Below are 57671 nucleotides of genomic sequence, written 5' to 3' on the forward strand. Positions count from 1 at the left end.
GCCTTACGCAGCCACACTTCGGCCTCACCGTGCCGACCGCGGTCGGCGCACATCAATCCCAAGCACGTCCAGCCGGCCGCGTTACCCTCGTCCGCCGCCCGTTGATACCACGAACTCGCGCGCGTCAGCTCCCCGCGCTGCTCGAGCAACGCACCCAACCTGATCATGGCGCTCACCCGGCCGGCACTGACGGCGGCGCGGTACCACCGCTCGGCTTCACCAGTGTCACCGCGCCTCTCGAGCAGCTCGCCCAGTAGTTCAGCTGCTTGCGATTGACCAGCCTCGGCTGCCTTGCGGTACCACGATTCAGCTTCGCCGACGGCTCCACGGTTGTGCAGGAACGTGCCGAGGAGGGCCATCCCGTTGGGCAGTCCACTGCCGGCCGCCTCGCGGAACCAGCGTTCGGCCCGCGCGTCGTTTCCTCGTTCCTGGTGGTACACGCCCAGCATGAGCATCGCTTCGGTGTTGCCGATCGATATCGCTCGCCGGTAGAGGCGTTCGGCCGCGGTCGGCTCACCTCGTGCTTCGAGTTGGCTGCCCAGCTGGTACACCTCATCCGGGTCAGCGAGGTTGACCGGTTCTTTCTCGGCACCAGCCGGTCGCCACGACGCGTTGCGTGCCAGCGAAAGCCGGCCGATGGTGTCGCTACCGCTGATCCTCGGTTCCGGCAGACCGGCGCTGCGCAGCCGGTACAGCAGTTGCTCGTGCAGCGTCGCGACATTGATCAGTTCCGAGCCGCCGGCCACGCCGCTCCTGAGCACGTCGACGAGCTGACCGGTGTACGCGGTGAAAACGGCTCCGGCAGGTGCCTTCGCCAGCTGGTTGTTCTTCGTGGCGGTCAGCACGCAGCTGCCCCGAATGTCGAGCTGGCCGGCGACCTGCGCAGCAGTCCCGGCCATCGTCCCGTGGGCCAGCCCGCTGAAACAGCAATCGAGCACCACGACCTTGCTGCGCGCGCCGGAGGACAGCATGGCCCTACGCAGGTCGTCGTAGGCGAGTGAGGTGAAGTGCGGCCTGTCCTGCAACGCATGCGAAGTCGCCAGGTAAAGACGCCCGTCGACGTAGGGGTCGATGAGTCCATGCCCGACGAAGTAGACCAGGAACATATCGGCCGCCCTGCTGGCGACGTCCTCCACCTGGAGCGCCAGCTCTTGGACGTTCGCTGGGTCCCTGATGACCACGCAGTGGTCATCAGGGAGGCCCACGAGCAGCGGATCGGTCAGGATCTCGTGGAGCGCGTCGAGGTTGTTCGGCACCGCGGGGAGATCGCCGAGGCCGTCGTCCCTGGGGTAGGTGCTCACCCCAATGAGGCACGCCCAACTCCGGGCGGGGTCCGGCATGACCATCGCTACTCTCCCGTCGCCTCCCTCAGTGCCTCGACCAGCGCCACCGGATCCTTGATCCGCTTCCCGTCGAGCTGGACAGTTCCCTTCTCCCCGCGAAACGTGAGCTTCAGGTCCGAAGTGCGGTGTCGCACCCACACGCTCAACGACCTGGCGAGAACGGAACCGGCGCCACCGGAACCCAGCACCACCACCAGCGCGTCGCTCACCGCGCCCATGTCTTCCTGCTCGGGTGCGGCCGGCGTGAATTTCGGGCTCGGCACATCCTCTTCACGTTGCAGCCAGCGGAACAACGACCGGATCTCGGCATCGGGATCAAGCGCACCAGACACGCTGATGGCAACGTCCACCGGACTTCTAGCTATGGACACGATCCGACCTTACCTAGGCCCGTCTGCCAAGTAAACGTGGCTTCTGGGTATTAGGGGTTTAGCGCAAGCGGCGGAGAGTCGACCGTCGAAGCGATGGTTATCGTGCTCAGCAACGTGCAGTAACAGCTGCGCCGCACGGGGAAGGGAACCGCCTATCGAACACGCCTAATCCGAAAATTGGTGCGTCACTGGGCAGGCGGCAGTACCCGGCGGGCCGGGCTTGTCCAGTGTGGGTGGGTCAAGCGGTGGGTTCGAGGGCGACTTTGTCGCCGAGAGCTTCTAGTTGTCGGATGTGGCTGCGTTTGCGGCGTTCGGGGTGAATGTGAGTGGTGTAGTAGTCGGCTCCCAGGTCGTGGAAGCGGGCGTCGGGGTCGGATAGCAGGTGCCAGATGATGACCAGCAGGGATCGGCCGATGGCGACGATGGCTTTCTTGCTGCCAGGCGGCGGGCGATGCGACGGTAGCGATCGCCCAGGAAGGTGTCGGTCCTGCCGACGGAGGCGGCGGCGTTGCCGCGCACCCGGGCCAGGTAGGAGTTGCCGTGGCCGGTGGTGTTCTTGCCTGCGGACTCCTTCACGCCGGGGGCGAAGGCGGACTGGTTATCTGTCCCCGTCGGTGTCGGTAGGGGGCGGCGTGGCACAGGCGCAGAGGGTTCGCCTGCCGGATCTGCATCGGCCGCATGGCGGAACGGGTATGTACAGCCTGAGATGCTCGATGGCTCGTACCCCGGGTAGATGTACGAGCCATCGAGCGTAAGAAGAGGAACGACCTGGCTAGACCGCGGCAGAGTGGGTCACCTTCGTGATCCGGTCTGGAAACAGAATTAGTCCCGGGTGAGCGGCGGGGCCTCGTCGGTGTATCCGTACTCGAGTACCAGGGAGTATTCCTGGAGACCTTCGCCGTGGCTTTCGGTTTCCAGCGGCGATCCGTTTCGCGGATCGATGATGAGCTTGTAGGTGCCCGGACCTACGCCCTCGGCGCTCCTGCCGGTCCGGGCGAGTGCCTCACCGCGGCGCCCCTTGTGGTCGGTGACCTTGCCGAGCGAGTGGACGTCCGGCACTTCCGCGAGTATCCGGTAGGCCGCGGCGCGCACCTTGGGCCGGACGGGCCCGACGGGACTGGTGATGAGGGCCCCCGCGGCCGCCCAGAGCTGGGCGGAGTCGCCCTCTACCGGGCCGGCCAGGCCCCCTGAGCGGGTCCAGGTGAGAAGTTGGCGCCGCAAGGTTGCCGGGTCCTCTGAGAGCCTGGCGACGTTGAGTCCGATGGGCGCCTGCCCGAACATGCCCACGCCGGTCATCATGCGCTCGGTCCGCCTGGGCCCGGGACGCATGTCGAACCAGCTGCACTCCTGCCTGACCGGAATCTCCTCAAGCGTGCCGTCGGGCCGCTGCCTGCCCATCTTGTACCCGATGATCTCGTCCTCGTTGCAGAGCTCCTTGACCCGCTTCGGGCTCCCTGCGGCGCGCCAGGCGGCGGCATCTGCCGGAGAGGCCGGCCGGGCACCCAGATCTCGGTAGGAGGACCACCCGGTGTCACCGGGTACCGTGGAGTACCACAGGTCGTCGACTCTGCGGTTCGTCACTTTGTACGGGTGTTTCTTCGAGCAGACAGTGTGCTCTTGGCCCAAGCGCAAGCGCGCCGTGGTCGCCTCGTTCTGCAAGTGGGCGATTCGCCAAGACCTGCTGGCGGCCAACCCGATGGACCGCATCGACACCGTCAAGGTCCCCAAGGCCCTGCCCTGCCCCGCCCCGCCTCGCCGCGGCCGCCGACGTCATCAAGGGTGGGAACGACGGCCGGAACGAACGAAGGAAGACGCCCCCGGCGAAAGTCATGCCGAGGGCGTCTTCTCCCGGGTCATCCCGTCGGCTCGCCGGGGACCTTGAACAACGGCTTCCACGGGGAGTCCGGGTTGAGGCCCGCGGGGCCGCCGGGGGTGACTCCCTGGTTCGCCCATTTGGCCTGGTACGGCAGCTTCTTGTAGATCACACGGGCACCGGCCTTGTACTGGGTGTGCGCCGACCAGGCCGGGTAGGTTCCCGTCTTCGGGCGGGCGATCCTGGGTGCGCGGTATCCCGGCAGTACGGGGCCCAGGAGTTCCCACGGCGACTGCCAGGAGTACTGCACCTGAGCCGCCGGGTCCTGGCCGGTGTTGTACCACTTGGCCTGGTAGATCTGCCCGTCCTCGACGACCTTGTACCCGATCGGGTACGCGGCCGTCGGTGACCACTGCGGGTAGGGGGCATGCGCCGGGTTCTTGTCCGGGACGACGGCCTGGACATCGCCGGACGGGCCGCCCGACGTGGGCGCCTGCCCCTGCAGTTGGCCGAAGACCTGGGAAAAGCCCAGACTCGATTGGGCCGTGCCGCTGCAGGTGTTCGAGTGCACGCCGCTCTGGGCGAACGCCGACCCGCACTGGCCGTCCCGATTCAGTGACCACATCGAGATCCGGCCGAGCCCGGTCGAGCTCGCGAACGAGGTCAGGCCCTGGGCGTCGGCGACCGTGAACCGCTGGCCCTGGACGTCGTTCTGGCCGATCATCACGGTCGCGCCGATGCGGGCCCAGACCTGTGACGAGGTCAGGTTGACGCCGTACCGGGGAAGGAGGTCGGCCAGCTGACCGTGGATCGCGTTGAGGGCCGCTTGCACCTGCGGCAGCAGGCTTCCGCCGCTGGTCGGGCTCTGGGCGAAGTCCATGGTCATGACGTTGATCCCGGCGACCGACACCCGATCGCGCAGCATGGCGGAGATGGCCGAGATGGCGTTGCCCTGGAGTCCCGACGGCTCGACCGGCACGGTCAGCCAGACGCCGAGCCTGCGGTGCGCGGCGTTCGCCGCCCGCTCCAGCGCGACCATGGCCGCGGTGCGGCGCTGCTGGGCCCGGAGGTCGTCCAGTGCGGTCCCCTCGATGTCGAGGTCGATCGTCGTCAGGTGGTACCGGTCGATGACCTGCTGGTACGCCCGGGTCAGGCGGGTGACGTCGGTGCAGCCGGCATCGAGGCTCGTGTGAGCCTGGCCGCCGAACGACACGATCGGCTGCGCCCCGTTCTTCTGTACCTGGGCGATCCGTGAGCCGATGTTCAGGGACTGGTCCGCCTGCTCCAGCCGGTAGGCGGCGCCCCAGCTCGGCGTGCACGGATCCGCCGGATCGGAGACGACGAAGCTCAGGACCGTCTGCCGCGCCGGGTCGGCCATCGCGTTCTGGAACTGGTACGTCGGCGTGAGGGTGACGTCGACGTAGGGCGCGAACCAGGTCTGGCCCGGCACCGTGGTGGAGCGTTCTAGCCGTGCCTGCACTCCGACGTACCCGCCGTACCCGCAGCCGGCAGTGAGGGCGAGCGCCACGGCCACCCGCAGCAGCGAGAGCCGGCGGCGCGGCGGCCCGTCCGGGAGCGGCGGCCCGGAGGGCACCGGGACGAGAGCGCCACCCGGCACACCGGGGTCACCGGGCGTACCGGCCGCGGCCGGTACGCCGACGGCCGCGTTCACGGCGGGTGCCGGGCGCGCGGCGGCGCCGGTGTAGCCGACGTCGAGCACCGTGCGCCAGTCGGTCCACTGCGTGGCCGGCTGCGTGTCCCGCCTCGTGCGGTGGAACCGCCGGCGCCGCTGGCCGGGCTTGTAGAGCAGACCGGTCCCGTGGATCCACGCGTCCACCACGGAGTTGCGCAACCCGATGAAGGCCACGATGGCGTAGCAGGCGAGGATGATGTTGAGCCCGGCGTACACCATGTTCTCGACGAGATGGTGGCGGTAGGCGCTGTAGAAGGTGTAGCCGGCGAGGCCGACCAGCAGGTACGGCGCGATGACGAAGGTCGGCGGCGCAACGGTGCGGTTGCGCACCTTGGGAGTCCGGGCGAAGGCGGCCTTCGACGCGGTGATCCCCTGCACGATCGAGGACAGCGTGCCGGCCAGGTTGACCGGAAGCAGGACCAGGTTGAAACCGTAAATGCGCAGCACGTCGAGGCGCTTGTAGCCGCAGTACCGCAGGTCGCTGGCCATGGCCCAGAAGTACGGGAGCGCGACGAGCCCGAGCATGGGGCTGATCAGGGTGGCGTTGAACGGGAAGGCCAGCAGGACGAGCAGGCTGGCAGAGCTCCATGAGATCGACGCCATGTAGTTCCAGCGCAGGAACAGCTCGGAGAAGCGGGTGCGCTTGCCCTCGGCCCGCCGCGCCCGCGACTTGCGGAAGAGCTTGGGAATGATCAGCAGGCCCCCGTTGGCCCACCGCTGCCGCTGGATGGAGAGCGAGCCGAAGTCGGGCGGGGTCGCGCTGTAGCTGAGCCGTTCGTTGTAGTTCAGCAGCCGCCACCCGTGGACGCCCATGTCGATGGTCGACTCGGTGTCCTCGATGACGGTTCGGTCCTTGATGTAGTGCCGGATCTCCCAGTCGCCGATGTAGGACGTCTCGGCGATGTCGTCGAGGGCTCGCTTGCGGATCACGGCGTTGGCGCCGACCCAGAAGGTGGCGTCGTAGTACGTCAGGCCCTGGTGGACGATGTGCTGCAGGTCGGTGGTGGCGCCGGCGATCCGCTCGAGTCGCGTGGCCGAGCCCGGGAAGGCGCTGTACGGCGTCTGCGCGATGGCCATGTCCCGGTACTCGTTCTGCTCGAGCAGGTGGACCAAGCGGAGGCAGTACTCGGGCAGCAGCACGCTGTCGGCGTCCAGGGTGACGACGTAGTCCGGGTTCGGGATGACCAGCTGGCCGGTATCCGCGCTCGTACGCGCCAGTGCCAGGCCCGTGACCGTCTGCACCTCACGGTAGGTCCCGCCCATCAGCCCGATGTAGCTGTTGAGGTTCATGGCCTTGTTCGGCTCGTGGGACAGCGAGACGTACCGCTTCCGCTCGAAGCTTGTGACCTCTACCTGGAACGTCCAGACCAGCCGCCGGTACAGGCGCCTGATGTGAGCCCGGTCGAGCACCGCCTGCTCCGCGGCCGAGGCGCGCAGGGCCATGGCGACCTCGCGGAACGACTCCAGCAGGCGCAGCACCACCTCGTTGACGAAGAACGCGTCGGTGTGGTCGACGATCTCCTGGCCGGCGGCCAGGTTCTCCAGCCAGTTGGCGGCGGCGTCGTAGTGCTCCGCGAGCGTGATCGCGGCGCCCGCGCCGACCTCGCCGTGCTCCGCGGCTCGCTCGAACGCCGCGAGCGCGGCGGCGAAGCGGTTCGCGGGGCCGGACAGGAGCCGGTTGATCTCCCCGGGCAGCTTCCGCGCGTCGATCAGCTGCTCCCGGGCCTTGGCGGTCTTCGGCACGTACGGGTCGTCGATCAGCAGGACAACGGACTTGTCCGGGTACTCCTGGAGCGCCGCCGACAGGAGCGTGGTGCGGATGACCCGGCTCTCCTCCTGGTAAGAGGGGATGATCGTGGTCAGCGTCGGCGTGGCGGTGGCGTAGGACTGGTCCAGAATGGCCCGGCTCGCCCGGTAATGCGTGCGGGTGCGGTACAGGAAGCCGAGGCGGGCCATCAGGTACGCCAGGGCGGACACCGTCAGCATGGTGACGATCAGCAGATAGAGCACCGACTCCGAACGCGCGATCGCGGTCGAGTAACGGGGGTTGAAGAAGTCCCGGAAGAGCCAGGTGATGAGGTAGGCCAGCCACGCCGTCACCGTCAACATGATCGAAAGGCGGGCCAGCGCGATCCGCCGGTCGCTGACCGGTTGCGGCACCATCGGCATCGGCTCGGTGCGCCGATCGTGTCCCCACTGCCTGTGTCCACCGCCGGGACGTGCACGTACCACCCGCCGCGGTGTGCTGGGTGACGCCGGCGCCACCGCCGGATCAGGATCGAGACTCATCCTCGCGGGATGTGTCGGAGCCATGGTCGGATGCCTCCTAACTGTCGAAGCGCATGCCGAAGAAACAGGCTCCACGTTCGTGGTCCCCCGTCAGAAAAAATCCGCGTTCCCCGGTTTGCGGGCGAAAGCGTATCTGATGCGACCTATGCGACGAAAGCGGCTTCAAGTCCGAAACGTTCTGTCTTTCGGTCAGTGAGGCAAGTGTGCGACTTCTCGTCAGCTTGGTCTTTACAAACGGCGAGACCCGAGCGCCGGGCGGTCCACCACGCCTCGTCATAGCGCCTGAGCAGCAGGTACGCGTTCTTATGTGACAGGCCACCGCCATCGTCGGCGGACGGAAGAATCGGCGAAAAGCGGGATTCACACCGGCCTACTCCGGCGTCCATCTCACTTCATGGACGGGTCACCGAGAACTCGCCACACCGAAACAGTGAAACCGTATGGGACGCACGCCGTGCGACACCGACCGATTGTCGAAGTAGAACACCCGAAAAGTCATTCGTCTTTTCAATGAGAGGCGTCCACCGGGATGTCGGCACGCATGCAAAAACGCGAGCACACTCGTGCTCGTCTCGGACTCGGAAGGCGCCGGGATAAGGCGACCGTCACCGGTCGTACGCGACGTTCAGAACCACTCGACCGGCGCATCGGCTGACCCACAGAGCGACGGCGGATCGAGGAGGCCGCTGGGCCGGCCGCCAGGGCTCTGGCGGCCGGCCCTACCGCATGGGTCAGCTGCTGCGGCCGAGACGGACGCCCGCCCGGGCGTCCTTGCCGCTCACACCGAGCGTGCTCGCGCCGATGGTCACCGAGCCCGACCCGGTGACGCCCTTCGCGGTGCCCTTCAGGCGGCTCGCCGTGCCGTCCGTGCCGTTCTCCAGCGGGGCGCCCCTTGGCCGCCCTCGAGACCGCCGGCCAAGACGACGACCCCTCGCGCCGAACACCTGCTGATGAGAACCGCTGAACGTCGACGAGCCGTGCACAGTCGACCAAACGCATCGGCCGATGCGGCGCCGACAGCGCGTCTCTTCGATGACATCGGTATGACTCCTCGGGTTCTGGATGTGCAGGGTCTTTGAACCGGCCGGGTAGGAACCGGGTCACCGGCGGGTCATCTGGGAGCGATCGCCTCGACGGCGATGTGGGGTGCGGTGGCGCTGACGCCGGCCGCGTGGATACGCACGCCCGGCAGGCGGCGGCGGACCTGTGGCGATCGAGGCCGCCGGGTAGGACGACCTGGGGTAACCGGCAGGCCCACCGCCAGCCTGAGATCACCGGATCCGTCGGTGGAAGGAGTCGGGTCAGCGGACGTCGACGTAGACACTCGCTCCTGTGACGGCAAGGCAGGCGGAGTCTCCGCTGAATTTCGCCCGCCAGGTGCCGTCCTTCTTGGCGGTGAGGGACCGGGCGAACCGTCCCTTGCCGTCGGTCGTCGCCGATCCGGCGTACGTCCACTTCTTCGAGCCCTTGGCTCGGAAGTAGATGCGAATGGTGCGCTTGGCGTACGCCTTCCAGGAAGTCGTCTTCCGCTTCAGCGTCCCGGTGATTCTGAGCTGATGACCCGTGCGCACCGTCTTGGGTGACGCAGCGAAACCGGTGATCGCCGTGCCGTACTTCGTGTCGACATAATCGGATGAGCCGGAGGTCGGTACGTAATCGGGATCCTGCACGGTGACGCGCCAGTACCCGTCCCGTGCGGCGGCGGCGCCGAGCGAGAACCGGCCGTCCGCGCCGGCGGACCCAGCCGGCCTTGTCGACCAGTTCTTGCCGTCAGGGGAGAACTGCATCGCGAGGGTGACCTGTGGTGCGGGCTCTTCACCGCCGGTCGCCGTCTTCCGCACGACCTGCCCGGTGCCGGTGATCGTGGCACCCTTGGCCACGGGCTCGGGGGCGGCGTCGAAGGACCGTACCGAAGGTCGCCACCGGGCGTCGATGTAGCCCGTCGTCAGCGATGACGGACCGTAGGGTCCTGCGCCCGGAACCCGGCCTGAGAAGTCGACCTGCCATTGTCCATCGCCGGTCAGGAGCACCTTCCCGTCGAATGTGCCGTCGGACTTGGTCGTCACCTCGGTCACCGCCCCACTGGGAGAGGTGAACTGCACCGGCGCCCCGCCGAGCCCCGCCCACTCGCCGGTCGCGTCCTTTCGCGTAAGACGTCCGGGGAGCGAGGTCGTCTCGCCGATCACGCCGGTCGCCCAATTGCTGACCGTGAACATCGTCGGCAGTTGCCGGTAGTCAACGGTGGCCGGATCGGTCCAAGCCTCTCCGTACATCCCGTCAGATGGCCAGAAGGCATACACCTGCATCGACTGATCGATCCGGACCGTCCCGGAGAACCGGCCCTGAGAGTCCGTCGTAACAGTGCCGAGGTCGGTGTCTCGGGAGTATTCGCGAAGGATGACCTGGTGATTCGGCACACCCTGGTCGGTACCGGACTTCACCACCTGCCCCTGGTAGGACACCTGGTCGTGTTCGGAGTCCAGCGCGGTGGGCGACAGGGTGAAGTTGCTGAACACGACGGACGACATCGTGGCCGGCGCACGGAGAACGGCCTGGGTCCCAGCGCTTGCGGGTGCCGATGCCATCGGGATCAGCGCCAACGCTGAGATCACGGCTACAACCGATGTGGCCCTGCGCTCACGCATGCCGTTCTATCCCTTTTGCTGCGAGATCCGACGTTTGTTAGACGTCAAGATCATTCGCCGGATGACATGCGATCGATCACGGTTCGGTCACAGCCCCGGCCGCGTCGGTGGGGTAGGAGTTCGTGCCGCTGGCCGGCGGCGTAGGCCGTAGGCGCCCTTCAAGCAACAAGGAGCGCCAGCGCCCTCGCGTCATCGCGGCCGAACCTGAACTCCACCGTCGCGAAGCCGCCCACGCGCTCGGCGCGACCGACACCACCGACCTCACCCGGGAGGACCTGCTGACGGCCGTTAGCGCCCTGGGGACCGCTGGCACGCCTGGCTACGCGAGCACACCGCGCCCACCCTCATCACCTGGGGAAGCAACGACCCGTTCTTCCTCGAGCCCGGCGCCCGCGCCTACCTATGCGACGTGCCCGACGCCGAACTGCACCTGTTCGACACCGGCCACTTCGCGCGCCTCACCCACCTGCGCGGCGCCGATCCGGCGCGCTCTTCCTGCAACCCGGCTGGTGTGTGACGTAAGCGAGGTGAGCACGAGATCCCTCGTCGCGCCGGTCGTCGGACTCGCTCGGCAACGGCCGTGTCAGAGGGGCCAGACGTCTGCCGGGACAGCCCCCGGCATGCTGTAGGGCCGAGAACGGCCGACACGCGAGTCAGGGGAGTCGACATTGATCTGGCATGACCTGTGGCACATTCAGATCCCGCCGATGGAGAAGCTGTTGCGCACGGTGCTGGTTTACATCGGGCTGGCGGTGCTTCTGCGGCTGGGCGGCAAACGCGACCTGGCTCAGCTCAACAGCTTCGATCTGGTCGTCATGCTGCTGCTGTCCAACGTCGTCCAGAACGCGGTCATCGGCAACGACAACAGCCTCACCGGCGGCTTGCTGGGCGCGGCCGTCCTTGTCGTGATCAACTCGCTGATGGTACGACTGGTCAACCGCCATCCCCGCCTGGTCCGGCTGTTCGAGGGGCGTCCCACCACCGTGATCCGCGACGGCCAGGTCGTCTCTAAAGCGCTGCGCCGGCTGGGGCTACGCCGCTCCGACGTCGTCGCCGCCTGCCGCCGCCAAGGGGCCGACAACATCAGCGAAATCGCCGACGCCACCCTCTCTCCCGGCGGGGCGCTGGTCGTCACTCTCGACGAGGACCACCACGACGCGACCATCGGCGACCTGCGCCGCGAAAACGACCGCCTGCTCGCCCAAATCCGGGCCGAACTCGCCGATCTCGAACGCCGACTGACGCCACCCCCCGCATAACATCCCTGAAGGCCCCTGTGAGCTCCCCGCAGCGAGCGGCTCGGCGACCACCACAGAGTCGAACATACGGACGAGTTCGGCGCGAGATTCCGGCACAGTGCCGTCATCCCTATCGATCAGGTACATGACCTCATAAGGCCTGCTCGCGGGAAGCTTTTCACCAGGCAGGGTCGGACAGGATCCCTTCTCCGCCCCTGCGGTGGCGGCCTCACCCGTCGTCCTCGCTCAACGCCATGCGCCGTTCGGTGACCGTGCGGGAGATGCTTCCGGGAGAGCATGCTTGCGGCACCGTGCCGGCGCGCGAGCTTGAAGATCTCACACCGGATCAAAGTCCAGTGACGCAAAACATATTAGTGCCTGGTTAAGGAAGCCTCTGCGTTCTTTGACGCTTCGCGGATCCGTTGAGACGTGCCCGAAACCGAAGCTATATTGATCCGCGACAAGTTTGTGACGAAGGCTCCCGTCCGAAAGGGTCAGCCGAACGTTGCATCGGGGTGCTCTGTGCGTCATGGCGACACTACCCTCAGGGAGGAGACTACACGTGCAATCCCGTTCGTTGGCTACGACGCATCCGGTGAGCCGGTTCGAATGTCGACGGTGAGCTCTATATTCACCGTCGAATATGCGGGGCGGCGGTGGCGCGTGCGGTGGCATCACATCTTCCTTCTTGGTTGGGCGCTCATCTGGTTTGGGGTGGCGGAGCGCCATGGTGGCCAGTCGTGGTCGTATCTGCGGACAGGTTCACATTTTCTGTTCGGCGACAAGTTCGGGTCCGGCGGCCCAGGCGGCCTCGATCTCTACGCGAAGCATCCGGAACTGCAGATGGGGCCGCTCAGCTTTTTGGTCGCGAGCCTTTTCAGCTACCTGAATCCAGCAACCGGGCAGTTGCTTGCCGAAGCGTTCATGGCCGGGATCGGCCCATTCATACTCGTTCTGACCGGGCGGTGTGCCGCCATGAGCCTGCTCGGCCAGCGAGTGGATCATTACCGGCTACAGCGCCGAGTACTCATCGCTGGACTGGCGTTCGTTCCGATGTGGACCGAAGTCTCGGTTCGTTTCGCCCACCTCGATGACGTACTGGCCCTGCTGTTCACCGCTCTTGCCGTGCGGGCGCTGACCTGTGGCGGCACCTGGCAGGTCGGTGTGTGTCTTGGGCTGGCCATCGATTCAAAGCCCTGGGCCGCCGGATTCGTCGCACTTCTGCTCGCTGTGCGAAGTAGAAACCGATGGCGAGCGGCGCGCTGGATGATGCTCACGGTCGCCGCGGCCTGGCTGCCCTTCGTACTCTATGATTTCCGGAATATCGCTGCGAGCAAATTCACGATCCCCGTTCAGCATTCGTCCGCACTGCGCTGGCTGGGCGTCCATGACGCGGGTACTCCTTGGTGGGATCGGCCCGCTCAGGTAGTTCTCGGCCTGGCGCTGGGTGCACTCGCGGTTCGCCGTGGACGCTGGCCGGCAGTAGTGCTCCTCGGTGCCAATGCGCGGATTTTCCTGGATCCAAGCACCTACACTTACTACACGGCGTCGGTCCTGCTCGGGACACTGCTTTGGGACACGTTCGGGGAACGTAGGATTATGCCGCTGTGGAGCCGGCTGGCGGTCGCGACGCTCTACGCGCCTATATTCTTCATCCCCTCCGGACCCGTCCGGGGGATCGTACGGATCCTATTCTTGCTCGCCTCCACCAGTTATGTGATTCTTTGGCCGAGCGCGGATCGGCCGCCTGGCCGTCACAGGACTGCCGGACTCCTCGAATGGCGAGAAAGTCGCCGCCGACGCTCGACTGAGCGCATGCAGGCGGAACAGGATCGGCGCACCTGCCATGGACCCGGCGCGCGGATGGAGGTAGAACACCGACCGGAACACGGCGAGACGGTTTCGCAGTGGTCATAGCCGCCGCCGAGGAGGTCGGCGGCGAAATCGAGGCTCTTGCGGCGCTACCAGGCCGTCGGCCTGCGCATGTGATCATCGAAGTACCTGGGGCGGGTAGTGATCGTTTGGTCCGACTGAAGACCATCCCTGGGTGTGTGCCTTCGGGGGAGCGGCTTGGCCGGGATGGGGGTGCTCGGACGCTGAGCGGTGATGGGGCCGGCCGCCTGTCGACTTCGGACGGTGTAGATGGGATCCGAGTCCGGTTCGTCGGCGGTTGGCCGGCGGATCGTGCCCAGCCGGTCCGGTGGTGCCCGTGGGTGGTTTACCAAGATCACGGCATGCGAGCACATATGGAGCACACGTGGTCGCCAGACCGCCCTAAAACAGACACTGGGCGCTCCCGGTGGAACCGAGAGCGCCCGGGTCAGGACGGGTGCGCCGCCAGGGACTTGAACCCCGAACCCGCGGATTAAGAGTCCGCTGGTCTGGCGTGACTGCTGAGGCGCGAGTGTGCTCATCAGCCTGTTGCTCACCTTGCCCGAGGGTGTGCCTACATGCCGGGCGGCGTGCCTAACCCCGTGCCTGAGCGCGTGCCTAAGATCGTTTGTCCCTGGCGCGAGGTCTGCCGCAGGCGTGCCTAAGCGTGTGCCTAAGAAGTGCCTATGGGGCCGGGTTGGCTTGGTTGGGTGCCGTTCGGGACGGATGGATGCGCAGAAGCCATCGTCATGTCAAACACCCACGATCGCTCCCAGGACGACCACCGAGGCGAAGCGCTTCGGCCTGTCTCCGGTCGTCGGCCAGCCGACGCGCGAGGGCCGTTGGGTACGCCCTCGGAACACCGGCAGGCCGCTGGAGGAGGGCGCCACTCCACGGCGTCCGCCGACGCCCGCCCTGGGGTACCGGAGCCTGTGACACCATCGTCTGACGTTCGGGACGAGCCGCTGGTGTACACGCCTGAAGGGGCTGCGCGGTTGCTCGGTGTGAAGCCGTCGTGGCTGCGCCGCAAAGCTGCCGCCCGGGCGATCCCGTGCACGTTCTTGGGCAAGCACCTGCGGTTCTCCCGCGCCGACCTGGAGGCGATCGTCGCCGCCGGCCGGCAGGCCCCGCGCTCCCGCCGCCGATAGCCGGGTTCCGCACGGGGGAGCGGGGCGTGACTTGAGCGCCCACCCCGAGTCGAGCGGTGATGACCCCGACCCGCACCGCCCCCACCCGGCGCGACGCCAATCCATACATGCGTGAAAGGAGTTCATGATGGCCTGGGCAGAAAAACGCGGACCCTGGTTCCGGGTCCGCTACCGCGACGCCGACGGCGCCGTCCGCACCACACCGGACAAGTACCGGACCAAGACCGAAGCCCTCGACGCGGCCGAGGACCTGGACACCGACCAGCGCCGCGGAACCCTCATCGACCCCAACGATTCGCGCACCAGCCTGGCCGAGTGGGCGAGCCAATGGCGGAAGACCCACCTGGTCGCCGCCAGTACCCAGGCCAAGTACGACCACTACCTCGACCAGCACATCCTGCCCGCCTTCGGGCACCTGGCTCTCGATCAGATCCGCCGTAGCGCGGTCAAGCAGTGGGCGATCGGCCTGCGCGCCCGTTACAGCCTGGCTAGCGTCCGCGGCATCGTCACCCTCATGTCGCTGCTGCTCACCGCGGCGGTCGAGGAACGCGTGATCGCCATCAACCCGATCCAGGGCCTGCGCATGGCAGAACCCCGCACCCACCATCAACCAGGCGTCGGCCTGCGGCAGACCGCCAAGCGCCCGATCCCCACCAGCGAGCAGGTCCTGGCCATCGCCGACCGCGTCCGCCTACTCGGCGGGTGCCCGGCGCAGGTGATGGTGATCACAGCCGCGTTCACCGGGATGCGGTGGGGGGAGATCACCGGCCTGGCGAAGACGAATTGCCATCTCGACCAGGGCTATCTGCGAGTCGACCCGGACAACGGCTCGCTGCATGAGGTCGGCGCACGTCTGTGGCTCGGGCCGCCCAAGAGCGACGCCGCCGCGCGGCGCATCGATCTGCCGCCCTTCCTCGCTGCTCTCATTCAGGGAGTGATCGACGATCACGACCATCCGCAGGTGTTCATCACCCCGGATGGGCACTGGCACCGGCGATCCAACTTCGCCCGCCGGCTATGGCGGCCCGCCTGCGACGGCGATCCGGGCCGCAAATGGCCGCCCATCCTGCCCGGGGCGGTCTTCCATGGCCTGCGCCATCATCACAAGACCGTCCTGGACGAACTCGGTATCGAAGATGCTCTCAAGTACGAGCGGATGGGACACCGGATGCCCGGCATCGCCGGCGTCTACAGCCACGTCACCGATCCCATGCGGCAAAAACTGGGGGACCGGCTTGAGCAACGATGGACCACCCTGACCGCCCGCCAGGCGCAATCGTCTTGACCCCGACCCATCTCGCGCCGAGAGGGAGCACCGCCGAGAGCATCATCGGGAGCACTGCTCCCGGTGACCCCGACCCACGAAAAGTACTGACCCCTACCTACGGAATGGGTAGTCCCGATCAGCTGTGGAGCACCCTGCTCCCGATCTGCTCCCGATTCCGGCCGATCGTTAGCATCCGAAACCAAAATGCAGGTCAGGCGCATGGCCTGACCTGCATTGATGTGGTGGGCGATACTGGGATTGAACCAGTGACCTCTACCGTGTCAAGGTAGCGCTCTCCCACTGAGCTAATCGCCCTCGCGAAGCAGAGTGTGCTTCAGAGGTGGAGACGGGATTTGAACCCGTGTACACGGCTTTGCAGGCCGTTGCCTCGCCTCTCGGCCACTCCACCGAGTGAGGCCTTGGGGAGACCTCTCCGAGCGGACGACGGGATTCGAACCCGCGACCCTCACCTTGGCAAGGTGATGCTCTACCAACTGAGCCACGTCCGCGTGTCTCGGGGGCGTCCCCCCTCGGCAACGGGGTAAACACTAGCGGATCCTCGGCCCAACCCCCAACTCGATAGGACCGGGCCGCGTCGCAGGCGATCTTTCGACGGCCGTCGAAGCGTGCCCGGCGTACCGTCGAACCATGCGAGCACCGTATGACTCGGACATCGCGCCGGTGGCCGCGCTGCTGGCGGACCGTACGCGCGCGTCGATGCTGACGGCCCTGCTCGACGGGCGTCCGCTTGCCGCGGGGGAGCTGGCCAGGACGGCGGGGGTCAGCGCCGCGACGGCCAGCTCTCATCTGGCCAAGCTGCTGGACGGCGATCTCGTGGCCGTCGTGCGCCAGGGCCGGCACCGGTACTACCGCCTGAAGGGCGCCGAGGTGGCCGCGGCGATCGAGGCGATCAGCCGGATCAGCCCGGACGTCGAGGTCCGCAGCCTCCGCCAGTCTCGGCATGCGCGCGCCCTCCAGGAGGCCCGCACCTGTTACGACCACCTGGCCGGCCGCGCCGGCGCGGCGCTGTTCGAGGCGCTCCTCAGCCGGGACCTGCTCGAGACCGTCGATCCGTCGTTCGACGATCCCGCGGCGTCCGCGTACGAGGTGACCGACAAGGGGGAGCGGCAGCTGTCCTCGATCGGCGTCGACGTCGCCGAGGTGCGGCGGGCGCGCCGGAGGTTCGCGGGGCACTGCCTGGACTGGACCGAGCGCCGTCCTCATCTCAACGGCGCCCTCGGCGCGGCGCTCACGGACCGGATGATCGAGGACGGCTGGTTCACGCGCGGATCGGCGCGGCGGGCGCTGTTCGTGACGGAGAGAGGCCGGAGCCGGCTGGCCGACGTCTTCGGCTGCGTCCTCATCTGACCGGCCAAGGCTGACCGGCTCCGGCTGAGCCGACCGGCTCCGGCACGGCCGGGTGGCCCCCGCTCGATTGACCGCCCCGGCCCCGTACGGGATTTCCTCCACTCCGGATTGAACCGTTCGTGACGCCGTTGCGTCCGAATATCGCGCACTCGCCGGGTTTAAGAGGCCTGGACACATTAAGGTGGCCCTGCGTCGCAGCGACGTTCGGGCGCGGAGGGGTGACGAATCGGTGAGCGGGGAGCGTAGGTTCTTCCGTCGTGATCGGCTGACCGGGCTGATAGCGATCGGCGCGGTCGGGGTGTTGTGCGTGGCCGCGGTGGTCTTCGGTGTCGGAATGGCCAGCGCGAAATACCATCTCGCCGATGTCGGCGGCTGGCTGACGTCGTCCAAGAAGGGCGAGCTCGTCCACGTCAACGGACTGTCGGGGAAGGTCGACGGCAAGGTCACCCTGTCGGGCACGGCCGGCCACAAGATGCGGGTGATCCAGCAGGGCGGCGTCGTCCTCATCGTGGACGAGACGACCGGCGTGGTCAGCCGCGTCGATCCGGCCCACCTCAATGTCGTGCAGGGAGTCTCCTACCGCGGCGCGGCCGGCATGCAGGTCGTGTCCGGGTCCGGCGCCGCGTACGCGCTCGACCAGATGAAGGGCAGCGTGCAGCGCCTGGACGCGATGAGCCTGGCCACGGAGGGCGACCCGATCAGCCTGACCGGACCGCTCGGCGCGGCCGCCATCGACGCCAAGGCGACGCTGTGGGTGCCGGTGCCCACCAACGGGCAGGCGGCCTCGGTGCTCAGCGGCCGGCCGGGGCAGCCGGTCGGGGTCGGCCGGGCCGGGGACGACCTCGCGCTGACGATCGCGGGCGGGTCCGCCGTCGTCACGGACTTCACCACGGCGGAGAGCCTCGTCCTCGGCGACGGCGGCATCCGCGTGAAGGTCAAGCTGCCCTCCGTCGTGGCGCAGCTGCCCAAGGGGCAGGTCACCGCGCCGCCGACCGCCACGGACGGGCAGCTCGTGCCGCTGCTGGCCGGAAAGTCGCTGATCGTGATCAACGCGGGCAGCGGCTCGGTGAGCAGCGTCGCGCTGCAGCTGCCGCAGCACAAGCTCATGACCCCGCAGGTCCTCGGCCAGCGGGTCTACATCCCGGACCAGAGCTCGGGCAGCCTCCTGGTGTACGACTCGGCGACGAACCGGATGGCCCCGCAGGTGCCGGTCACCGGGCGGCCGGGACCGCTGGAGGCGTTCGTCAAGGACGGCCTGCTGTGGGTGAACAACCCCGACAGCCCGAAGGCGGTCGTGGTGGACGGGTCCGGCGCGCACAAGCCGGTGCAGAAGTACACCGGCAAGGTGCCCGGCGGAGCCGAGAACCCGATTCCGAAGGGCGACGACCAGGGGCAGGACAACAACCCGCCGACGTCGAACGCGCCCGCGCCTCCGGTGCCGACGTCCGGGCCTCCGGTGCCTCGCCTGCCGATCCACCCGGGGCACCCGAGGTCGCACAAGCCGTCGATGAAGCCTCCCAAGACGCCGCCGACGCACAAGACGGATCCGCCGAAGGTCACGCCGCCGAACAAGCCGACCAACCTGCGCGCGACCCCGCAGCCGGACGGGAGCATCAAGGTCGACTTCCAGCCCGGCGGAGGCGGTCCGGCGACCGGCTACAAGCTCGTCGTGCCGGCGGGCCTGACCGTCACGCCCGCCACGATCCCCGCGGACGGGCCGGACTACACGTTCACCGTGCACGGCGGCACCTGCGGCACCGAGTACGTCTTCGCGGTCGCGGCCACGTACAAGAACGGCGACCACGACTCGGACATCGAGTCGGACCAGTCCGACCCGACCCTGTCCTGCACGCAGCCCGACGCGCCGAGCGGCATCACGGGCAGCGGGACCGCGCAGGGCGCGAAGATCGGCTGGCAGGCCCCGCCGAACGCCAAGGGAGTGACCTACAGGCTCCAGGTGACCGGCCCGAAGTCCTACACCAAGGACAGCATCTCCGGCACGTCGGTGACGATCCCGACCATCTGGAAGAACGGCTCGTACACCATCCGGGTGACCGCCTCCAACGGCGCCGGCGGCAAGACGGGAAGCGCGACCAGGACGCTCACGGGCCCAGTGCGAACGTACGGGATTCACAACGGCGGTCTGGCTAACGAGTACAGCAATATCTGGAAACAGGCGGATCCGAACAGCGGTGTCGCCGAGGCGATCAAGAACGCCAACAGCCAGAGTGTCGTGGTCGACTGCCAGAAGATCGGGGCGCAGTACACCCACCCGAGCAAGAAGGCCTCGCTCAGCGGAAAGCTCTATGACCACGTCAACCACAACGGTCACGTCGGCTATATGATCGGCTACCTGCCGAACACGCCGCACTCGCCGTGGCAGGAGCTCGCCGGGCCGACCATCTGGGAGTGTGCCGGCTGATGACGGCCGAGGTTCACGGGGCGTCCGACGCGGACGCCCTGGCAGGACGCTTCGCGCAGTTGTTCGGGGCGCTGGCGGGCAACATCGAGCGGGTCGTCCGCGGGAAGCGGGAGAACGTCGAACTGGCGCTGTTGTGCCTGCTCAGCGAGGGACACCTGCTGCTGGAGGACGTTCCGGGAGTCGGCAAGACCACGCTGGCCCGGACGATCGCGGCGAGTGTGGACGCGCGCTGGACGCGGATCCAGTTCACGCCCGACCTGCTGCCGTCCGACGTGACGGGCGTGTCGATCTTCAACCAGGCGAACAACCGGTTCGAGTTCCACCCGGGCCCGATCTTCGCGAACATCGTGGTCGCCGACGAGATCAACCGGGGTTCGCCGAAGACCCAGTCGGCGCTGCTGGAGGTCATGGAGGAGCGGCGCGTGACCGTGGACGGACAGCCGCACCCGGTGCCCCGGCCGTTCATGGTGATCGCGACGCAGAACCCGGTCGACATGGACGGCACGTACCCGCTGCCGGAGGCGCAGCTCGACCGGTTCCTCATGAAGATCTCGATGGGGTACCCCGACCACGCCTCGGAGGTCGCCGTGCTGGCGGGCACGCCGACCGGGCCGCTGATCGACCAGCTGCCGAAGGTCGCGGGCCGGGACGACATCAAGAACATGATCGACTTCGCGGGCCGGATCCACGTCGCGCCTCCGCTGTACGACTACCTCGTGCAGGTCGTCGCGATGACGCGCCGGCATCCCGACATCCGCCTGGGCGCCAGTCCCCGCGCGAGTCTCGCGCTGCTGCGGGCCGTACGCGTGCGGGCGGCGGCGGCCGGCCGGGCCTTCGTCGTCCCCGAGGACGTGAAGGGCCTCGCGGCGCACGTCATCGCGCACCGGCTCATGCTGACGCCGGAGGCGGAGCTGCGCGGCCGTACCGCCACGGAACTCGTCGCCGAGGCCCTCTCCCAGGTGCCGGTGCCGCAGTCCACCGGGGTCTGAGGTGCTCACGCCCGTCGGCTGGGGGGTCGCCGCGGTCTCGGCGGTGCTGTACGCCGCCGGCGCTCTCCTCGGCTACCCCGAACCGGTGGCCCTCGCCGTCGGCGGTCTCGTCGCCGTCGTGACGGCGGTGCTGTGGACACTGCCGCGGCCCAGCCTCACCGTCGTACGCGAGGTCACGCCGAACCGCGTCGCACGCGGCGAGTCGGCCTCCGGCGTCCTGCACGTCACCAACACCGGCCGGATGCGCCGGGCCGGGATGCGGGCGTACGACGCGTGCGGCGGCGGGCGGATCGAGGTCCGGGTGCCCGTGCTGCGCCCCGGCAGGGCCGAGACGATCCGGTACTCCCTGCCGACGGACCGGCGCGGGGAGATCCCGGTGGGGCCGCTGCGGCTGGTGCGCGCCGACCCGTTCGGCCTGGCCCGGCGCGTACGGGAGTACGGCGAGCCACGCACCCTCCTGGTCCGCCCGCACACCGTGGCCCTGCCGCTCCTGCCGTCCGGGCGCAACCACCACCTGGAGGGGCCGACGTCGGACACCGCGCCGGCGGGCACGGTGACGTTCCACGCGCTGCGCGAGTACGTCGTGGGCGACGACCTGCGCCACATCCACTGGCGGTCGAGCGCGCGCACCGGCACGCTGATGGTCCGCCAGCTCGTCGACGCCAGCATGCCGCAGACGACGGTGGTCGTGGACACCGACGCCGGCGCCTACGCCGACGCGGACGACTTCGAGCTGGCCGTGGACGCGGCGGCCTCCGTGGCGGCCGGCGCGGCGGGCATGAACTTCCCGGTCCGCGTCCTCACCGCGGACGGGCCGCTCGTGGAGACCCGCGGCGGCGCCCACGACGTGGAGGAGATCCTCGACCGGCTGGCCGGGCTGTCCCGTACGGACGCCGCGCACGGCGCGGTCGAGGTCGCCCGGCGCGTACGGGCGGGCGGGGCGCTCGTGCTCGTGACGGGCGGGCGAGGGGAGGTCTCCGGGGCGGGGACGCTGCGCCGGCGGTTCGACCGGGTGGTGTGCGTACGTGTCCGGCCCGACGCTCCCGGACCCCGCCTGCCCGGCGTCGGGCTGGTCGAGATCTCGGACCTGGCGGAGTTGCGGGCGGCGTGGAAGGGCGCGACCCGATGACGACGGCGGCGGCGCCCGCGCGGCCGGGCACGGACGCGCCGCCCGAGCCCCGGCGGGGCCTGCGGGTACGGCTCGTCACCGCGCTCGTCATCGTGGTGGCGCTGGCCGGCGCCGGCGGCCTGGCGTTCCATCGCGTGTTCGCGGTCGGCGACCTGGTGCCCGTGGTCACGGTCTCCGCCGTCACGCCGGTCCTGCTCGTCGCGCTGCTGTCCTGGCCGCGCCGCCGGATCTGGCCGCTGTGGATCTCCATCTTGGCGACCGCGGGGGCCTGGACGCTCGTCGCCGGGCTCACGCTGTTCCACGGCGACTTCGCCGTGGTGGGCGGCGCGCTGCGCGACTCCTGGAAGGGCACGCTCACCTCCCTGCTGCCCGCCCCCGGCCGTCCCGAGCTCCTCGTCCTGCCGCACGCGCTGGTCTGGCTCGCCGCCTTCGGAGGGGCCGAGCTGGCCGTGCGGACCAAGACGAAGGCGGCGCCGGCGCTGCCCTCGGTGGCCGTCTTCTGCGCGGCGCTGCTGCTCGGCGTCAACGGTCCCGGCTCGAACCTCCCCGTCGTCGCCGTGCTCGTCGGCCTCACCGGCGCGCTCACGATCGTACGGAGCGGCGGCCGGCCGCTGTGGCTGCTCGCCGGGCTCCCGGCCGCCGCCGCCATCGGGCTGCTGGGCGCGGCCGTCGGGCCGTACCTGCCGATGAGGGGCGAAGCGTACGACCCGCGGGCGACCGTCAAGGCCCCGCCGCCACAGCAGCGGGACAGCATCAGCCCGCTCGACCGGGTGTCGGCGTGGCTGCAGACCCCGGACCAGCAGATGTTCACCGTGCGCGCCGACGCGCCCGAGGACTGGCGGCTCGCCGTCCTGGACCGCTTCGACGGCGTCACGTGGACGTCCGACGCGCGGTTCGTGCCGGCCGGCAGCCGCATCCCGGACGACCCCCGCGTTCACCGGACGCGCGTCGTCCAGCGCTTCACCGTCCAGGACCTGCCCGGCGTGTGGGTGCCCGCCGCCGACCGGCCCCGTACGGTGCAGGGCCTGGCGGTGGCGACCGACCCCGGCAGCGGGGTGCTGACGGCGGGGCAGCCGCTGCGCTCCGGGCAGGCGTACACGGTCACCTCGATGGTGCCCGACTACGACGCCGGCCTGCTCGCGGTCGCCCAGCCCGCGCGCGACGCGGAGGCGCAGGCCGCGACCGGCCTCACGGAGTCACCGGGGACCACCGCGAAGACCGCCGAGGTGCCCGCGTTCCGCCGGCTCGCGCTGGAGGTCACCAAGGACCAGGAGACGGCGTTCCAGCGCGCCGCGAAACTCGCCGACTACCTCCGTAGCACCGCCAGGTACGACGTGACCGGCCTGTCCGGTCACACGTACGCGGATCTGCGCTACTTCCTCGGCACGTCCAAGCGGGGCACCTCGGAGCAGTTCGCCACGGCGTACGCCGTCCTGGCGCGTTCGATCGGGCTGCCGACGCGGATCGTCGTCGGCTTCCGGCCGGGCGTCGGCGGCAACGGAACCTGGCAGGTCCGCTCCGGGGACGTGCTCGTCTGGCCCGAGGTCGACTTCGCCGACATCGGCTGGGTACCGTTCTTCCCCACACCCGAGGAGACCGACGCCTCGAAGAAGTCGAACTCGGTGCCGGCGGGGGAGACGCAGCAGAAGCTGGAGGCGGCGCAGAAGAGCGCGGCGGCCCATAAGAAGGGCGGCGGTTCCGGTACCCACGCCGCGCCGGCGCCCAGGGCACCGGCCCGGCCGCCGCACAAGAAGCCGTCGACGCCGCCGTGGGTCTACGGGCTGGCCGCGGTCCCGGTCCTGCCCGCGGGATACCTCGCCGGTGTGCTCGTCCTCCCGGTGCTGCGGCGGCGCCGCAGACGCGGCGGCCCCACGCCCGCCGCGCGGATCACCGGGGCCTGGGAGCAGACCCGCGAGGCGCTGGGCGCGGTCGGCCTGCCCGCCGCGACCGCCCTGACCGCCCACGAGATCGCGGGATTCGGCGCCGAGCGGGTCCCCGGGGCCGAGGCACACCTGCGTCCCCTCGCCGACCTGGTCAACCGGTCGCGGTACGCCGCGACGCCGTCCGGACCGGATACGGCCGAGGCCGCGTGGCGGCACACCGACGAGCTCGGCCGCCTCGTCCGGCGGACCGCCGGCCTCCGGCGACGCCTGGCGCGACGCCTGCACCCCCGCTCTCTGCGCCTGCGCTGACCACAGGGGCGGGCTCGGCTCCCGCCCCCGCTCACTGTGCCCGCGCTGATCACGAGAGCGGGCGCGCCCTCGACTCCCCGGCTCACTGCGCCCGCGCTGACGATCAGGGGCCGGCTCGCCGCCGGGCCTCCCGCTCTGATCAGCGGGGCCCGGTCCCGTCACCGGGCCGTGGCGCCCCGGATGCACTTGGGCTTGGCCCAGGCGATCGTCGCGGGCTGTCCGTCGCCCTGCCCGATGGCGACCAGCGCGCCGACCGTGAAGCAGTACCCCTTCTGCGGGTCCAGGCCCGAAACGGTCATCGTCGTGGAACGCGGCGCCAGCGCCTGCGGAGGCGTCTGTGTGGGAGACCCGTCGGACTGCTGCATCCAGATCGGGAAGTCGTTGTTCTTGGCGAGCTTCCAGCGCAGGACCACGATCTGTCCCTTGTCGGTCGCCCGCAGGTCGCGCGGGGTCGCGGCGGCCATCACCTGGGAGGGAATCGCCACGGGAGTGGACGACCCGGACGTCCGCGGTGCGGTCGGTGCCGGCGTCGGCGTGTCCCTCCCGCCGTCTCCGGTGTTCCCGAACAGCAGGAACCCGGCGACGCCGGCACCCGCTATCACCACCACGCCGGCGACCACGCCGGCCACGACGGCGGCCGGACGGCCCTTCCGGCCGTTCGCCGGCACGCGCAGCAGGTCCGCAGGCTCCACGCTCTCCGGAAGCGTCCGCGGTGTCGCCTCTCGGGGCCGCGGCACGGACACCTGGTCGGGGACCCGCGGGCGGGACGCCGGGCCGTGGACGGGCCCGGCGTTGAACGCTCCGGTGGGTCCGGCGTTGAACGCCCCGGTGGGGCCGAGGCTCGGCGCGTGCGGCGGCCCGCCGGCCGGCGGCTGAGCGGGGCCCGAGTTCGGCGCGCGGGTCGGTCCGGCGTCCGGCGTCCGGGGCGGTGCGGGTCTCGGAGACGCCGTGGGCGGCGAGGCGGGTCCCGGCCCGGCGGCGTCCGGATGCGCCGCCGGCAGGTGCGGCGGGGCGTACTGCTGGGCCAGCAGCTCGAAGCCGGGGCCGGTCAGCCCGGAGTGGTCCTGCTCCGGAACGTACGGGGTCGAGGCGGGAGGCGCCGTGACCGAGTCGCTGCCCGCCGGCTCCGTCACCGGAAGCCCGAGTTCGGCCTGCAACTGCTGCAGCCGACCCGCGAACGCGACCGCGCTGGGGTATCGCTGGGCCGGCGTCTTCGCCATCGCCTTGGCGATGACGTCATACACCTGCGGCGGGACGTCCGCGCGCGGGATCGGCGGCGGGGGCTCGTTGAGGATGCGCATCATCAGCGCGCCGATCCCGTTGGCCGACCCCGTGGACTTGAACGCCGGACCGCCCGCCAGCAGCTGGTACATGCTCGAGGCCAGCGAGTAGACGTCCGCGGTCACCCCCGGCTGCTCGCCGTTGACGACCTCCGGCGCCGCGTGGTGCGGCGTGAACGCGGTGGTGTGCGTCACCTCCGACGAGCCGGTGAGCCGGGCGATGCCGAAGTCCGCGAGCGCGGGCTCGCCGTACTTGGAGACCAGGATGTTCTGCGGTTTGACGTCGCGGTGCAGCACCCCGGCCTCATGGGTGGCGGCCAGGGCGCCGGCGATCTTCACGCCGGCCCGCAGGACGTCCTGCAGGGGGAGCGGTCCCTCGCGCGACAGCCGGTCCCGCAAAGACCCTCGCTCGAAGTAGTCCATCGCGATGAACGGCCGCCCGCCGCTGGTCACGCCGGTGTCGAGCACGGTGACGACGTTCGGGTGGCCGGTGAGCCGTCCGGTGATCTGGCACTCGCGCTCGAACCGGCGCATCGTGTCGTCGTCGACGGCGTCCACGGACAGCACCTTCAAGGCGACGATGCGATTGAGGCGCTCCTGCTCGGCGCGGTAGACGACACTGAACCCGCCCTCGCCCACCCGCTCCAGGATGCGGTAGCCGGGCACCTGGTCGATCATGGAGTCTCTTCTTCGTCGGGGCGGCTGGGGCTGCGCGGATGAGTCGTGTCGATGGTAATGCCTGTTTCCGATCTACTCGCTGAGTCGGTCCGGGTTCATCCGCGTCGTTCGACGCGGCGACGGCTCCCGGCGTTCCCGGCCGACCCCCACCGGCGCGGACGGTCACCGGCGGCGCCGGTGACCGACGCGGAACGGCCGGCGCAGGACGCCCGTGTATTCGCTCGAACCAGGCGCGCACGGGCCGTAGTGTGGGGTGCGGCCGGGGTGTCCAGCCCGGCGGAGCAGGGAGGACCGGGCCGAGGCGCCCGGCACGGAGAGGTGACTTCACGGTGGTCGAGCTCAGCTCCCAGACCGGTAACGTCCCGGTCTGGATCAACGGAGAACTGTACGCCCCGGAGAACGCGCGGGTGTCGGTCTTCGATCACGGCATCCTCGTCGGCGACGGCGTGTTCGAGACGGTCAAGGCCGTACGCGGAGAGGCCTTCGCCCTCACCCGTCACCTGCGGCGGCTCGCCGTCTCCGCCGCCGGGCTCGGGCTGCCCGAGCCCGACCTGGACGCCATCCGCCGGGGAACGCTCGCCGTCCTGGCCGCGGCGCCGTCCTGGGACCTGGCCCGGATCCGGATCACCTACACCAGCGGCATCGGCCCGCTCGGCTCCGACCGCGGCGCGGAGGGGGCCACGGCGATCGTCGCCGTCGCCGACCAGACGCCGTTCCCGCCGACCGCCGACGTCTCGGTCGTGCCCTGGCCGCGCAACGAGCGCGGCGCCCTCTCCGGCCTCAAGACCACCTCGTACGGCGACAACGCCAAGGCCCTCGCGTACGCGCACGAGCACGGCGGGGCGGAGGCGATCTTCGGCAACCTCGCCGGGAACCTCTGCGAGGGCACCGGCTCGAACGTCTTCGTCGTCCGCGACGGGCGCCTGACCACCCCGCCGCTGTCCTCCGGCTGCCTCGCGGGCGTGACCCGGGCGCTGGTGCTCGAGTGGTGCGGCGGCGAGGAGGAGGACATGCCGCTGGAGGAGTTCTCCACGGCCGACGAGGCGTTCCTCACCTCCACGACCCGCGACATCCAGCCGATCCGCGCCGTCGACGGCAAGGTGTTCCCCGCGGCCCCGGGCCCGGTCACCCGGAAGGCGATCGAGGTCTTCGCCGAGCGCGGCGCGGCCGACATCGACCCGTGACAGGCAGGCGTACGGCCCCGCGCCATGGGTGTGGGCCAGCGCTGGGAGGCGCCTGGTGCGGGGCCGTACGGTCAGTGTGGGGGGCTCAGATGTGCCAGAGGAGGTCGTCCAGTTCCGCTTCAATGTCGATGAAGTCAGCCTCCCGGCCGGCAGGAACGATCTCATACGTCCGGTCAAGGAAGTCCGTGAGGGGCGTCAACGGCACCTCGAAGTGTGCCCGTCCGAACGGCGATGACAGCGTCAGATTCAATATCCGCTCGCCGCTCTTCTCCGCCGGCCACACCCGCACGTCACCCCTGCCGACCTTGCGCACAATGCCGACGGTCAGCAGCTCGCGAGCAAAGATCCACTCCACCGGTGCCTCATTCCCGACATGGAACGCCACACGGATCGCATAAGGGTCATCAGCGGAGTAGTCCAACGTCGCAAGCAGCGGGATGATCGTCCTATCCGGGACGAGGAGCCGAAGGCCGACCTCGGCGGAGGCAGTGGTGCTGCTGCTGTTCATCGGTCATCCTTCAGGCGTCAGTCCCGCATCGCGGGTTTCTCGGTGAGGACCTCGCTCCCTCCAACGGGTGTCCCCCTGGCTCTGTGACGCGTAACTGTCAAAAGTCCTAAGAACATTCCGCCCCCCGTACGTCATGTGACCTACCTCACCGGCCTTGATACCCGCTCTGACCTGCGTAGAAGCGAAGTGACCTAGGGTCGGTCGCATGAGGGAGACGCTGAACGACTGGCGCGAGCGCATCCGCGGCCGCCCCGTGCTGAACAACGTGTGGCGGCTCGCCGTGTTCAGCGTGGGCGTCACGGTCCTCGCCGCGGGCGTCGCCATGCTGGTGCTGCCGGGCCCCGGTTGGGCGGCGATCTTCGTAGGCTTTGCCATCCTGGCGACCGAGTTCGCCTGGGCGCAACGTGCCCTCACCTCCGCGAAGCAAACGGCGAGCAAAGCGAAGGAGAAGGCCCTCGACCCACGAGCGCGGCGCCGGAACCAGCTCCTGGCAATCTGCGCCGGCGTCGTCCTCGCCGTCGCCATCGTGGCCTACCTCCAGGCCTTCGGCCTAAACCTCCCGTGGAAGGTCTGATCGTCGATGCGCGAAGAGGGCGGGGGATGCGCTAGTCTTTCTTGCGGCGGTTGATCCGCCTGGGGCGATTAGCTCAGTGGGAGAGCGCTTCGTTCACACCGAAGAGGTCACTGGTTCGAACCCAGTATCGCCCACCCAGTGTGAGAGCAGGTCAGAGAGGGTTCCGGAGATCACTCCGGGGCCCTTTTTCGATTTCCGAAGGCTTCATCGCCTTGCGCAGCAACTCAAGACCCGCGGCGGCAGCTGCTTCCGCGGCTCAGACACCCCAGGGAATGCGCCCGGCATCCGTGGCCGGGTGGGGGAAGACGATCCGGTGCCGGTCGCCGGGGGCACGTCCCGCGGCGACCGGCACCGGTGTCAGGACAGGCGCCAGGTCTGGCTCGCGGCACCGGTGCCTGTGAGCTGCTGGACGGCCGCGCCCTGGGAGGTCGACGAGCCGGCCACGCCGATCGTCAGGCCGTTGCCGATGTTCACGAGTGCGTAGTTGCTGCCGTTGTAGCTGCCGACCAGGTCGGCGGCCCACTGCTGGTTAGCGCCACCGTTACACGTCCATTGCTGCAGTTGCTGGCCGCTGGCGGTGGACTGGTTCGGCACGTCCAGGCAGAGCCCGCTGTTCACGCTGACGAGCGTGTAGACGTTGTCGGCGAGCCGGGTCAGCCGCCATTGCTGGTTGGCTCCGCCGTTGGCCGGCCACTGGATGACGCTGCCGCCGTTCGCGGTCGAGGCACCGGAGACGTCCATCAGCATTCCGCTGTTGCCGTTGGCGAGGGTGTGCGTCGCGCTGGTGGGGAGCCCGGAGCCCGCCGACCAGGTGCCGGCGCTCGCGTCCAGGCTCCACGTCGGGTACTGGCCCAGGTTGACCGTCGTGTCGCGGATGGTGAGGGGGAGCCAGATCAACGGCGAGTCGGCCATGTCGCCGGTGGTCCACCGGTCGCCCGCGTAGACGTACGTCGTCGCGGCGCTGCCCTGGACGGTGATGATGTTCGCGGTCTGGCTGTTGTACGTGTTCGTGCCCGGTGCCGCGAAGTTCCGCCAGGAGGACCACGGTCCGGCGAGGGAGGTCGCGGTGGCGTACACGTTGTCGTTCGTGCCCCAGCCGGTCAGGTGGGAGGCGAGCAGGTAGTAGGTCCCAGCGATCTTCACCATCGCGGGCGCCTCGAGGTCCGGCAGCACGGCCACCGTGGAGGCCACCGACAGGTAGTCCTGCGACAGCCGGTAGAGGCGCAGTCCGTGCCCGCCGTTCTCGCTCATCAGGTAGGCACTGCCGTCGGTGTCCTGGAACAGGCCGATGTCCCTGCTCTGGTTGCCGAGCGGCTGGAAGCTACCCCGGTAGGTGTACGGGCCGCAGGGCGTCGGGCTGGTCGCCACGCCGACCTTCATCTCCGAGTAGCTCATGTTGTCGATGTGCAGGTACATCACGTACGTCTGGGCGGACGCGTTGTAGATGACCTTGGGCCGTTCGACGATGCGGTTCGGTCCGAGGTCGCCGCTGCCCTGCCGGGCCAGCGCGGCGCCCTGGTGGGTCCAGGTCGCCAGGTCGGTGGACGAATAGCAGGGGATGTCCTGGAACGAGGTGTTACTGCTCGTCTCGCCGGTCTTGTCCTCCCCGAAGCCGTACCAGGTGGAGCCCACCTTGACGATGCCCAGCCCGTGCAACTGCAGGGCATGGCCGCTGGTGTCGGTGCGGGTGGCGCCGAGGGTGAAACCGACGGTCGCCGCTTGGGCGCGCCCCAGCGGGACGAGGAGGGCGGCGACGGCGGCGATGAGGGCGATGAGGGCGACGAGTGGCGCGAGCGCTCTGTTCACGCGCCCAGCCGGGGGCTGATGGGATGTGCTGGACATGCGATCCCTTCTCCGTCGGGGTCGGGTACCGGCAGCGACACGACGCCGCCCGGGTGCCGGGCCTGTAGTGATGCGCGGACATCGGAGAAGCGCGCGGGGACCGCAACAGAGGCGCGCCGGCGGCGGTCGGCGGCCGGATCCCGCGGCCCGGCGCGGCAGCTGGTCGAATCGGTTCGCTCAACGAGGCCGAGAGTATGGTCATCCGAATCTCCGGGCAATGCTTTGCTCGGGCCTGCCCTCGGCGTCCAGGGGCATCACGGCGATCGCGCAGGTGGGCGCACGCCGCGCGAGGATGACAGACCTGCCAGGATGAAATTTTCATGCCCCGGCGTCCAGCGGGCGATTCGATGCCCCCCTCTGCAAGGGACGGGACCGCGCAGACGCGTCGGTCCAGACGCGACACCCGGCGTCGGCCCCTCTCGTCTTCTCCATGGGGCCCACCACAGCGAACCGATTCGACGCAGGCGGCCCCAGGCGTCAGCACCCCCGGTCAAAGCCGAGCGCCCACGTGCCTGCGCTGCGCGGCGGCGTCTCCACGTCGCGACCGTACGGTGACGGGCCGAGGGCTCGGGCGATGCCGCAGCGGGTCACCAGGCGGCTTCACTGACGGGCAGGCCCCGCATGCACCTCGAACTCTGAGAGCGTGTTTCCGGAGCTTCCGGGCCGACAGCGGGCCGGTGTCACGCGGCCCCCTCGGTCGATCCATGCCACGGCGTGGTGCGGCGGAGCGCCCGTGTCACTTCGGCTACGACGCCGGTCGTAAGGGTGAGTGCGACGTCCCTCCTCCTGAGCGGGGGCAAGCCGGTTGACGTCGCCTGGCGGTGACACAGATCACGCTTGCCGCCATGCCGTCAACCCTTGCAGCTGACGTCAATGTCAGGTCGCAGAGTGACGTCGGACGGCCGAACCGGCCCTCAGACGTCACTGGCGGGCGTCGCCCGCGGAAGGGAGGCAGTGCCATGCAGTACACCGGCTACACCGTCCTGGAGATCGAGCAGGCCGACGCCGTGCTCACCGTGACGATGAAGCACCCTCGCCTGAACCTCCTCGACAGCACACTGATCCCGGAACTCAAAAGGTTCGTCCGTGAGGCGGCCGAGGACCCGTCCGTGACCGTCATCGTGTTCGACCTCGCGGTCGTCGACCGTGAGGGACATGTGTTCTTCGGTGATCTCGATTGCCATAGGGGCTCCTCTCCCGCCCGGGAGGGGAGCCACGGGAGCCAATCTCGGGAGCCAACGTGTTCAGGCTCCCTCAGACTCGCCGCGACTCCACCGGACGTGATCGCAGGTGAGAGGTGCCCCGCTTGGCTCCCTGTCGACCAGAGGGAAGACCGACCGACCGAATCTGGTTCACACCGAAGAGGTCACTGGTTCGAACCCAGTATCGCCCACCCAGTGTGAGAGCAGGTCAGAGAGGGTTCCGGAGATCACTCCGGGGCCCTTTTTCGATCTTCAGGTCTGGTCGGGGAGCCACCGTCACGCGGTCTTGTGCTGAGTGAAGATGGTGTTCATCGTTTCGGCGCCCTTGGTGATGACCGGCCTGAGCTGGTGCCGGTACACCTTCTCGGTCACCGCGGTGCCCGCGTGCCCGACGAGATCGGCGATCGTCTCGATGGGCACGCCGTTGTCACTCATGATCGAGACGAACGAGTGACGGAGTTCGCGGGGAGTCCACGTCTCCCCGATGCCCGCCTTCCTGGTGATCCCGCGGAACGCCCGCCGGACGTTGCCGGCGTCGAGCGGTGCTCCCGTGCGGGTGCAGAAGACGAGGCCGTGACCCTGCCAGTCCTTCCCTGCTTTGAGCCGCTGTGCGGCTTGGCGCCTGTGGTGGAGGCGCAGCGCTCGGGCGACTTCTTCGGGCAGTTCCAGCGTTCGGCGGGACTTCTCCGTCTTGGTGTCGCCGTGTGCCCGTACGGACCGCCATACGTAGATGGCGAACCGCTGGTGATCGAAGTCGACTTCGGTCACCGGACGCCAGCCGGTTCGGTCGTCGACCCATGTCACGACGTGATCCCAGCGGAGCGCCCGAGCCTCTTCGGTCCGGACGCCGGTCATGAGGCTGAGCACGACGTAGGCGTGTAGCGGTGAGGCTTCGGCCTTCTCCAGTACGGCCGTGGCCTGAGCGAGTGTCAGTGCCTTGCTTGGACGTCCGGCCCTGCCCTTGGGCGTGGTGACCAGTTCGGCGACGTTCCTCAGCGCCTTGTCACGGGCCTGAGCCTGCCGGATGGCCCGCCCTACGGGTGTGCGGCGTGGGCGCCGGTCCCTCGATCGGGCGGCCCACCGGACGAAGTACCAACCGTTGATTTCATCCGGCCCATCAGCTTCGCACCGTGTCAAGGAACGGGCAGGGCCGCCGGCGTTCGGATGGACCGCATCGGAGTCGGCGGGATAAGCTGCACGAGTCGAAAAGGACCTGGGTCGGCATGGGTAAGCCCGGCCCCCTCGAAACGAGGCTCCGTTCGCTACTGCGGTGGCGAACCCGCGACAAGCCATCGGCGAGCAGCCGAGGGCTTGACGCGTGCCTGTCGTTCGAGAGGTCCGTCGGGTCTTCGCTTCTCGCCTCGTCAGAGCAGAGGAGAGGCCATGCCCGTCATCCGTGTTGGCCCCACGGTGACTCAGATCAACGTCTTCACCGTCGAACCCGGCCGCCAGCAACCACTGATCGACTACCTGGCCAGCGCGGCCCGGGTCGCCAGCGAGGTGCCCGGCTGGATGTCTGCCAGCCTGCATCGCAGCCTGGATGGCACCCGCGTTGTCAACTATGCCCAGAGCGCAGACCTCGATGCCGCACAGCGGGTGATCAAGCACCTGAAAGCCCAAGGGCTGCTGGAAGGCAACAAGGCGTTCGGCCAGGCCCACCCGGGTCTGTACGAAGTCTCGTTCACCCTAGATCGAGACGCGTAGCGCCCCACAGGCGAGCCGGTCAGGTGCAACCACGTTCGGTCGTGCCTGACCGGTCGGGCGGGACGCTGGACTATCGCAGGACGAGATGTGCGCCCCGCTTGGCTCCCTATCGACCAGGGAGAAGACCGACCGACCGAATCTGGTTCACACCGAAGAGGTCACTGGTTCGAACCCAGTATCGCCCACCCAGTGTGAGAGCAGGTCAGAGAGGGTTCCGGAGTTCGCTCCGGGACACCCTTTTTCGACCTTCGTGCGCTGTTTGCGTCAGTGTGCCCCCCGAGATCGCGTTCGTCTCGACGGGCACACTACGACGGTGTGGGTAAGGGAGAGGCTTCGGCCCTTCCCGGTATGGCCGTCGCCTGGGCGAGCGTGGGGGCTTATGCGACGGCGCCGCCGCGATCCCGGCACGGAGGGCGGCCACCCTGCATGCGGCCTCCATCGCCCCCGCACGGTCCCGCGACCGGCCCTCCTCTCCCATGCTCCCGGCAAAGGTGTGGGTCGATCAGCTACCTGCGGCACCAAAGACGGACACTTCACCACGAACCGCGCAAGTGGCTTGATGTCTCGGTCGATTCGACAGGTTGCGTGCCGATAACTCGGCTTTTTCGCGCATCGAGGATAGGTCCTGGGACCCAACGAGGACGCCGGAAGTTGGGCCTTGGAGTCCTGTCGCAAGACCAGGGCGGGTCACTACGTTGCCCCTGACAGCTCATCCCCCTGAAGAAACGGTTGAAATCTTGAAGTCAGTGGTTCGTATGGTCATCGCCGCCGGAGCGATCGCGTCGATCGCGGGGCTCACCGCTCCGGTCGCCTCCGCTGAGGCGAGCACGAGGACCTCGGTCGTTTCCGTGGCCGCCACTCCGGCGGCGCCGGTAGTCGTCGCGCAGAATCACTGCCGGAACTTCCCGCCGCGGAAGAAGCTCTACGTCTGCATCAAGCGGATCGGCGGCGGGAAGCTCGAAAGCTGGATGACCAACGACAAGAAGGTCAAGGGCGCGTTGGGGTTTCTGCCGTACAAGGCCAACGGGACGCCGGGCAAGCCCAAGCTGCTGAAGAAGAGCCCCGGTGCGAAGAAGGTCGACTTCGCCGGATACAAGTGTCCCCAGGGGTACGCGACGGTCGCGACCTGGTGGCAGGACAAGTACCAGGGCCACACGAACAAGTGGTACAGCGCCGCCATCAAGTGCAAATAGTCGGGGACGCCGCCTCGAAACGATAGACGCCGGTGCGGGCTCGCGAAGTGGTTTCGTCGCAAGCCCGCACCGGCGTTCTGTCGAAACGACCGGGGCAGTGGGAGATGCCGTTGACTGAGCGTGCGGGCCTGATGAGGACTGGTCGTCGACGACCGCGCTCGATCGCCGCGGCGCGGGCTTGGGCCCGCCGGACGGCCCGCTCGTGTGACTCGGCCGGGGGATGCGGCGGGGCACCCCACCATCCACAGTCTGATTCCGGCACTGGCCGGCAGCGTGACGTGGCACGAGTCGCCACCTGGCCGGAGCGCCGGCGGTGCAGGCGCTGAGGTCCTGGCGCCGCGACCCGGGCGTCGCGGTCTCGCCCGGGCATTCACCGCGCCGAGTGTGGTGGGCGGAGGTTCGGCCGTCTCCTTGAAGTCGGCCGGACGGCGATCAGGGCCTCCCGGAGAACACGTTCATCGAGTATCCTCCGAGGCAAGTCCAGACTGGAAACTTTCCTAACAGATGCTGAGCTTCCCATCCCCCGCCAAGACGTGCGGCCGGTGGCCGTACGTCGACCCCCGAAGGAGAAGCGACATGCGATGGAGAACGCGCGTGCCCGGCCGCAGGCAAGGGCTCGTCGCCGCGATCGCCGCGGTGGCGGCGGCGCTCGGGACGGCCACGGCCGTCGCCGGGGTCAGCTCCGCGGCCACGAGTCCGGCCGCGGCGCTCGGCGGCAACTGGTACGGCGCCGCGCCGTACGTGATGCCGTTCGACAACGATCCACCCGACCTGGGGCCGGTCATGAGCGCGACCGGGCAGAAGACCTTCCAGCTCGCCTTCATCCTCGCGCCGAACGGCGGAGGTTGCCGGCCGACCTGGGACGGCACCCATGACGTCTCCTCCGACACGCAGGCCGCGTCGGTCGTCAACGGCATTCGCGCGGCCGGCGGCGACGTGACGGTGTCGGCCGGCGGCTACAACGGCACCAAACTCGGCCAGGCCTGTAGCGATCCGTCATCGACCGCCGCCGCGTACCAGCAGGTGATCACCAAGTACGGGCTCAAGGCGATCGACCTCGACCTGGAGGAGCCGGAGTACGAGAACTCGGCGGCGATCCACAACGAGATCGGCGCCGCGAAGATCCTGCAGCAGAGCAACCCGGGCCTGTACGTCTCGATCACGACGGCCGGTACGACCGGCGGCGAGGGCACGGGGTGGTTCGGCAAGCAGCTGCTGGCCGAGGCGAAGAGCCAGGGATTCACCCCCGCCAATTACGCGATCATGCCGTTCGACGGGGGCTTCAACGGGTCCTCGGCGCAGATCAGCGCGCTGGAGGGCTTCCACAACACGCTGATGAGCACCTTCGGCTGGGACTCCGCGACCGCCTACGCGCATGAGGGCGTGTCGATGATGAACGGCCGGTCCGACAGCGGCGAGATGTTCACCCAGTCCGACTTCCAGTCCGTGCTCGACTACGTCACCTCGCACAAGCTCTCGCGGTACACCTTCTGGTCGGTCAACCGGGACCGGCAGTGCAGCCCGCCGGACAACGGCGGGCGCACCTCGGGAACCTGCTCCAGCGTGGCGCAGTCGGCCTGGGACTTCACCCGCTACACGGCGAAGTTCGGCGCCTCGCCCACGGTGCCCATTCCGACGCCGACGCCGCCCGCGCCCGGTTCCTGCTCGGCGCCGGCGTGGAGCGCGTCGGCCGTCTACACGGGCGGGAACCTCGTCACGTACGCGTCGCACACGTGGCAGGCCCGGTGGTGGACCCAGGGCGAGACTCCCGGAAAGGCCGACGTGTGGGCCGACCAGGGACCGTGCGGCTGACCCCGCCGGAGGCCGCGCGGGCGGTCGCCTGAGGCCGGCCGTCTCAGGGCCGGACGCTTGAGAGCGCGGCAGACCAGAACCGGGCGAACGGTACGCCGTTCGCCCGGTTTCCGGCTTCGGGAGATGACGGCGGCTTCGATCGGGGAGTCCGGCGTTCGCCGCAGGGACATGACGAATAGGTCTCAGGTCCTAATCTGCCGTTGAGCTCACAGACTCTGTATCGCGACCTTTCGCATCCCTAGGTTGATCTTGCTCATGCGAGATCGTCTCTAGGGGGAAACGTGCGCAAGCTCTCCATGGCCCTCGCCGGCGCCACCGCGGTGGCCGGTCTGGCGCTCACCGCCGGTACGGCGGGCGCGACCACGGTGCACACGGCGGGTGGCGCCAAGTGCGGCAGCAAGTGGTGCGCCACCGTGAGGGGGTCGGGGCTGAAGGTCGACACCTTCAACACCCACCTGCGTTCCTACAAGGCGTTCAGCGGCTACCCCTACGTCGAGGTGGAGCCGCCGCACAAGAAGGTCTACTTCCTCTGGTGGAACCGCGTGAAGAACGTGCACGGGTTCGACGGGAAGCTCGACAGGAAGTTCCCCAACAAGACCGTGCTCTGCTTCGGCGTCGCACCGACCAAGGCGTACCAGGACCACCCGGGCGACGCCTGCTTCACCGTGCACAAGTAGACCGCTGCCGCACCGGCCGGACACCGGCAGCCGAGATATACGTCGGCGCGGTGACCGCCGGACGCAGCGCGGCTTCGCGCATCTCGAGGACCGGCCCCTGGACCAGGGGCCGGTCCTTGTGGCGTGTCGTCGCGCGGCCTCAGTCGCTCTGTGCCGTCGCGGTGACCGGTGGACGCTTCGTCGCCGGGCTCAGGCGGGGCGGGAGAAGCGGCGGGCGGCCAGGAGCAGGCCGAGGAGGGCGCCGACGGCCATCAAACCGCATTCGGCCAGGACCGGGGGGTGCCAGTGTCCCCAGCCGAGTCGCTGGAACAGGGGGCCCGGCGGGTGCGCCAGGTAGGCCGCGACGGTGCGGCGCATGCCGTCGACCGCGTAGCTGAGCGGATTGAGCAGTGCGAGCGACGCCATCCAGGCGGGCATGGCGGCGAGCGGGAACATCGCACCGGACAGGAACGTCAGCGGTGCCATGACCACGGTCAGCGCGGTACCGAAGGTCTGTGGCCGGCCGATCAGGGTGGCCGCCAGCACGCCGAAGGCCGTCATGGCGAGCGCCATCAGGGTGAGCTCGATCAGGAGCAGCGCGTACAGGCCGAGGTCGAAGGGGACGCCGATCGGGGCGGCCGCGGTGAGGAGCATCGCCGCCTGGCAGACCGCCACGGTGGTGCCGCCCAGGCACTTGCCGGCCAGCACCGTGCCGCGCCGGACCGGGCTGACCAGCATCTCGCGGAGGAAGCCGTTCTGGCGGTCCCACAGCACCGAGGCCCCGACGGAGACGGCCGGCCCCTGGGCCGCCATGAGCAGGATCCCGGAGAACAGGAAGACCTGGTAGTCGGGTCCGCCGGCCGTGGGGAGGAGACCGGCCACACCGGCTCCGAAGACGAACAGGAACAGCAGCGGCTGCAGCAGCGAGACCGCGGTGCCGGTGCGGTCACGGGCGAAGTGCAGGATCTCACGCCGCCAGATCATCCGCAGGGCACGCAGCTCGGCGGGCAGGCCCCGGGGGAGGGGCGCCGTCCGTGCCGGGCGGACGGCCGGTGGCGGTCCGGCCGGGGGCTCGGGATCGGGGGAGGGAGCGTCGGGTTCGGCCGGGGCGTCGTCGCGGATGCGGTGCCCGGTGTGGTGGAGGAACACGTCGTCGAGGGTGGGCCGGACGACCTTCGCCTCGTAGATGAAGACGTCGAGTTCGGTGAAGAGCCGGCGCAGGACCCGGGTGCTGTCGGTGACCCGCAGCGACAGCCCGGACGGGCCGGTGGCCGCGTCGAGGCCGAGGCGTTCGTGCAGCAGCCGGGCCGCCGCTACGTCGTCGGCGGTGCGCAGGTGGATGCGGTCGGTTCCGAGGACCGACTTGAGCGCGTCGGGAGCACCCTCGGCGACGATGCGTCCCTCGTCGATGATCGCGATGCGGTCGCACTGATCGGCCTCGTCCAGGTAGTGCGTGGTCAGGAAGAGCGTGACCTTCTCGCTCCGGCAGACCTGCCGGAGGTGCCGCCAGACCCGGGCGCGCGCCTGCGGGTCCAGGCCGACGGTGGGCTCGTCCAGGAACATGACCTGGGGACGGTGCAGCAGCGCCCGGGCGATCTCCAGGCGCCGCCGCATGCCGCCGGAGTACGTGCGTACGAGCCGGTCGCGGTGGCCGGTCAGCCCGACGAGGGCCAGGGTCTCATCGATGCGGGCGGGCACCTCGGCGACGGGAACGTCGTACAGGTCGGCGTGGAAGCGGAGGTTCTCCGCGGCGGTGAGGTCGCCGTCCAGCGTGGTCTCCTGGAAGACCATGCCGAGGCTGCGCCGCGCTCCGGCGGGATCGGTGCGCGTGTCGTGTCCGGCGATCTCGATGCGGCCCGAGGTGGGCGCGGCGAGCGTGCAGAGCATCGCGATCGTCGTCGTCTTGCCCGCGCCGTTGGGGCCGAGGAAGCCGAAACTCTCACCCGGGGCCACCGTCAGGTCGATCCCGTCGACCGCGGTCACATCGGCGAACCGTTTGCGCAGGTCGACCGCCCTGATCGCCGGGACGGTGGACGCCGTCCCGGCAGGCGTCGTACCGGCGGATGCCGTACGGGCGGGCGTCGGTGCCGGTACCGGCGGCAGGCTCATGACCGCTCCGGCAGGTGCTCGGCCCAGTGGTCCGGCACGACGAACCCGAAGCTCCAGCGGTGCCGCTCGGTCGGGTTGACGATGCAGTGCCACAGCAACCGGTCCGGATCTTGCTCGATCTTGAAGAAACGCACCATCCGGGGGCGCTCGCGAAGGGTGACCAGTTCGCCGGTGGCGGGGTTCTGGTAGCGGAAGAAGGAGGTGTGCCCCGGATCGGGGAAGTCCCCGTCGAAGTCGACGATGTACATCCGCCAGCCCGGCTGGTCCTCGTTGGTGTGCCAGAGCCGGTAGGCGGACGGCGGGTACCACATGCTGCCCGAGAACCGGACCTCGGCGTCGAAGACGTCCTCCAGCGCGGTGATCACCCGGGTCTTGGCCGCCAGGTAGGCGTCGTACCCGTCGTGAGCGACGTGCTCGTCCAGGTTGACCAGGTGGAAGTTGCGGCGGGCCTCCCCGGCGGGCTCGCCGGCGGTTCGCTCACGCCAGGCCGCGTACTCGGGGCCGGACGGCGCCAGCGAGGTCGACCGCAGATCCTCCTCCCGGAACGCGTCGTGGAAACGGGCCAGGTCGACCGTGGGCGGCCGGATCTTCAGCCGGGGGAGCTCGTCGATGATCGCGGTGAACCCGGGAAGCTCGTTCAGGTCGTACTCGTAGTGGTAGACCCCGCTCGCCGACGGCTTCGGACGCTCCACGACCTGTGGGGCGTCCGCGGTCTGCGGCGCGTCCGTAGGGCCGGCCGTGGAAGACGCCACCATGAGATCGCGGACGGTGAAGTCGTAGCCGCCGGCGCGGGCGAACCGGATCACCTCGGCGACCCCGGTCAGGGCCTTCATCCGTTGCCGGACGTGCGGGTCCTCCGCGGCCAGGCGCAGGAACCGGGCGCAGGAATCAACGGACATCGTGGTTCACTCCTTCGATGAGCGTCGGGGACCCGGCGGGTCGAGGAGCAGGACCGATGGGGTGCTCTCCGGCCGGGCCAGGCGCAGGAAGTGCATGCCGAAACCCGCCAGGCCCAGCATCAGGCCGGGGAAGAACCCCGACTCCGGGCCCGGCCGCGCGTCCTCCAGGTTCCGCCACTGGGCCTGGGCCTGGATGTTGGCCTCCATCCGGAAGGCGGGCTCCTCGCCCAGCTCGGCGAAGCGCAGGAACAGCTCGGCGTTGCCCGAGCGGCCGTGGCAGAGCGAGTCGTTCATCAGGCGCGGAAAGCCGCGCATCGTGGCCGTGAGCGCCTGGCGCGCCTCCCGGAACATGGCGTCGTCGTCCTTGCCGAGCAGAGCCCAGCCACTGATTCGGGTCATGCCGATCCCGGCGGCGCCGTTGCACCACGCGTTGGCGTAGTGGCGCCCGTTGCGGAACAGGCCGCCCGCGACCCGCCTCAGGTCGTACCAATCCTGCTCGTCCTCGTCGAAGTGACGGGCCTCATAGGCGAACGCGCGCCGTCCGGCGTCGACATAGTCGGGACGGTCGTCGCGGCACCCCAGCATGATCAACGCCCAGCCGATGCCGCCGGCCCCGTGCGAGAGGCCGGTCAGGTTGGCCGTCACGGTATGCGGGTCCGGGCTGGGCCACGACAGGGTGTCGCCGTCGGCCTGCGAATGGCGCATCAGATGCGCGGCGCATCGGTGCGCGTGCTTCAGGCCGTGGCCACCGGTGGCGTCCGCCAGCCCGAGGAGCACCGGGATGAGCCCGGCCACACCGTGGAAGACATCGAGGCGGCGGTCCAGCTCGATCAGGTCGGCGGCCTCGTCGGCGAGGTCGACGGCACGATCGAGCAACGCGCGATCGCCCCACAGGTGGTGCAGGTGCGTGAGGAGATAGATCAGCCCGCCGAGCCCGGCGAAGGCCCCGATGCGGCGGCGGTCACAGGAGTCGAGGGCGTGGGCGAGGGCGCGTTCGGCGGCCCGGCGGAACTCCGGCCGCGGGGCCGCCTCGTGGAGGTGGGCCAGGAACAAGGCGACACCCGCCGAGCCGATGTACAGGTCGCCCTCGATGTCGATCTCGGTCTTGCCGTCGCCGGTGATGACGTACGACGTCCAGGGCGCTCGGCCCGGCTCGCGCAGCATCCGGCATAGCCGCAGCCCGACGGCGCTCGCCTGCTCGACGCAGGTGGCCGCGAAGTCCGGGCTCGTGACATCACCGCCGGACAGGCCTGCGGCGATGTACTGGTCCTGCTGGGCGCGGTTCTGAGCGGAGAGCCGCCGGATCCGCGCGGCGGCGTGGTCCAGCGGCGTCGCATCGACCGTGGCCGCGACCTCGTCGCGATGGTCGTGGACGAGCCTGTCCCCGCCCGCGTCGACGGTGAACATGGGTACGTCCAGCCGCCACATCGACATCAGCTCGCAGGGCGGCAGCACGCCTTCGGCGTCCCAACTGCGCGGGAACCTGCGCACCGTGTCGATGAGCAGGTCGACCTCCAACGGCTCGATCATGCACTTGGGGTGGCGCACGGCCAGCAGCAGTTGGGCGTAGACCTGGGTGCTCCAGTTGATGAACCGCACGCGGGTGTGGGCGAAAAGGCCGGTCACGTACTCGATCGCGGGCTCCGGCCGCTGCTGGAACCACCGGTAGACGCGGTCGAATCCGGTCCTGATCGCGTCGGTGAAGTCCTCGGCGCGGGTGAGCTCGTCGCCGACGAAGATGCGGTTGGGCGCTCCCGGCTCGACCAGCACGCCCGTACGGTGCGTCACGGCCGCGTCGAAGGACATCCGGTGGTCGCTGACCCGGGGCACCGGCGTCGGCAGGCGATAGGCGTCGCCGCCGGAGTAGCCGCTGAGCCGGATGCCCGTGTCGGCCGCGGACGCCGCCGTGGGCCACTCGATCAGGCCGGTCTTGAACACCGAGTCCATCAGCGTGCCGGACGGCCGAGGCTGCCCCTTGGGCGGCGCGCCGAGCACGGTCTCGCAGTCGCAGATGAACGCGTGGCCGTCGGCGACCAGGACGTTCTCGAAGTGCAGGTCGCCCCCGCCGAGGATGTAGAAGATCGCGAGGTAGCCGCCGAGTTCGGCGTACACGTGCCCGGCCTGATCGCGCGTCTCGACCCGGTTGCGCCCTGACGGGATCAGCGCCTCGTAGCCGTATCCGTCCCTGGGCAGCACCGGCCGCGGGGCATAGCCGACGACGTCATCGTCGCGTAGCCGGGCCAGCAGCTCCTGCAGCGCGGCCTCGCCGCGGACACAGCGTGGCTTGTAGACGAACGACTCTTCGCGGCCGTCCGCCAGCGTGACGTCCACGATCGCCACACTGCGGGCGCCGGCGTGCATGTCGGAACGGCCCAGGCGCACGGATCGCACTCTGGTGATCGGCGCTTCGAAGAACGCCTCGGCCACCGCACCGGCGTCGGCGCGGAACCGGGCGATCATCTCGCGGCCGTGGCCGGCGAGCAGCTCGGTGACGTGGGCCAGCCACCGTCCCAGGACCGGGAAGTCCAGGTAGAAGCGGTGGTAGGACGCCGCGTCGGAGAACGTCTCGTCGAGATAGGCCAGGTAGTCCTCCCTGGTCGCCCGCGCCGGGTCGATGTCGTGCAGCGCGCAGTGCGCCTTGGCGGCGGCCTCCACCGCCCACGCCAGCGCCAGCTCGAAGCGGCCGAGCAGGTGGTCCTGGAAGTCGTCGACCACCTGGACGTCGATGGCGGGGACTCCCCGAACGTCTCCTTCGGCGAGCGCGTCGCTCAGCCGTAGGCCCAGTTCGGTCAGGAACGGCTTGCAGGCGATGGCGAGTCGGCCGTAGTAGGCATCGAACTCGCGCCAGCCCGCCTTCGTCCGGTCATCGGCCCGGCTCAGTCCCCGCAGTGCGCTCTGGTACGTCGGCAGCCATTCACCGTGCAGGTCCGTGAGGATCCGTCCGAGGGCGTCGTCGGGCCCGGTCAGCGTCAGTTCGTGGCGGCGGTACTCGGTCAGGATCTCGGTCACCCGATACCGGGAGTATCGCGCCGAGCCCGGCCGTCGCCTGCTCTCTTCGTGGAAATGCCCGGCCAGCCTGACCGCCAGCCGGTCGATTCTCCACCGGTCGAACTCCGTCAGCGCGACTGTGCCGTCGGCCGGTCCCAGGGTGGAGACGACCTGCGCCTGCTCGGAGAGGTTCGCGGCGCGGGCCGCGATGTCCAAGGGGAAGAGTGGGGTCACGCCAGGGTTCCTTGCTCCGTCGGTCCGCGCGGGCCGGTGGGCCGGTGGGCCGACGAGGGTCGGCCCACCGGTCGCTTTTCGCTTCCGGGGCTACTTGGTGGTGCCGTCGCAGAGGATGGTCAGCGGACCCGCGCTGCAGGTGGAGGCGCAGGCGTAGATCTCGGTGGCGGCCAGGCCCTCGGTCCAGAAGCCGAGTGACTCCTGGTCGAGCGGCTCGACGGAGGCCGGAACGGTGCCGGCGGACACGCCGAACGCCTCGGGGGCCGCCAGTATCTCGGCGCGGACCTCCGCGTCCGCGGCCGCGTGACGCAGAACGCTGCTCGGTGACATCGCGTTTCTCCTTCGCTGTGATGAACTCTGTCGTGCTACTCGGCCAGCTCCGTCGCCAGCCTTATGCCGAGTTGTCGCTCGACATCCTTGATCTCGGTTACCGCGGCATCCATCTTTGGTTTGTCGTTCTGCCAGGCGATCAACTCCTCTTCCGCAGCGGATATCCCGTCCCGGATAAAGAATGATTCGAGCCATTCCTTGGTGGCCTGGGGATGCAGATCCGTCACCGGCGTGACGCGCGCCAGCAGTGGCTCCTCGGGAAGTGCGAGTGCGAGTCGGAGCATTTCCTGCAGGCTGCCGTCGGGGGGAAGCAGTGCGCACAGCAGCATCAGATGCTGGATCTGACGGACCGTCTCGATCGCTCGGTGCTTGGTCAGGTCACTCGGCGGCTTCGGTCCGGTGCCCTTGAGTGCTCCCATGCGGCGTACCCTTCTCGGACGGCTCTGATCACTCTATGGAGTGATATAGTCACGGAGAGTTAAGCAAGGTGAATGCTATTGGCGCTCCAAAGCGAAGTCAAGGCCCTGCGAGATGTCCCGTAAGGGAGAAGTGGGCGTTTTGGAGCTTTCATGGTGGAGGGTGGAATGGTTACTCCGGTCACCGTCGATCTTTCGGATCCCGAGCTGCTGCGGGACCCGTTCCGCGGTTATTCGCGGCTGCGCGAGCAGTCGCCGATGGTGCAGGTCGTCCACGGAGACCGGGGCTCGTCCCTCTGGATCGTCACGCGGCACGCGGACGTCCGGGTGGTGCTGAACGACCGCAGGTTCGTCAACGACCCGGCCAACGTGCCCGGCATGGAGATCGAGGACGCCCGCGCGGAGGTCTTCCGGGCGATGGGGATCGACGACGACCACGCGCCGTACCTGCTTCGCAGCGTGCTGGACGCCGACGGCGACGACCATCTCAGGCTCCGCAGGCTCGTCTCCCGCGCGTTCACCGCCCGCCGCGTCACGGCTCTACTGCCTCGGGTCGGGGAGATCGTCGGACGGCTGCTCGACCGGCTTCCCGACCGGGCGTCTCCGCCGGACGGTGTGGTCGACCTCCTCGAGCACTTCGCCTATCCGCTGCCGATCACCGTCATCTGCGAGCTCGTCGGGATCCCCGAGGAGGACCGCGAGCGGTGGCTGCAGTGGAGCCGCGCCCTGATGCGCTCGCACGAGACCGGGCACTTCACCGCGGCGATCCGCGGCATCGTCGACCACGTCGAGGAGCTGGTCGCACGCCGCCGGGCCGAGCCCGCCGACGACCTGCTGACCGCGCTGATCGGTGTGCACGACGAGGACGGGGGCGTGCTCAGCGAGTTCGAGCTGGTCACCATGGTGCTGACCATCGTGCTCGCCGGGCACGAGACCACCGCGCACCTGATCGGCAACGGCATGGTGGCGCTGCTGACCCACCGGGACCAGCTCGACCTCCTGCGCGCCGACCCGGCCACGCTGCTGCCGCGCGCCGTGCAGGAGCTGATGCGCTGGTGCGGGCCGGTGCAGGCCGCCCGGGTCAGATACGCCACCGAGGACGTCGAGATCGGCGGCAGGAGGCTGCGGAAGGGCTCACCCGTGATGGCCAGTCTCGTCTCCGCCAACTTCGACCCGCGCCGCTTCGCCGACCCGCACCGGCTCGACATCACCCGGCAGCCGGACGGCGGCCACGAGACCCATCTCGGGTTCGGTCACGGCCTGCACTACTGCCTCGGCGCCGCCCTGGCCCGCCAGGAGGCCGAGGTCGCCTTCGCCGGCCTCCTCGACCGCTACCCCGGCCTGTCCCTGGCGGTCCCTCCGGAGAGCCTCGACCGCATCCCCATGCCCGGCACCTGGCGGCTGGCCGCCCTCCCCGTCCGGCTCACCTCTCCACCGGCCGCTCACCCGTCCGCGGTCACCTCGGGGGCCGCCTCACCTACCGGGACCTGACGGGTACGGGCCATTCCCGGCGGGACGCCCGTCGCCGTCCTCCGGCTCCGGGGCGCACAGGCGGAGTTCCGGCCAGCGCTCACGCCACCGCCGGGCCTTCCGGGCGAAGACGCCGGCGGGCGCCAGGACGAGGTTCGGCCGGAGGATGAGGCCGAGGAGGTCGGTGAGGCCGAAGGGCGCGTACAGCCGCCACGCGCCGTCGGGCTCCAGCCGCACTCCCACGCTGGAGGCGGTCGACGGGAAGGTCCCGATGGCCATCTCGGCCGAGAGGTACCGCGGACAGGGGATGCCGAACCTCGCCTCGTACCAGAGGTGCACCCGGGCCTGGTTGCGGACTTCCAGCTCGACGGGCAGGTCGCGGACCGCGGCCCGCGCCGCCCGGATCGCCTCGTTCTCGGCGGCCCAGCCGAGGTCGGCGTCGTCGAAGTAGATGAGGTCGTGGTCGCGGATCCCCTGATCGAGGGGGCGGCCGGTCCGGTGGTTCCAGACCGTCTGGGCGACGCATCCGGCCGCGAGGTACCAGCCGGGCAGACCGAGGCCCGCGCAGCGGGCCAGCACCTCGACCAGGAGGTCGCTCTCGCGCAGCATCGAGCGCGCGGTCTCCGCGTCGCGTACGGTGCCCGCGGGCGCCGGGGCGGGACCGACCAGGAGGTTCATCGCCGCGTCGGCCCGGTCCTGCTCAGCCCGCCGGCCGGAGGCGGTACAGGATCTCGCCGGCGTCGGGGACGACCAGGACGTCCGGGTCCGGGTCCTCGATCCACCGGTCGACGTCGATGGAGGCGGGGTCCCGGTACCCCAGGCCGTGGGCGGCGCAGACCTCCTCGGGGATGCCCGTGGCGAGGGTGACGTCGATCCGCGGCCGCTCCACGCCCGCCTCGTACGTGCCCTGCCCGCGCAGGTGCGTGCTGTGCGCCAGGACGCCCAGCGGCCGGTCGCGGAACCGGTCCCACTGGGCGAGGAAGTAGTCGCGCGTGTGGTAGCCGATCTCGGCGAGGACCGCGCCGTGGGTCACGCTGAAACGGTCGATGTGCGGGGCGTAGACGATCACCTCGCCGCCGTCGGCGATCACCGGCTCGACCTTGTACATCCCCTTGGCGGCCGTCCACATGTCGGCGTACCGGCGCGGCATGATCGACAGGACCGTCTTGTACGGCCGGTCGACGTGGCGGACGTGCACCCGGGCGGACAGTTCGGCGGCGGCGGCCCAGGCCTCCTCGGGGGTCCCGGCATAGAGGCCGGCCAGCTCGGTCCCGCCCGGCCGTACGACCATGGCCAGGCACAGCTTCGACGTCGGGATCATCGCGGCGGCGCGGTCGATGATCGCCCGCACGGGGGTGACGCCGCGGGCGCCGATGATGTCGTAACTGGTGATCAGCGCGCCGAGCCAGTGCGAGAGGTCGATCACCTCGGGGCCGCCGACGCCCGGGAAGAAGTACTTGTTGCCTCCGGAGAAGCCGACGACCTCGTGCGGGAACACCGGCCCGCACACGATCGCGAGGTCCGCCTCGGCGACGAGGCGGTTGATCCGTACGTCGACGGGGCCGTCGAGCCGTCCGCCGCTCAGCTCGCGGACCTCCCCGGCGGTGATCGTGCCGAGGGTCGCGTACGTCGCCGGATCGGACCAGGCGTGGTTGAGGACGGTCATCTCCGGGAGCAGGCGGTCCCGGCCGACGCCGGCGGCGCCGACGAGGGCGTCGAGCGCGGCGTCGTCCATGGGCTGGTGGGTGCCGAGCGCGACCAGGACGTCGATGCGGGCCGCCCGCCCGGCGAGCGCGTCGTGGAGCAGGCGGAGCATCAGGGGCATCGGCGCCGACCGGGTCCCGTCCGGGATCACCACGACCACGTGCCGGCCGTCGACGTCCCGGCCGGTGAGCAGGTCCTGAACGGTCCCGCGGATCTCGTCCTCAGTGAGCGTACGCTCCGGACTGCCCGTCCCGTGTACCACGATCGGTCTTCCTTCCCTCGATCGGCGGCGCCTCCCGGAAGACCATCTCATCACCGGATCCCGCGGCGGGGAACGGGGTCGCGCGGCGCGAAACGCGGCCCGGGAGACCCCGCCTGGGGAGATCCTGCCTGGGAGGCCCCGTCTGGGAGACCCTGCCGACAGGAGCCGGCGGTGTCCGCAGGTGTCCCGTCCCGGCCGCCATCTGAGAAAGCTCTGAGGAGGACCGGCCTAGTCTCCTGGGCGTCGGACGAGTCGACCGCAGCGAGGCGACGATGCAGGACAGGCCAGACGACGCGATCTTCCCGCAGGCTCTGCTGGACGCGTTGGCGAGCGCGCCCGAGGCGCCGGCGTTCGAGCACGGGGACCGGGTGGTCTCACGGGGTGCGCTGCTGGAGACGATCCAGCGGGTGGCGGGCGGCCTGCGGGCCGCCGGCCTCGGGCCGGGCCGGGGCCTGGCGATGGTGGCGTCGGTCTCGCCGGAGGCGTTCGCCGCGCGCGTCGCCGCCTACGCGCTGGGCTGCCGGGTCGTGGGCGTACGCCCGGGGCACACGGCCGCGCAGCTCGCCGCGATGCTGAACGCCGACATCGAGGCGGTGGTGGTCGACGGGCCGTCCCTGACGCCGGAGCTCGTCGCGGCGACCGGGGACAGGCCGCTGCTCTCGCTGGGGGAGTGCCCGGAGGGGAAGGACCTGCTCACCGGCGCGGCCGATGAGCCGCTGACCGCGCGGGGGCGCCCCGACGACGTCGCCCGGCTGACGTACACGAGCGGCAGCACCGGGCTGCCCAAGGGATGCGCGCAGACCTACCGGGCCCTCACCGACCACTGGGCGCACCGGCCCTCCACCTGGCCGCCCGAGGTCGCCCGGATGGCGCACGGCTTCGAGCGCTGCCTGGTGTTCGGCACGCTCGCCAGTCCCGTGGTCATGGACTGGACCACGCTGTCCCTGATGGGCGGGGGCGTCGGTGTGATCCCGGATCCGAGTGACACCCGCCCCCTGTTCCCGGACGCCCTCGAGCGGTACCGGATCACCGGGACGATCATGACCGTGCCCCGGCTCTACCAACTGCTCGACGCCCTGCGCGAGGAGCCGGCCGACCTGGGGAGCCTGCGGGCGGTCATGGTGTCGGGCTCGCCGGTGAACCCGCGCCGGCTCGCGGAGGCCACCGAGCGCCTCGGCCCGGTGGTGTACCAGGGGTACGGGCAGAGCGAGGCCGGCCTGATCTCCGTGCTGACGCCGGAGATGATCGCCGAGGGGCCGGCGGACGTCCTGGCCTCGGTGGGCCGGCCGCTGCCGTTCGTCGACATCAGCGTGCGAGCCGAGGACGGCCGCCCGGTCCGGGCGGGCGAGACCGGCGAGATCTGGCTGCGCAGCCCGTACATGATGAGCGGGTACTGGGGGGATCCGGCCCAGACCGCGGAGACGCTGCGGGACGGCCTGCTGCGCACCCGGGACCTCGGCCGGCTCGACGACCGGGGGCTGCTCCACCTGGTCGGGCGCAGCCGCGAAGTGATCATCGTCAACGCCGAGGTCTGCTACGCCGGTCCGATCGAGTCGGTCCTCGCGGAACACCCGGAGGTGGACCAGGCGTACGTCGTCGGTACGCCGGACGAGCGGACCGGCGAGGCGATCCACGCGTTCGTGGTGCCCGCCGGCGGCCGTGCTCCGGAGCCCGGCGTGCTGGCGCGCATGGTGCGGGAACGGCTCGGCGCCGGGAGCGTGCCCAAGACGATCACGGTGATCCCCGAGGCGCCGGTCGCCGCCAGCGGCAAGTTCGACAAGCGGGCCCTGCTCGCACGGCTCTCGGACCGCGGCGAACGCTGACGGAACGTCGCCGATCCGTCACCGAATGGGCGTCGGATCCGGTCACGCACCGTCACCACGCTCTTCCGCAGAGGGCATACCCGGTCTTCACGTGGGGGGGAAGCAGGTATCCCAAGGGGGGATTCCCCCGTATCGCGGGCGGTGGGGGCGGAGGGACGATCGGGTGTGGTTCCTCCAGACAAGTACACCGAGGCGCAGTAATGACAAGAATCCCCCTCTGCGGCCGGGCGTCGGAGCCGGGCCGTTCGGTACCCGCCGGTGGTGTCGTGTGACCTCCTACGACGACCTTCCCACCGCATTCGCAGACATCGTCGCTCCCAGCCGGCAGGCCAGGGCGCTGGCCCGCGCCCTGAGCCTCGGATGGCGGCCCATGGCCGATCGCCTGAACGGACGCTTCGTCTCCCTCACGGTGCTCCGTATGGCGCTCGAGCACGGCACCCGCCTGCTACGGCCGGAGCCCGGCGTACGGGTCGAGCCCCTGACCCGCGCGGCGGGCGCTCCGGTCACCGGGGAATGGGTACGGCCCCCCGAGCCGCACAAGGGCGCGATCCTGTACCTGCACGGCGGCGGGTACGCGTTCTGCTCGCCGCGCACGCACCGGACGCTCACGAGCCGGCTCGCGGCCGACACCGGACTGCCGGTCCTGGCGCCGAGTTACCGTCTGGCCCCCGAACACCCGTTCCCCGCGGCGCTCGAGGACGCCCTGGCGGCCTACCGGTGGCTCCTCACCGAACTGCCACCGTCCCGGATCGTGATCGCGGGCGACTCCTCCGGAGGCCATCTCGCCGCCGCCACCGTCGGCGAGGCGTGCCGTTCCGGACTGCCGGCGCCGGGAGGCGTCGTGCTGTTCTCGCCCTGGGTCGACCTTAGCTGCGAGCTGTCGGTCCTCAGCGACCGGGAGTACCGCGACCCGTTCATCAGCCCGGCGCTGGCGCGTCACTTCGGCCGGCTCTACGTCGGCGACCACAACGACTGGTCCGACCCGCGCCTGACCCTGCTCGACTGCGCCGGCCTCCAGCTGCCGCCGTTCCTGATCCAGGTGGCCGGGCAGGAGGTCCTGCGCGGAGAGGCCGAGCGGCTCGCCGAGGCGCTGACCGCCTCGGGGAACAGCTGCCGCCTGCAGATCTGGCCCGGGCAGATCCACGTGTTCCAGCTGTTCAACCGGCTTTTCCCCGAAGCGCGGGCGGCCGTACGGGAGGCGGCCGACTTCATCCGCACGGCCATCGGCCCCGACGCCGCCGACCAGGCGGCCTGACCGCCGGGCGCGACGGGAACGGCGGTGCGCGGCGTGCGCGACCGGTCGTCAGGTTTGATGTCGTGCGGACAGGGCATCTCCGCGGCCGATCCAGGAGGTGCCCATGACCGCGCAGAGCGCCCACGTACGGGCGGCCGGCCGCCGTGCGTCCAACAGCACGCCGTTTCAGCTTCTCGCCCGGAGCGGACTCGCCGCGCGCGGCGTGATCTACCTCCTGGTGGGATACCTCGCGGTCAGGATCGCCTTCGGTAAGGGCGGTCAGCAGGCGGACCGGCAGGGGGCCCTGCAGACGGTCGCCGGCACCACGGGCGGCACCGTGATCCTCTGGCTGCTGGCGCTCGGCTTCGCGGGCCTCGCCCTGTGGCGTTACAGCGAGGCCCTCCTGGGCCAGTCGGGTCCGGACGGGCACAAGGCCACCAAGCGCCTGTCCTCCCTGGCACGCGGGGTGTTCTACACGGCGGTGTGCGCGAGCACGGTGGCGTTCAACGTCGGCGCCGGCGGGCCGGGGTCCAGTGACAAGAAGTCCAAGGACCTGACCGCCAAGGCGATGCACGACATCCCCGCGGGCCGGTGGCTCGTCCTGCTCGTCGGGATCGGCTTCGTCGCCGGCGGCATCGGAATCGCGGTGGGCGCCCTCCGGCGGAACTTCGAGAAGCGGCTCAAGACCGAGCAGATGAGCGCCGGGATCCGTAAGGTCGTCGAGGCGCTCGGGATGGTGGGCCGCTCCACGCGGGCCCTGGTGTTCGCCGCGGCCGGGGTCTTCCTCGGCTACGCCGCGATCACCTACGACCCGGGCAAGGCCAAGGGCATCGACGGGACGCTGCGGGAGTTCGCGTCGACCTCCGTCGGACCGTGGCTGCTGGTCCTGGTCGCGCTGGGCCTGGTCATCTTCGGCCTCTACTCCTTCTGCGAGGCCCGCTGGCGCCGGTTGTAGGGCGCGGCGCCGGCCGTTCCGGGAGCGCCGTCTCCGCCGGTCAGCTCGGCGGTATCACGCTGCCCTGCGGGTGCCGCTCCGGGAGGACCGGCTCGATGCGGTAGAGCGCCGGGGCGGTGACGTGCCCGGCCCGGGTGCGCGGGTGGGCGCCGGCGGCCAGGGCGATCAGGTCCCACGCCGTGAACAGGCCCGACAGCCGTCCGTCCTCGTCGAGGACCGGGACGACGTCGGTCCCGGCGGCGAGCATCGCCCGCGCGGCCGTGGCGACGGAGTCCTGCGGGCGTACGTGCGCCGGCGGGCGGTGGCCGACGAGGGTTCCGACGGGCTTGCGCATCCGGTCGGGGCCGCCGCTGTCCCAGGCGGCGGCCAGCGTCTCGGCGTCCAGGACGCCGATGAGGCCACCGTCGTCGCTCAGCACGGGTACGTGGTGGTAGCCGCCCTGCCGCATCAGCTCCCATGCCATGAGGGCGGACTCGGTCTCGGTGACGGCGAGCACGTCGGCCGACATGGCCTCGCCCACCGGGCGTTCTTCCAGCGTCCCGGTCATGGTCTCGCCTCCACCATCGTCGGATGGATCCGCCGCCCGCTGACGACGTCGCTCCGGATGCGGATGAAGTGGTCACGCCGCCCGGGGATCCACGGGTTGAGGGGCAACCGGGACAATCCGCTGAGCTCGCCGGAGTCGTACACCGCCCGTGCCTGCCCGAGGACCGTGACGGACCAGCCGGCCTCGTCACCGGCGTCGAAGGCGTCGACCTCGAACGCGACGATCGCGCCGGACGTGGCCGCGGCCAGCTTGGAACCGGACGCGGTCGCGATGATCACGTCCTCGCCCTGCAGCACGAAGTTCACCGGCTGGATCGCCGGCAGGGCCCGGTCGGTGAAGACGACCCGGCCGACCGGTACGGATGCCATGAGGGTGAGGCACTCCTCCCGGTCGAGGATCTCCAGCCCGTTGGCGTCGAAGCGCATATCTCGATGCTGCTGCCGGCGTGGGCGGCCCGGGCAGGGGCGAACGTCCCGCGTCCGACGGTCCTTCTCCGCCGGCGCCGTCCGATCCGGGACCTTGGTCCGCGGTGGGCGGCCGGGCGGGCGGCGTGCGTCCGGCGGCGGGGGGACCTTCGTCCCTGCAGGCCCGTACGCCGCCCGTGATCCGATGAGATTCCCAGGGCCGCGAGACCGGGCCGCGCGATCGACCGAACGGCGCGCGGGTACGCCTTCGCGACCCGACCGACGTCCATCGATCGAGGAGATCGCGCCATGACCTTGGCGGATGACGAACTGCGCCGGATCGACGCATACTGGCGGGCCGCGAACTACCTGTCGGTCGGACAGATCTACCTGCGCGCCAACCCGCTGCTGCGGGAGCCGCTGACCCGGGACCACATCAAGCCCCGGCTGCTGGGCCACTGGGGGACCTCGCCCGGGCTGAACCTGTGCTATGTCCACCTCAACCGCGTCATCAAGACCCGTGACCTCGACATGATCTACGTGATGGGCCCCGGGCACGGCGGCCCGGCGGCGGTCGCGAACGCCTGGCTCGAGGGCACCTACAGCGAGGTCTATCCGCGGGTCTCGCGGGACGAGGCGGGCATGGCCCGGCTGTTCCAGCAGTTCTCCTTCCCCGGCGGCGTGCCGAGCCACGTCGCGCCGGAGACGCCCGGTTCGATCCACGAGGGCGGTGAGCTGGGGTACTCCCTCGCCCACGCGTACGGCGCGGCGTTCGACAACCCGGACCTGGTCGTCGCCTGCATCGTCGGCGACGGGGAGGCGGAGACCGGGCCGCTGGCGGCGAGCTGGCACTCCACCAAGTTCGTCGACCCGGCGACCGACGGCGCGGTGCTGCCGATCCTCCACCTGAACGGCTACAAGATCGCCAACCCGACCGTGCTCGCCCGCATCCCGGAGACCGAGCTGGTGGCGCTGCTGGAGGGGTACGGCCACCGGCCGATCATCGTGAGCGGCGACGATCCCGCGGACGTGCACCGCAGGCTCGCGGACGCCCTGGACGACGCCCTGGACGACATCGCCCGCATCCAGGCGGCGGCGCGCGGCGGCGGCTCCACGGAGCGTCCCCGCTGGCCGATGATCGTGCTGCGGACGCCGAAGGGCTGGACGGGCCCGCGCGAGGTCGACGGGGTTCCGGTCGAGGGCACGTGGCGGGCCCACCAGGTGCCGCTCGGCCGCGTGCGGGAGGACCCGGAGCACCTGGCCGCGCTGGAGGCGTGGCTGCGCTCCTACCGCCCGGATGAGCTGTTCGACAAGGACGGCCGGCCGGTCCCGGAGCTGCTGGCGCTGCCGCCCGAGGGAGAGCGGCGCATGAGCGCGAACCCGCACGCCAACGGCGGCCTGCTCCTGCGCGACCTGAACCTGCGTGACTTCCGCGCGTACGCCGTGCCGGTCGACAAGCCGGGGACGGGCTACAGCGAGGCGACCCGGGTGCTGGGCGGCTTCCTGCGCGACGTGATCGCCGACAACGCCGACAACTTCCGGATCACGGGACCGGACGAGACGGCGTCGAACCGCCTGTCGGCCGTGTTCGACGAGACGGACCGGGTCTGGGAGGCCGAGCGCCTGCCCACCGACGAGCACCTGGCCCCGCACGGCCGCGTCATGGAGGTGCTGAGCGAGCACCTGTGCCAGGGCTGGCTGGAGGGCTACCTGCTCACCGGTCGCCACGGGCTGTTCAACAGCTACGAGGCGTTCGTCCACATCGTCGACTCGATGTTCAACCAGCACGCCAAGTGGCTGTACGTCACCCGTCGCCTGTCGTGGCGGCGGCCGATCGCGTCGCTGAACTACCTGCTCAGCTCGCACGTCTGGCGGCAGGACCACAACGGCTTCACCCACCAGGACCCCGGCTTCCTCGACGTCGTGGTGAACAAGAAGTCGGAGATCGTCCGGGTCTACCTGCCGCCGGACGCCAACACCCTGCTGTCCGTGGCCGACCACTGCCTGCGCTCCCGCGACTACGTCAACGTGGTCGTCGCCGGCAAGCAGCCGGCCCTGAACTGGCTGTCGATGGAGGAGGCGGTGGCGCACTGCGCACGCGGCGCCGGCATCTGGGACTGGGCCAGCACGGACGCCGGCGGCGACCCGGACGTCGTCCTCGCCTGCGCCGGTGACATCCCCACGCTGGAGACGCTCGCCGCCGCCGACCTGCTCCGCCAGCACTTCCCCGAGCTGCGGGTCCGGGTGGTCAACGTCGTCGACCTGATGCGGCTGGAGCCCGACACCGAGCACCCGCACGGGATGTCCGACGCCGAGTACGACTCGCTGTTCACCACCGACAAACCGGTGATCTTCGCCTTCCACGGCTACCCGTACCTCATTCACCGGCTCACCTACCGGCGGCACGGCCACGATCACCTGCACGTCCGCGGGTACAAGGAGGAGGGCACCACGACCACGCCGTTCGACATGGTGATGATGAACGACCTGGACCGCTTCCACCTCGTGATGGACGTCATCGACCGGCTCCCGCAGCTGGGCGGACGGGCGGCGTACGTGCGCCAGCAGATGGTCGACCAGCGCCTCCGGGCCCGGGCGTACACGCGGGAGCACGGCGAGGACCTGCCCGACGTGGCGAACTGGGCATGGCCGCACGGCAGGCTGTCATGAGGGTGCTCGTGGTCAACGCCGGGTCCAGCAGCCTCAAGCTGAGCCTGCTGGACGCCGACGACACCGTGCTGGCCACGCTCGGAAGCCTGGAGGAGCTCGCGGACCTGCCCGCCCCCGACGCGATCGGTCACCGGATCGTCCACGGGGGCCGGGAGTTCATCGAGCCGGTGCTGATCGACGACGACGTCGAGCGGCGGCTGCGGGCGCTGGTCGACCTGGCCCCGCTGCACCAGCCGAAGTCGCTGCACGGCATCGACGCCGTACGGGCGGTGCTCCCGGGGACTCCGGAGGTCGCCTGCTTCGACACCGCCTTCCACGCGGGTCTGCCGCCCGCCGCCGCCACGTACGCCCTGCCCGCGTCGTGGCGGGAGAAGTACGGCCTGCGGCGCTTCGGGTTCCACGGCCTGTCCCACGCGTACGCGGCCCGGCGGACCGGGGAACTGCTGGGCGCCGACTCGGCCACCCTGCGGATCGTCGTCTGCCACCTGGGCGCCGGGGCGTCGCTGTGCGCGGTGGCCGGCGGCCGCTCGGTCGACACGACCATGGGATTCACCCCGCTCGAAGGGCTCGTGATGGCGACCCGGTCCGGCAGCGTCGACCCGGGCCTGCTGCTGTGGCTCCAGCAGCACGAGGGCGTCGCCATCGACGATCTCGCCGAGGTGCTGGAGCACGAGTCCGGGCTGCTGGCCCTGGCCGGGACCCCGGACATGCGGCAGATCCTCGCCCGCGAGGACGCCGACGCGACCCTCGCGCTGGAGGTCTACCTGCACCGGCTGCGCGGCCTGATCGCGCAGATGGCCGCGGCCATGGGCGGTCTCGACGTCCTGGTCTTCACCGGCGGCGTCGGCGAGCACGCACCCGAGATCAGGCGGCGCGCGGCGGACGGACTCGCGTTCCTGGGCGTGCGGGTCGACGCCGGCCGCAACGCCGCCGCCCGCGGCGACGCGGACATCGGAGCCCCGGGGGCGGCGGTCCGCTCCCTGGTCGTGGCGGCCCGGGAGGACCTTGAGGTCGCGGCGGGAACGCGCGCGGTCCTGAGCGCGGCGCCCCGGTAGCCCCGGCCGGCCCGAGGGCGCCCTCGATGGCCCGGAGCGGGCCACGGCGACGCGTCCCGGTGGTCCGGCGGGGTCCGGCGGAGCCCCGGCAGCCCGGCGCGCCCCGGCAGCCCGGCGGGGCCCGGCAGCCCGGCGGGGCCCGGCAGCCCGGCGGGGCCCGGCAGCCCGGCGGGGCCCGGCGGCCAGGGCACGCCAGGGTGGCCCGGGGCGTCCGCGGTGGCCCGGGTGCGGCCCGGTGACCTGGTGTTCCATATTGTGAGAACAGCGGGCCCGGGCAGCGGCCTGACGGGGGAGGTTCTCGCTGCCATGCCTTCGGACATCCGGTCGGGCCAGGACGGTTCCGGCCTTCTGCCGCAGCTGAGGCTCGACGAGCTGCTCGCCGAGCTGCAGACGCGGCTCGCCGCCGTGCTCACCACCCGTGACCGCGTGCACGCGCTGGTGGAAGCGGTCGTGACCATCGAGAGCGATCTGGACCTCGACATCGTGCTGCGGCGGATCGTCGAGGCGGCGGCCACGCTCGCCGGCGCCCGCCGATGCTCCCTGAGAGTGATCGGGGAGGACGACCGGCTCGGGCGGCTCGTGACCGCCGGGGAGCCCGGCGACCCCCGCGCCGATCCGCCGACGGGCCGATCGCTCAGCGTGCCGGTACGGGTCCGGGACGCGGTGTTCGGCACGCTCGAGCTCGCCGGCAGGAAGGACGACGGGGAGTTCGACGAGAACGACGAGAACATCGTCACCGCGCTCGCCGTCGCGGCCGGCGTGGCCATCGAGAACGCCAGGCTGTACGAGGAGGCCCGCGGGCGGGAGCGCTGGCTCCAGGCGTCGGCCGACGTCTCGGCGTCGTTGCTGTCCGGCACCGAGCCGGATGAGGTGCTCGTGCTGGTCGCCGAACGCGCCCGGCAGGTCTGTTCCGCCGCCACCGCCGGTGTGCTGCTGGCCACCGGCGACGAACTCGTCGCCGAGGCCACCGCCGGCCGGCACGCCGACGCGCTCCGGGGAATGCGGCTGCGCGTCGACGGCACCGTCGCCGGCCGGGTCTACCGGAGCGGCCGGTCCGTCGTCCTGGCCGACGCGGACGAGTTCCTTCGCGCCGCCGGGATTCGCCTCCCGGACGCGATCGGACCGGTGCTGATCGTTCCCTTGGGCTCGGGTCCGGCCGCGCGCGGTGTCCTGTCGGTGTGCGACCCGCCGGGCGGGCCCGCGCTCGGCCGGTCCGCCCGCCGGTTGCTGGAGGCGTTCGCCGCCCAGGCGGCGGTGGCGCTCGAACTCGCGGACCGGCGGCGCGACGCCGAGCGGCTCGTGCTGCTGGAGGAGCGGGGCCGGATCGCCAAGGACCTGCACGACACCGTCATCCAGCGCCTGTTCGCGACGGCCATGACGCTGATGGGCGCGGCCAGGGCCGCCGAACGGCACGACGTGGCCGTGCGCGTGCGGCGCGCGGTCGACGACCTGGACGACACGATCCGGCAGATCCGCTCGACGATCTTCGCCCTGCAGGTGGCGCCCGACGAGCGTGCGCTGCGCTCGCGGATCCGGCGCGTGACCGACCGGGCGGAGGAGATGCTCGGGTTCGCTCCCGAGGTCCGGCTGGACGGCCCCCTGGACCTGACGGTGGACGACGGGGTGGCCGCCCAGGTGACGTCGGTGCTGGCGGAGGCGCTCTCGAACGCCGCGCGACACGCCAAGGCGCACCGGGTGAGCGTCACGGTGAGCGCCGCCGACGACGTGGTCGTACGAGTCGCCGACGACGGGATCGGGATCTCGCCGGGCGGCCGCCGGAGCGGCCTGCGCAATCTCGCCGAACGGGCCGAACGGCTCGGCGGCTCGTTCCACGTCGGGCCGGGGGAGCGCGGCGGCAGCGTCCTGGAATGGCGCGTCCCCGCGCACGCGTCCCCCGAGAAGGAGCCCTGACGGCCCGGTGCGCCCGCGTGACGGCCGCCGGCGGCGGGCGACGTCACCGGTGACACTGGCCGAGCGGCACGGGGACCTTGGTCCCTTCCGGCCGGTTCTCACGGGCGATGATCCTGGAGGCGTGAACAGACCTCGCGACGGTCACGCGGTGAACGGGGCCGGCCGGGGTACCGCGCCGGTAGAGGAGATCCCATGAGGCCGATCGTCGTCGGAACGGACGGCTCCCCCTGCGCGGGCCTCGCGGTCGA

At 70.3% G+C, this 57671-nt stretch carries 43 protein-coding genes and 5 tRNA genes (2 of these 48 cut by a window edge); 25 read left to right on the plus strand and 23 right to left on the minus strand.

Annotated features, from left to right (window positions below; all coding sequences use genetic code 11):
• The 6 genes from NE234_RS25415 to NE234_RS25440 form a co-directional block, all read right to left on the minus strand.
• Positions 1-1346: the 5' portion of a caspase, EACC1-associated type gene (locus tag NE234_RS25415; RefSeq protein WP_308206928.1), read on the minus strand. The gene continues 502 nt to the left of window position 1, outside the view; 1346 of the gene's 1848 nt are visible here — the first part of the coding sequence; its start codon is at positions 1344-1346; the stop codon falls past the left edge of the window.
• 2 nt (positions 1347-1348) lie between these two features.
• Positions 1349-1693 (minus strand): effector-associated constant component EACC1, encoded by a 345-nt coding sequence (locus tag NE234_RS25420; protein WP_252783154.1) that lies wholly within the window; start codon positions 1691-1693, stop codon positions 1349-1351.
• A gap of 843 nt (positions 1694-2536) precedes the next feature.
• A complete protein-coding gene (locus tag NE234_RS25425; RefSeq protein ID WP_252783155.1) occupies positions 2537-3373 on the minus strand; it encodes a hypothetical protein in 837 nt (278 codons plus the stop codon).
• A 194-nt stretch (positions 3374-3567) separates the two neighbouring features.
• Positions 3568-7380 (minus strand): glycosyltransferase family 2 protein, encoded by a 3813-nt coding sequence (locus NE234_RS25430; protein ID WP_252783156.1) that lies wholly within the window; start codon positions 7378-7380, stop codon positions 3568-3570.
• An 860-nt stretch (positions 7381-8240) separates the two neighbouring features.
• Positions 8241-8453 (minus strand): hypothetical protein, encoded by a 213-nt coding sequence (locus NE234_RS25435; protein WP_252783157.1) that lies wholly within the window; start codon positions 8451-8453, stop codon positions 8241-8243.
• A gap of 357 nt (positions 8454-8810) precedes the next feature.
• On the minus strand, positions 8811-10037 hold the full coding sequence (locus NE234_RS25440; protein WP_252783158.1) for a hypothetical protein: 1227 nt from the start codon (positions 10035-10037) through the stop codon (positions 8811-8813).
• Positions 10038-10861: 824 nt separating this feature from the next.
• Here NE234_RS25440 and NE234_RS25445 point away from each other — a divergent pair.
• Positions 10862-11413 carry a DUF421 domain-containing protein gene (locus NE234_RS25445; protein WP_252783159.1) on the plus strand — a complete coding sequence of 184 codons (552 nt, stop codon included), beginning with the start codon at positions 10862-10864 and terminating at the stop codon, positions 11411-11413.
• A 597-nt stretch (positions 11414-12010) separates the two neighbouring features.
• Positions 12011-13309, plus strand: coding sequence for a hypothetical protein (locus NE234_RS25450; RefSeq protein WP_252783160.1), 1299 nt, complete (start codon positions 12011-12013; stop codon positions 13307-13309).
• A 413-nt stretch (positions 13310-13722) separates the two neighbouring features.
• Here NE234_RS25450 and NE234_RS25455 read toward each other — a convergent pair.
• Positions 13723-13794: transfer RNA gene (locus NE234_RS25455), tRNA-Lys, on the minus strand.
• A 219-nt stretch (positions 13795-14013) separates the two neighbouring features.
• On the opposite strand from NE234_RS25455, the gene NE234_RS44535 reads away from it, so the two are divergent.
• Positions 14014-14412, plus strand: coding sequence for a helix-turn-helix domain-containing protein (locus NE234_RS44535; RefSeq protein WP_256529347.1), 399 nt, complete (start codon positions 14014-14016; stop codon positions 14410-14412).
• 127 nt (positions 14413-14539) lie between these two features.
• Entirely contained in the window at positions 14540-15697 is a 1158-nt protein-coding gene (locus tag NE234_RS25465; protein ID WP_252783161.1) for a tyrosine-type recombinase/integrase, read from the plus strand.
• A 222-nt stretch (positions 15698-15919) separates the two neighbouring features.
• Here the strand turns inward: NE234_RS25465 and NE234_RS25470 are convergent.
• The 3 genes from NE234_RS25470 to NE234_RS25480 form a co-directional block, all read right to left on the minus strand.
• Positions 15920-15994 (minus strand) — tRNA-Val (locus tag NE234_RS25470).
• A 23-nt stretch (positions 15995-16017) separates the two neighbouring features.
• Positions 16018-16088 (minus strand) — tRNA-Cys (locus NE234_RS25475).
• Positions 16089-16115: 27 nt separating this feature from the next.
• A tRNA-Gly gene (locus tag NE234_RS25480) sits at positions 16116-16188 on the minus strand.
• Between the two features lie 139 nt (positions 16189-16327).
• Between NE234_RS25480 and NE234_RS25485 the strand changes: the two genes are divergently transcribed.
• The 5 genes from NE234_RS25485 to NE234_RS25505 all read left to right on the plus strand — a co-directional run bounded on the left by NE234_RS25485 (position 16328) and on the right by NE234_RS25505 (position 23779).
• A complete protein-coding gene (locus tag NE234_RS25485; protein WP_252783162.1) occupies positions 16328-17047 on the plus strand; it encodes an ArsR/SmtB family transcription factor in 720 nt (239 codons plus the stop codon).
• Positions 17048-17276: 229 nt separating this feature from the next.
• Positions 17277-19469, plus strand: coding sequence for a fibronectin type III domain-containing protein (locus tag NE234_RS25490; protein ID WP_252783163.1), 2193 nt, complete (start codon positions 17277-17279; stop codon positions 19467-19469).
• The gene (locus tag NE234_RS25495; protein ID WP_252783164.1) at positions 19469-20458 is read left to right on the plus strand and encodes an AAA family ATPase; all 990 of its coding nucleotides are present in this window, start codon (positions 19469-19471) and stop codon (positions 20456-20458) included. The genes NE234_RS25490 and NE234_RS25495 overlap by 1 nt, the downstream gene beginning before the upstream one ends.
• A gap of 1 nt (position 20459) precedes the next feature.
• Positions 20460-21587 (plus strand): DUF58 domain-containing protein, encoded by a 1128-nt coding sequence (locus tag NE234_RS25500; RefSeq protein ID WP_252783165.1) that lies wholly within the window; start codon positions 20460-20462, stop codon positions 21585-21587.
• The gene (locus NE234_RS25505) at positions 21584-23779 is read left to right on the plus strand and encodes a DUF3488 and transglutaminase-like domain-containing protein (protein WP_252783166.1); all 2196 of its coding nucleotides are present in this window, start codon (positions 21584-21586) and stop codon (positions 23777-23779) included. Before NE234_RS25500 ends, NE234_RS25505 begins: the two co-directional genes overlap by 4 nt.
• Before the next feature lie 158 nt (positions 23780-23937).
• On the opposite strand, the gene NE234_RS25510 is transcribed toward NE234_RS25505, so the two are convergent.
• Complete coding sequence (locus NE234_RS25510; protein ID WP_252783167.1) at positions 23938-25737, minus strand: serine/threonine-protein kinase; 1800 nt, start codon at positions 25735-25737, stop codon at positions 23938-23940.
• Between the two features lie 329 nt (positions 25738-26066).
• On the opposite strand from NE234_RS25510, the gene NE234_RS25515 reads away from it, so the two are divergent.
• Positions 26067-26921 (plus strand): aminotransferase class IV, encoded by an 855-nt coding sequence (locus NE234_RS25515; protein WP_252783168.1) that lies wholly within the window; start codon positions 26067-26069, stop codon positions 26919-26921.
• An 85-nt stretch (positions 26922-27006) separates the two neighbouring features.
• On the opposite strand, the gene NE234_RS25520 is transcribed toward NE234_RS25515, so the two are convergent.
• Positions 27007-27429 carry an SsgA family sporulation/cell division regulator gene (locus tag NE234_RS25520; RefSeq protein ID WP_252783169.1) on the minus strand — a complete coding sequence of 141 codons (423 nt, stop codon included), beginning with the start codon at positions 27427-27429 and terminating at the stop codon, positions 27007-27009.
• A 205-nt stretch (positions 27430-27634) separates the two neighbouring features.
• Here NE234_RS25520 and NE234_RS25525 point away from each other — a divergent pair, with 205 nt between their 5' ends.
• The gene (locus NE234_RS25525; RefSeq protein WP_252783170.1) at positions 27635-28003 is read left to right on the plus strand and encodes a TIGR02611 family protein; all 369 of its coding nucleotides are present in this window, start codon (positions 27635-27637) and stop codon (positions 28001-28003) included.
• 62 nt (positions 28004-28065) lie between these two features.
• Positions 28066-28137 (plus strand) — tRNA-Val (locus NE234_RS25530).
• Between the two features lie 223 nt (positions 28138-28360).
• On the opposite strand, the gene NE234_RS25535 is transcribed toward NE234_RS25530, so the two are convergent.
• On the minus strand, positions 28361-29809 hold the full coding sequence (locus tag NE234_RS25535) for an RICIN domain-containing protein (protein ID WP_252783171.1): 1449 nt from the start codon (positions 29807-29809) through the stop codon (positions 28361-28363).
• Between the two features lie 995 nt (positions 29810-30804).
• Here NE234_RS25535 and NE234_RS25540 point away from each other — a divergent pair.
• Positions 30805-31248 (plus strand): hypothetical protein, encoded by a 444-nt coding sequence (locus NE234_RS25540; RefSeq protein ID WP_252783172.1) that lies wholly within the window; start codon positions 30805-30807, stop codon positions 31246-31248.
• Positions 31249-31323: 75 nt separating this feature from the next.
• Here NE234_RS25540 and NE234_RS46060 read toward each other — a convergent pair whose 3' ends face one another.
• Positions 31324-31815, minus strand: coding sequence for a tyrosine-type recombinase/integrase (locus NE234_RS46060; protein ID WP_406567066.1), 492 nt, complete (start codon positions 31813-31815; stop codon positions 31324-31326).
• 615 nt (positions 31816-32430) lie between these two features.
• On the opposite strand from NE234_RS46060, the gene NE234_RS25550 reads away from it, so the two are divergent.
• The 4 genes from NE234_RS25550 to NE234_RS25565 all read left to right on the plus strand — a co-directional run bounded on the left by NE234_RS25550 (position 32431) and on the right by NE234_RS25565 (position 36433).
• Positions 32431-32751, plus strand: a complete 321-nt coding sequence (locus tag NE234_RS25550; protein WP_252783173.1) for an antibiotic biosynthesis monooxygenase family protein — start codon at positions 32431-32433, stop codon at positions 32749-32751.
• A 737-nt stretch (positions 32752-33488) separates the two neighbouring features.
• Complete coding sequence (locus tag NE234_RS25555) at positions 33489-33944, plus strand: hypothetical protein (RefSeq protein ID WP_252783174.1); 456 nt, start codon at positions 33489-33491, stop codon at positions 33942-33944.
• A 576-nt stretch (positions 33945-34520) separates the two neighbouring features.
• The gene (locus NE234_RS25560) at positions 34521-35756 is read left to right on the plus strand and encodes a carbohydrate-binding protein (RefSeq protein WP_252783175.1); all 1236 of its coding nucleotides are present in this window, start codon (positions 34521-34523) and stop codon (positions 35754-35756) included.
• A 281-nt stretch (positions 35757-36037) separates the two neighbouring features.
• Positions 36038-36433, plus strand: coding sequence for a hypothetical protein (locus NE234_RS25565; RefSeq protein ID WP_252783176.1), 396 nt, complete (start codon positions 36038-36040; stop codon positions 36431-36433).
• Between the two features lie 189 nt (positions 36434-36622).
• Here the strand turns inward: NE234_RS25565 and NE234_RS25570 are convergent, their stop codons facing one another.
• From NE234_RS25570 to NE234_RS25590, 5 genes are all read right to left on the minus strand, one after another.
• Positions 36623-38521 carry an ATP-binding cassette domain-containing protein gene (locus NE234_RS25570; RefSeq protein ID WP_252783177.1) on the minus strand — a complete coding sequence of 633 codons (1899 nt, stop codon included), beginning with the start codon at positions 38519-38521 and terminating at the stop codon, positions 36623-36625.
• Positions 38518-39420 carry a Nif11-like leader peptide family natural product precursor gene (locus tag NE234_RS25575; RefSeq protein WP_252783178.1) on the minus strand — a complete coding sequence of 301 codons (903 nt, stop codon included), beginning with the start codon at positions 39418-39420 and terminating at the stop codon, positions 38518-38520. The genes NE234_RS25570 and NE234_RS25575 overlap by 4 nt, the downstream gene beginning before the upstream one ends.
• A 6-nt stretch (positions 39421-39426) precedes the next feature.
• Positions 39427-42642 carry a type 2 lanthipeptide synthetase LanM family protein gene (locus tag NE234_RS25580; protein WP_252783179.1) on the minus strand — a complete coding sequence of 1072 codons (3216 nt, stop codon included), beginning with the start codon at positions 42640-42642 and terminating at the stop codon, positions 39427-39429.
• 90 nt (positions 42643-42732) lie between these two features.
• The gene (locus tag NE234_RS25585; RefSeq protein WP_252783180.1) at positions 42733-42972 is read right to left on the minus strand and encodes a cinnamycin family lantibiotic; all 240 of its coding nucleotides are present in this window, start codon (positions 42970-42972) and stop codon (positions 42733-42735) included.
• A 35-nt stretch (positions 42973-43007) separates the two neighbouring features.
• Entirely contained in the window at positions 43008-43391 is a 384-nt protein-coding gene (locus NE234_RS25590) for a DurN family substrate-assisted peptide maturase (RefSeq protein ID WP_252783181.1), read from the minus strand.
• A 165-nt stretch (positions 43392-43556) separates the two neighbouring features.
• Here NE234_RS25590 and NE234_RS25595 point away from each other — a divergent pair, with 165 nt between their 5' ends.
• The gene (locus NE234_RS25595) at positions 43557-44879 is read left to right on the plus strand and encodes a cytochrome P450 family protein (protein WP_252783182.1); all 1323 of its coding nucleotides are present in this window, start codon (positions 43557-43559) and stop codon (positions 44877-44879) included.
• Here NE234_RS25595 and NE234_RS25600 read toward each other — a convergent pair.
• Positions 44862-45536 carry a nucleotidyltransferase family protein gene (locus NE234_RS25600; RefSeq protein ID WP_252783183.1) on the minus strand — a complete coding sequence of 225 codons (675 nt, stop codon included), beginning with the start codon at positions 45534-45536 and terminating at the stop codon, positions 44862-44864. The genes NE234_RS25595 and NE234_RS25600 overlap by 18 nt on opposite strands.
• A gap of 22 nt (positions 45537-45558) precedes the next feature.
• Positions 45559-46824 (minus strand): lactate racemase domain-containing protein, encoded by a 1266-nt coding sequence (locus tag NE234_RS25605; protein WP_252783184.1) that lies wholly within the window; start codon positions 46822-46824, stop codon positions 45559-45561.
• A 272-nt stretch (positions 46825-47096) separates the two neighbouring features.
• Here NE234_RS25605 and NE234_RS25610 point away from each other — a divergent pair, with 272 nt between their 5' ends.
• The 3 genes from NE234_RS25610 (at position 47097) to NE234_RS25620 (ending at position 50836) form a co-directional block, all read left to right on the plus strand.
• Positions 47097-48647, plus strand: a complete 1551-nt coding sequence (locus NE234_RS25610) for a class I adenylate-forming enzyme family protein (protein ID WP_252783185.1) — start codon at positions 47097-47099, stop codon at positions 48645-48647.
• Positions 48648-48915: 268 nt separating this feature from the next.
• Positions 48916-49902: an alpha/beta hydrolase gene (locus NE234_RS25615; protein ID WP_252783186.1), complete on the plus strand. Its 987-nt coding sequence runs from the start codon at positions 48916-48918 to the stop codon at positions 49900-49902.
• A gap of 103 nt (positions 49903-50005) precedes the next feature.
• The gene (locus NE234_RS25620; protein WP_252783187.1) at positions 50006-50836 is read left to right on the plus strand and encodes a DUF1206 domain-containing protein; all 831 of its coding nucleotides are present in this window, start codon (positions 50006-50008) and stop codon (positions 50834-50836) included.
• A gap of 40 nt (positions 50837-50876) precedes the next feature.
• Here NE234_RS25620 and NE234_RS25625 read toward each other — a convergent pair whose 3' ends face one another.
• Both NE234_RS25625 and NE234_RS25630 read right to left on the minus strand, forming a co-directional pair.
• Positions 50877-51383, minus strand: a complete 507-nt coding sequence (locus NE234_RS25625; protein ID WP_252783188.1) for a CBS domain-containing protein — start codon at positions 51381-51383, stop codon at positions 50877-50879.
• Positions 51380-51808 carry a pyridoxamine 5'-phosphate oxidase family protein gene (locus NE234_RS25630; RefSeq protein WP_252783189.1) on the minus strand — a complete coding sequence of 143 codons (429 nt, stop codon included), beginning with the start codon at positions 51806-51808 and terminating at the stop codon, positions 51380-51382. Before NE234_RS25630 ends, NE234_RS25625 begins: the two co-directional genes overlap by 4 nt.
• A gap of 288 nt (positions 51809-52096) precedes the next feature.
• Here NE234_RS25630 and NE234_RS25635 point away from each other — a divergent pair, with 288 nt between their 5' ends.
• From NE234_RS25635 to NE234_RS25650, 4 genes are all read left to right on the plus strand, one after another.
• Positions 52097-54457: a phosphoketolase family protein gene (locus NE234_RS25635; protein ID WP_252783190.1), complete on the plus strand. Its 2361-nt coding sequence runs from the start codon at positions 52097-52099 to the stop codon at positions 54455-54457.
• Positions 54454-55512, plus strand: a complete 1059-nt coding sequence (locus NE234_RS25640; RefSeq protein ID WP_252783191.1) for an acetate/propionate family kinase — start codon at positions 54454-54456, stop codon at positions 55510-55512. The genes NE234_RS25635 and NE234_RS25640 overlap by 4 nt, the downstream gene beginning before the upstream one ends.
• 306 nt (positions 55513-55818) lie before the next feature.
• Positions 55819-57423, plus strand: coding sequence for a sensor histidine kinase (locus tag NE234_RS25645; RefSeq protein WP_252783192.1), 1605 nt, complete (start codon positions 55819-55821; stop codon positions 57421-57423).
• 192 nt (positions 57424-57615) lie between these two features.
• Positions 57616-57671 carry the start of a universal stress protein gene (locus NE234_RS25650; RefSeq protein WP_252783193.1) on the plus strand. The gene runs 802 nt beyond the window's last position, so only the first 56 of its 858 coding nucleotides appear in the window; it begins with the start codon at positions 57616-57618; the stop codon falls past the right edge of the window.

The sequence above is a fragment of the Actinoallomurus rhizosphaericola genome, from assembly GCF_024055675.1.
Taxonomy (GTDB): domain Bacteria; phylum Actinomycetota; class Actinomycetes; order Streptosporangiales; family Streptosporangiaceae; genus Actinoallomurus; species Actinoallomurus soli.

Bases quoted from the DNA above. Each gene is read 5' to 3' on its own strand.
- NE234_RS25440 (WP_252783158.1), bottom strand. From the start codon at position 10,037: ATGTCGTCCGTCGTGTTCAGCAACTTCACCCTGTCGCCCACCGCGCTG.
- NE234_RS25445 (WP_252783159.1), top strand. From the start codon at position 10,862: ATGGAGAAGCTGTTGCGCACGGTGCTGGTTTACATCGGGCTGGCGGTG.
- NE234_RS44535 (WP_256529347.1), top strand. From the start codon at position 14,014: ATGTCAAACACCCACGATCGCTCCCAGGACGACCACCGAGGCGAAGCG.
- NE234_RS25465 (WP_252783161.1), top strand. From the start codon at position 14,540: ATGGCCTGGGCAGAAAAACGCGGACCCTGGTTCCGGGTCCGCTACCGC.
- NE234_RS25485 (WP_252783162.1), top strand. From the start codon at position 16,328: ATGCGAGCACCGTATGACTCGGACATCGCGCCGGTGGCCGCGCTGCTG.
- NE234_RS25495 (WP_252783164.1), top strand. From the start codon at position 19,469: ATGACGGCCGAGGTTCACGGGGCGTCCGACGCGGACGCCCTGGCAGGA.
- NE234_RS25505 (WP_252783166.1), top strand. From the start codon at position 21,584: ATGACGACGGCGGCGGCGCCCGCGCGGCCGGGCACGGACGCGCCGCCC.
- NE234_RS25510 (WP_252783167.1), bottom strand. From the start codon at position 25,737: ATGATCGACCAGGTGCCCGGCTACCGCATCCTGGAGCGGGTGGGCGAG.
- NE234_RS25520 (WP_252783169.1), bottom strand. From the start codon at position 27,429: ATGAACAGCAGCAGCACCACTGCCTCCGCCGAGGTCGGCCTTCGGCTC.
- NE234_RS25525 (WP_252783170.1), top strand. From the start codon at position 27,635: ATGAGGGAGACGCTGAACGACTGGCGCGAGCGCATCCGCGGCCGCCCC.
- NE234_RS25540 (WP_252783172.1), top strand. From the start codon at position 30,805: ATGCAGTACACCGGCTACACCGTCCTGGAGATCGAGCAGGCCGACGCC.
- NE234_RS25550 (WP_252783173.1), top strand. From the start codon at position 32,431: ATGCCCGTCATCCGTGTTGGCCCCACGGTGACTCAGATCAACGTCTTC.
- NE234_RS25560 (WP_252783175.1), top strand. From the start codon at position 34,521: ATGCGATGGAGAACGCGCGTGCCCGGCCGCAGGCAAGGGCTCGTCGCC.
- NE234_RS25570 (WP_252783177.1), bottom strand. From the start codon at position 38,521: ATGAGCCTGCCGCCGGTACCGGCACCGACGCCCGCCCGTACGGCATCC.
- NE234_RS25575 (WP_252783178.1), bottom strand. From the start codon at position 39,420: ATGTCCGTTGATTCCTGCGCCCGGTTCCTGCGCCTGGCCGCGGAGGAC.
- NE234_RS25585 (WP_252783180.1), bottom strand. From the start codon at position 42,972: ATGTCACCGAGCAGCGTTCTGCGTCACGCGGCCGCGGACGCGGAGGTC.
- NE234_RS25590 (WP_252783181.1), bottom strand. From the start codon at position 43,391: ATGGGAGCACTCAAGGGCACCGGACCGAAGCCGCCGAGTGACCTGACC.
- NE234_RS25595 (WP_252783182.1), top strand. From the start codon at position 43,557: ATGGTTACTCCGGTCACCGTCGATCTTTCGGATCCCGAGCTGCTGCGG.
- NE234_RS25600 (WP_252783183.1), bottom strand. From the start codon at position 45,536: ATGAACCTCCTGGTCGGTCCCGCCCCGGCGCCCGCGGGCACCGTACGC.
- NE234_RS25610 (WP_252783185.1), top strand. From the start codon at position 47,097: ATGCAGGACAGGCCAGACGACGCGATCTTCCCGCAGGCTCTGCTGGAC.
- NE234_RS25620 (WP_252783187.1), top strand. From the start codon at position 50,006: ATGACCGCGCAGAGCGCCCACGTACGGGCGGCCGGCCGCCGTGCGTCC.
- NE234_RS25625 (WP_252783188.1), bottom strand. From the start codon at position 51,383: ATGACCGGGACGCTGGAAGAACGCCCGGTGGGCGAGGCCATGTCGGCC.
- NE234_RS25630 (WP_252783189.1), bottom strand. From the start codon at position 51,808: ATGCGCTTCGACGCCAACGGGCTGGAGATCCTCGACCGGGAGGAGTGC.
- NE234_RS25635 (WP_252783190.1), top strand. From the start codon at position 52,097: ATGACCTTGGCGGATGACGAACTGCGCCGGATCGACGCATACTGGCGG.
- NE234_RS25640 (WP_252783191.1), top strand. From the start codon at position 54,454: ATGAGGGTGCTCGTGGTCAACGCCGGGTCCAGCAGCCTCAAGCTGAGC.
- NE234_RS25645 (WP_252783192.1), top strand. From the start codon at position 55,819: ATGCCTTCGGACATCCGGTCGGGCCAGGACGGTTCCGGCCTTCTGCCG.